Source organism: Pseudomonas sp. 1 (assembly GCF_056626735.1).
In genome coordinates, this window is sequence record NZ_JBWXMQ010000022.1 from 1 (window position 1) to 57671 (window position 57671).

The 57671-nt window shown below is 53.8% G+C and carries 54 protein-coding genes and 3 pseudogenes; 15 read left to right on the plus strand and 42 right to left on the minus strand.

Annotated elements, in window-relative coordinates:
* Positions 1-398: 398 nt before the first annotated feature.
* The 3 genes from AC1MDC_RS25560 to AC1MDC_RS25570 all read left to right on the plus strand — a co-directional run bounded on the left by AC1MDC_RS25560 (position 399) and on the right by AC1MDC_RS25570 (position 4698).
* Positions 399-2699 (plus strand): AAA family ATPase, encoded by a 2301-nt coding sequence (locus AC1MDC_RS25560; RefSeq protein ID WP_480393928.1) that lies wholly within the window; start codon positions 399-401, stop codon positions 2697-2699.
* Between the two features lie 3 nt (positions 2700-2702).
* Positions 2703-3716, plus strand: a complete 1014-nt coding sequence (locus AC1MDC_RS25565) for an HNH endonuclease family protein (RefSeq protein WP_480393929.1) — start codon at positions 2703-2705, stop codon at positions 3714-3716.
* Positions 3717-3822: 106 nt separating this feature from the next.
* Complete coding sequence (locus AC1MDC_RS25570) at positions 3823-4698, plus strand: DNA/RNA non-specific endonuclease (protein WP_480393930.1); 876 nt, start codon at positions 3823-3825, stop codon at positions 4696-4698.
* Positions 4699-4935: 237 nt separating this feature from the next.
* Here the strand turns inward: AC1MDC_RS25570 and AC1MDC_RS25575 are convergent, their stop codons facing one another.
* Positions 4936-5814, minus strand: a complete 879-nt coding sequence (locus tag AC1MDC_RS25575) for a BrxR family transcriptional regulator (RefSeq protein ID WP_480393931.1) — start codon at positions 5812-5814, stop codon at positions 4936-4938.
* Positions 5815-5963: 149 nt separating this feature from the next.
* Between AC1MDC_RS25575 and AC1MDC_RS25580 the strand changes: the two genes are divergently transcribed.
* The 6 genes from AC1MDC_RS25580 to AC1MDC_RS25605 all read left to right on the plus strand — a co-directional run bounded on the left by AC1MDC_RS25580 (position 5964) and on the right by AC1MDC_RS25605 (position 16680).
* Positions 5964-9701, plus strand: a complete 3738-nt coding sequence (locus AC1MDC_RS25580; RefSeq protein WP_480393932.1) for an ATP-binding protein — start codon at positions 5964-5966, stop codon at positions 9699-9701.
* Positions 9698-10345, plus strand: coding sequence for a hypothetical protein (locus AC1MDC_RS25585; protein ID WP_085702176.1), 648 nt, complete (start codon positions 9698-9700; stop codon positions 10343-10345). Before AC1MDC_RS25580 ends, AC1MDC_RS25585 begins: the two co-directional genes overlap by 4 nt.
* Positions 10342-11592, plus strand: a complete 1251-nt coding sequence (locus tag AC1MDC_RS25590; RefSeq protein ID WP_085702175.1) for a hypothetical protein — start codon at positions 10342-10344, stop codon at positions 11590-11592. The genes AC1MDC_RS25585 and AC1MDC_RS25590 overlap by 4 nt, the downstream gene beginning before the upstream one ends.
* Positions 11589-12425: a DUF7281 domain-containing protein gene (locus AC1MDC_RS25595; RefSeq protein WP_480393933.1), complete on the plus strand. Its 837-nt coding sequence runs from the start codon at positions 11589-11591 to the stop codon at positions 12423-12425. The genes AC1MDC_RS25590 and AC1MDC_RS25595 overlap by 4 nt, the downstream gene beginning before the upstream one ends.
* A gap of 728 nt (positions 12426-13153) precedes the next feature.
* The gene (locus tag AC1MDC_RS25600) at positions 13154-14953 is read left to right on the plus strand and encodes an ATP-dependent nuclease (protein WP_480393934.1); all 1800 of its coding nucleotides are present in this window, start codon (positions 13154-13156) and stop codon (positions 14951-14953) included.
* A gap of 8 nt (positions 14954-14961) precedes the next feature.
* Positions 14962-16680: a UvrD-helicase domain-containing protein gene (locus AC1MDC_RS25605; RefSeq protein WP_480393935.1), complete on the plus strand. Its 1719-nt coding sequence runs from the start codon at positions 14962-14964 to the stop codon at positions 16678-16680.
* Positions 16681-17060: 380 nt separating this feature from the next.
* Here the strand turns inward: AC1MDC_RS25605 and AC1MDC_RS25610 are convergent.
* From AC1MDC_RS25610 to mobH, 3 genes and pseudogenes are all read right to left on the minus strand, one after another.
* Positions 17061-17999, minus strand: a pseudogene (locus AC1MDC_RS25610) (transposase).
* Between the two features lie 218 nt (positions 18000-18217).
* Positions 18218-18457 carry a hypothetical protein gene (locus AC1MDC_RS25615; RefSeq protein ID WP_085702197.1) on the minus strand — a complete coding sequence of 80 codons (240 nt, stop codon included), beginning with the start codon at positions 18455-18457 and terminating at the stop codon, positions 18218-18220.
* A gap of 254 nt (positions 18458-18711) precedes the next feature.
* Positions 18712-20544, minus strand: a complete 1833-nt coding sequence (gene mobH / locus AC1MDC_RS25620; RefSeq protein ID WP_085702171.1) for a MobH family relaxase — start codon at positions 20542-20544, stop codon at positions 18712-18714.
* A gap of 158 nt (positions 20545-20702) precedes the next feature.
* On the opposite strand from mobH, the gene AC1MDC_RS25625 reads away from it, so the two are divergent.
* Positions 20703-21119 carry a DUF3742 family protein gene (locus AC1MDC_RS25625; protein WP_139834813.1) on the plus strand — a complete coding sequence of 139 codons (417 nt, stop codon included), beginning with the start codon at positions 20703-20705 and terminating at the stop codon, positions 21117-21119.
* A gap of 15 nt (positions 21120-21134) precedes the next feature.
* Here the strand turns inward: AC1MDC_RS25625 and AC1MDC_RS25630 are convergent, their stop codons facing one another.
* From AC1MDC_RS25630 to AC1MDC_RS25650, 5 genes are all read right to left on the minus strand, one after another.
* Positions 21135-22640 (minus strand): conjugal transfer protein TraG N-terminal domain-containing protein, encoded by a 1506-nt coding sequence (locus AC1MDC_RS25630; protein WP_480393936.1) that lies wholly within the window; start codon positions 22638-22640, stop codon positions 21135-21137.
* 17 nt (positions 22641-22657) lie between these two features.
* A complete protein-coding gene (locus tag AC1MDC_RS25635) occupies positions 22658-22990 on the minus strand; it encodes a hypothetical protein (RefSeq protein ID WP_480393937.1) in 333 nt (110 codons plus the stop codon).
* Positions 22987-24399 carry an integrating conjugative element protein gene (locus AC1MDC_RS25640; RefSeq protein ID WP_480393938.1) on the minus strand — a complete coding sequence of 471 codons (1413 nt, stop codon included), beginning with the start codon at positions 24397-24399 and terminating at the stop codon, positions 22987-22989. Before AC1MDC_RS25640 ends, AC1MDC_RS25635 begins: the two co-directional genes overlap by 4 nt.
* Entirely contained in the window at positions 24396-25349 is a 954-nt protein-coding gene (locus AC1MDC_RS25645) for a TIGR03756 family integrating conjugative element protein (protein WP_480393939.1), read from the minus strand. The genes AC1MDC_RS25640 and AC1MDC_RS25645 overlap by 4 nt, the downstream gene beginning before the upstream one ends.
* A 155-nt stretch (positions 25350-25504) precedes the next feature.
* Positions 25505-25999, minus strand: coding sequence for a JAB domain-containing protein (locus tag AC1MDC_RS25650; RefSeq protein WP_480393940.1), 495 nt, complete (start codon positions 25997-25999; stop codon positions 25505-25507).
* Between the two features lie 343 nt (positions 26000-26342).
* On the opposite strand from AC1MDC_RS25650, the gene parS reads away from it, so the two are divergent.
* Positions 26343-26819 carry a type II RES/Xre toxin-antitoxin system antitoxin gene (gene parS / locus AC1MDC_RS25655; protein ID WP_480393941.1) on the plus strand — a complete coding sequence of 159 codons (477 nt, stop codon included), beginning with the start codon at positions 26343-26345 and terminating at the stop codon, positions 26817-26819.
* Complete coding sequence (locus AC1MDC_RS25660) at positions 26819-27277, plus strand: RES family NAD+ phosphorylase (protein WP_480393942.1); 459 nt, start codon at positions 26819-26821, stop codon at positions 27275-27277. The genes parS and AC1MDC_RS25660 overlap by 1 nt, the downstream gene beginning before the upstream one ends.
* Positions 27278-27560: 283 nt before the next feature.
* Here AC1MDC_RS25660 and AC1MDC_RS25665 read toward each other — a convergent pair whose 3' ends face one another.
* The 9 genes from AC1MDC_RS25665 to AC1MDC_RS25705 are packed head-to-tail and all read right to left on the minus strand — an operon-like array spanning position 27561 to position 35144.
* On the minus strand, positions 27561-30401 hold the full coding sequence (locus AC1MDC_RS25665; RefSeq protein ID WP_480393943.1) for a conjugative transfer ATPase: 2841 nt from the start codon (positions 30399-30401) through the stop codon (positions 27561-27563).
* Positions 30401-30826, minus strand: a complete 426-nt coding sequence (locus tag AC1MDC_RS25670; protein ID WP_480393944.1) for a TIGR03751 family conjugal transfer lipoprotein — start codon at positions 30824-30826, stop codon at positions 30401-30403. Before AC1MDC_RS25670 ends, AC1MDC_RS25665 begins: the two co-directional genes overlap by 1 nt.
* Positions 30804-32234 carry a TIGR03752 family integrating conjugative element protein gene (locus AC1MDC_RS25675; RefSeq protein WP_480393945.1) on the minus strand — a complete coding sequence of 477 codons (1431 nt, stop codon included), beginning with the start codon at positions 32232-32234 and terminating at the stop codon, positions 30804-30806. The genes AC1MDC_RS25670 and AC1MDC_RS25675 overlap by 23 nt, the downstream gene beginning before the upstream one ends.
* Positions 32224-33111: a TIGR03749 family integrating conjugative element protein gene (locus tag AC1MDC_RS25680; protein WP_480393946.1), complete on the minus strand. Its 888-nt coding sequence runs from the start codon at positions 33109-33111 to the stop codon at positions 32224-32226. Before AC1MDC_RS25680 ends, AC1MDC_RS25675 begins: the two co-directional genes overlap by 11 nt.
* Entirely contained in the window at positions 33108-33791 is a 684-nt protein-coding gene (locus AC1MDC_RS25685) for a PFL_4703 family integrating conjugative element protein (RefSeq protein ID WP_480393947.1), read from the minus strand. The genes AC1MDC_RS25680 and AC1MDC_RS25685 overlap by 4 nt, the downstream gene beginning before the upstream one ends.
* A complete protein-coding gene (locus AC1MDC_RS25690; protein WP_480393948.1) occupies positions 33788-34186 on the minus strand; it encodes a TIGR03750 family conjugal transfer protein in 399 nt (132 codons plus the stop codon). The genes AC1MDC_RS25685 and AC1MDC_RS25690 overlap by 4 nt, the downstream gene beginning before the upstream one ends.
* A gap of 12 nt (positions 34187-34198) precedes the next feature.
* A complete protein-coding gene (locus AC1MDC_RS25695; RefSeq protein ID WP_139834812.1) occupies positions 34199-34558 on the minus strand; it encodes a TIGR03745 family integrating conjugative element membrane protein in 360 nt (119 codons plus the stop codon).
* A 17-nt stretch (positions 34559-34575) separates the two neighbouring features.
* Positions 34576-34809 carry a TIGR03758 family integrating conjugative element protein gene (locus AC1MDC_RS25700; RefSeq protein ID WP_085702156.1) on the minus strand — a complete coding sequence of 78 codons (234 nt, stop codon included), beginning with the start codon at positions 34807-34809 and terminating at the stop codon, positions 34576-34578.
* Entirely contained in the window at positions 34806-35144 is a 339-nt protein-coding gene (locus tag AC1MDC_RS25705) for an integrative conjugative element protein, RAQPRD family (RefSeq protein WP_085702155.1), read from the minus strand. Before AC1MDC_RS25705 ends, AC1MDC_RS25700 begins: the two co-directional genes overlap by 4 nt.
* 170 nt (positions 35145-35314) lie before the next feature.
* On the opposite strand from AC1MDC_RS25705, the gene AC1MDC_RS25710 reads away from it, so the two are divergent.
* Positions 35315-36076, plus strand: a complete 762-nt coding sequence (locus AC1MDC_RS25710) for a hypothetical protein (RefSeq protein WP_480393949.1) — start codon at positions 35315-35317, stop codon at positions 36074-36076.
* 28 nt (positions 36077-36104) lie between these two features.
* On the opposite strand, the gene AC1MDC_RS25715 is transcribed toward AC1MDC_RS25710, so the two are convergent.
* The 21 genes from AC1MDC_RS25715 to AC1MDC_RS25815 form a co-directional block, all read right to left on the minus strand.
* Positions 36105-36854 (minus strand): TIGR03747 family integrating conjugative element membrane protein, encoded by a 750-nt coding sequence (locus tag AC1MDC_RS25715; RefSeq protein ID WP_085702153.1) that lies wholly within the window; start codon positions 36852-36854, stop codon positions 36105-36107.
* Positions 36851-38980 (minus strand): type IV conjugative transfer system coupling protein TraD, encoded by a 2130-nt coding sequence (gene traD, locus AC1MDC_RS25720; protein ID WP_480393950.1) that lies wholly within the window; start codon positions 38978-38980, stop codon positions 36851-36853. The genes AC1MDC_RS25715 and traD overlap by 4 nt, the downstream gene beginning before the upstream one ends.
* 2 nt (positions 38981-38982) lie before the next feature.
* A complete protein-coding gene (locus AC1MDC_RS25725) occupies positions 38983-39384 on the minus strand; it encodes an integrating conjugative element protein (RefSeq protein WP_256574623.1) in 402 nt (133 codons plus the stop codon).
* Positions 39385-39407: 23 nt separating this feature from the next.
* Positions 39408-39965 (minus strand): transglycosylase SLT domain-containing protein, encoded by a 558-nt coding sequence (locus AC1MDC_RS25730; protein WP_480393982.1) that lies wholly within the window; start codon positions 39963-39965, stop codon positions 39408-39410.
* Between the two features lie 2 nt (positions 39966-39967).
* Positions 39968-40687, minus strand: a complete 720-nt coding sequence (locus AC1MDC_RS25735) for a TIGR03759 family integrating conjugative element protein (RefSeq protein ID WP_480393951.1) — start codon at positions 40685-40687, stop codon at positions 39968-39970.
* An 8-nt stretch (positions 40688-40695) separates the two neighbouring features.
* Entirely contained in the window at positions 40696-41340 is a 645-nt protein-coding gene (locus tag AC1MDC_RS25740; protein WP_480393952.1) for a hypothetical protein, read from the minus strand.
* The gene (gene pilL2, locus AC1MDC_RS25745) at positions 41337-41849 is read right to left on the minus strand and encodes a PFGI-1 class ICE element type IV pilus protein PilL2 (protein WP_085702149.1); all 513 of its coding nucleotides are present in this window, start codon (positions 41847-41849) and stop codon (positions 41337-41339) included. The genes AC1MDC_RS25740 and pilL2 overlap by 4 nt, the downstream gene beginning before the upstream one ends.
* A gap of 162 nt (positions 41850-42011) precedes the next feature.
* Positions 42012-42314 carry a hypothetical protein gene (locus AC1MDC_RS25750; protein WP_085702148.1) on the minus strand — a complete coding sequence of 101 codons (303 nt, stop codon included), beginning with the start codon at positions 42312-42314 and terminating at the stop codon, positions 42012-42014.
* A gap of 130 nt (positions 42315-42444) precedes the next feature.
* Complete coding sequence (locus AC1MDC_RS25755) at positions 42445-42930, minus strand: STY4534 family ICE replication protein (protein WP_085702147.1); 486 nt, start codon at positions 42928-42930, stop codon at positions 42445-42447.
* Positions 42931-43035: 105 nt separating this feature from the next.
* A complete protein-coding gene (locus AC1MDC_RS25760; protein ID WP_085702146.1) occupies positions 43036-43434 on the minus strand; it encodes a hypothetical protein in 399 nt (132 codons plus the stop codon).
* Positions 43435-43663: 229 nt separating this feature from the next.
* Positions 43664-44896 carry a DNA cytosine methyltransferase gene (locus tag AC1MDC_RS25765; protein WP_480393953.1) on the minus strand — a complete coding sequence of 411 codons (1233 nt, stop codon included), beginning with the start codon at positions 44894-44896 and terminating at the stop codon, positions 43664-43666.
* 462 nt (positions 44897-45358) lie between these two features.
* On the minus strand, positions 45359-47371 hold the full coding sequence (locus AC1MDC_RS25770; RefSeq protein WP_480393954.1) for a DNA topoisomerase III: 2013 nt from the start codon (positions 47369-47371) through the stop codon (positions 45359-45361).
* 306 nt (positions 47372-47677) lie between these two features.
* Positions 47678-48055, minus strand: coding sequence for a single-stranded DNA-binding protein (locus tag AC1MDC_RS25775; protein ID WP_085702143.1), 378 nt, complete (start codon positions 48053-48055; stop codon positions 47678-47680).
* On the minus strand, positions 48055-48567 hold the full coding sequence (locus tag AC1MDC_RS25780; protein WP_085702142.1) for a DUF3158 family protein: 513 nt from the start codon (positions 48565-48567) through the stop codon (positions 48055-48057). The genes AC1MDC_RS25775 and AC1MDC_RS25780 overlap by 1 nt, the downstream gene beginning before the upstream one ends.
* A complete protein-coding gene (locus AC1MDC_RS25785; RefSeq protein ID WP_480393955.1) occupies positions 48567-49361 on the minus strand; it encodes a PFL_4669 family integrating conjugative element protein in 795 nt (264 codons plus the stop codon). The genes AC1MDC_RS25780 and AC1MDC_RS25785 overlap by 1 nt, the downstream gene beginning before the upstream one ends.
* Before the next feature lie 217 nt (positions 49362-49578).
* Positions 49579-50139, minus strand: a complete 561-nt coding sequence (locus AC1MDC_RS25790) for a DUF2857 domain-containing protein (protein WP_480393956.1) — start codon at positions 50137-50139, stop codon at positions 49579-49581.
* Complete coding sequence (locus tag AC1MDC_RS25795; RefSeq protein ID WP_480393957.1) at positions 50136-51617, minus strand: ParB family protein; 1482 nt, start codon at positions 51615-51617, stop codon at positions 50136-50138. Before AC1MDC_RS25795 ends, AC1MDC_RS25790 begins: the two co-directional genes overlap by 4 nt.
* A 92-nt stretch (positions 51618-51709) precedes the next feature.
* Positions 51710-51928, minus strand: coding sequence for an AlpA family transcriptional regulator (locus AC1MDC_RS25800; RefSeq protein WP_085702138.1), 219 nt, complete (start codon positions 51926-51928; stop codon positions 51710-51712).
* A gap of 110 nt (positions 51929-52038) precedes the next feature.
* A complete protein-coding gene (locus tag AC1MDC_RS25805) occupies positions 52039-52734 on the minus strand; it encodes a hypothetical protein (protein ID WP_480393958.1) in 696 nt (231 codons plus the stop codon).
* 214 nt (positions 52735-52948) lie between these two features.
* Positions 52949-53875 carry a LysR family transcriptional regulator gene (locus AC1MDC_RS25810; RefSeq protein ID WP_085702136.1) on the minus strand — a complete coding sequence of 309 codons (927 nt, stop codon included), beginning with the start codon at positions 53873-53875 and terminating at the stop codon, positions 52949-52951.
* Positions 53876-53963: 88 nt separating this feature from the next.
* Entirely contained in the window at positions 53964-54218 is a 255-nt protein-coding gene (locus AC1MDC_RS25815; protein ID WP_480393959.1) for a hypothetical protein, read from the minus strand.
* A gap of 275 nt (positions 54219-54493) precedes the next feature.
* On the opposite strand from AC1MDC_RS25815, the gene AC1MDC_RS25820 reads away from it, so the two are divergent.
* Positions 54494-55303, plus strand: coding sequence for a helix-turn-helix domain-containing protein (locus AC1MDC_RS25820; protein ID WP_480393960.1), 810 nt, complete (start codon positions 54494-54496; stop codon positions 55301-55303).
* A 518-nt stretch (positions 55304-55821) separates the two neighbouring features.
* Here the strand turns inward: AC1MDC_RS25820 and AC1MDC_RS25825 are convergent.
* Entirely contained in the window at positions 55822-56115 is a 294-nt protein-coding gene (locus AC1MDC_RS25825; RefSeq protein WP_480393961.1) for a hypothetical protein, read from the minus strand.
* A 207-nt stretch (positions 56116-56322) separates the two neighbouring features.
* Positions 56323-56607, minus strand: a complete 285-nt coding sequence (locus AC1MDC_RS25830; RefSeq protein WP_480393962.1) for a hypothetical protein — start codon at positions 56605-56607, stop codon at positions 56323-56325.
* A 357-nt stretch (positions 56608-56964) separates the two neighbouring features.
* Between AC1MDC_RS25830 and AC1MDC_RS25835 the strand changes: the two are divergent.
* A pseudogene (locus AC1MDC_RS25835) lies at positions 56965-57126 on the plus strand (IS3 family transposase); the annotation flags it as partial.
* Positions 57127-57374: 248 nt separating this feature from the next.
* On the opposite strand, the pseudogene AC1MDC_RS25840 reads toward AC1MDC_RS25835, so the two are convergent.
* Positions 57375-57470: pseudogene (locus AC1MDC_RS25840) on the minus strand (IS5/IS1182 family transposase); the annotation flags it as partial.
* Positions 57471-57671 lie beyond the last annotated feature (201 nt).

The window sequence follows — 57671 nt, forward strand, 5'->3', positions numbered from 1 at the left end:
GCTGACTGTTATCAAGGAGCGTGCCAAGATTTTCGAAGCCTTATAAACCAATGGGTTGGCGCAGAGAGACCGTGGTTTATGCGAAAAGAGGCGGGGATTCAGGCGAAAAGTGCGCAAGAAGTTGCGCAGTACTGCGCAACTTCTTGCGCACTTGGCTGGAGGCCACGTGGCACGTTGGTTTCAGCGATTTAGAAGGGTTTTTATTACGTACAACTGCGCAACTTCTTGCGCAGTATGGCTAATTGACACTGCGCCGGACTCGAGTCTCTAATTGCAAATTTGGCCTGATGCAAATGACCTACCCAAGTCAGTGACAGGAATTGGTAGTCAGGACGCGATTAGGGCTGCGAGAGCTTGCTGCCCAGCTTGAATTTAGCCACTTATCAGGGAGGAATCTTGTGCAACGATTTGATCGCAGTAGTGAACCGCCACCTCGTATGCTGCAGAGTAAGGAGTTCAATGAGCAAAGGCAGGTAATAGTCGATTACTTTCTCATGGATGAGAAGCGCAGAGCCCAGACGCGACTTCCAAGTCTGCACCAGAGGCTGAACCATGAATCCATGTATGGAGCCCTGAAAAGGCTGTTTCACGGTAAGTGTGCTTTTTGCGAGAGCTACACAAATACCGAACCTTACCTGTTTCGCCCCATAGGCAATGTTTTGCCAACGAAGCGTAGCTCGGAATCCCGTCTGTACTACCTATGGCTGAGTAGTGCTTGGGAGAACTGCTATTCAATTTGTCAGGCATGCACTCCTGAGCGTCCTGAATTTTTTCCAGTCAGAGGTAGGCGCGCTTCGTTGCCTTCCGCCACCCAGCTTCAAAGGTACGTGGAGGAAGGTATTGGTTTATGGCGGGATCATCCTCCTAAAGAACAAAATATTCTACTCGATCCTTGTAAGGATAACTTCATCCCTCATTTTACTGTTGATCTGGACGGCTATCTATTTCCACACTCAGATCGCGCACAACAAACAATTCAACATTTCAACCTCAATCGTGACGACCTGTACGAATTACGTGGTCAGCGTATGCAGGAATACTTCGAGGAACTCGTTGAGAGGATATTGCGCGGGAGACAGGTACAAACTCAAAGAACTGATCTGTTCAATTTCGCCAAGCTAGAGTTCGGTGGGTTGTGGTATCTGATGTGCCGCCAAATCGTATTTTTTTTTACCGAAGGCAAACCTCAACGGTGGTCACTGTCGTTGAGCGGAATGGAGCAGACGTATCGGAAGCTTGTTAAAAGCTTGAAACCTGACTTTGACCGGGATGCTCTGGAGTCGTGGGTCAACGATTCGTTGCGTGACTTGTTCACTGAAGACTCTCACATGATGCGCGGTTTAAGCGAATCCCCCCCCACTTTAACCAGCATATCCCTGAGTAACTTCAAAGGGATCGAACAGCTTGATCTGGTCATACCTGCACCGAAGGCGGCTGTAGGCGAGTTAACTCATCAGCTACAACCAGCCTTGTTAATCTTGGGGGAGAACGCTGCAGGAAAAAGCTCCATCCTCGAAGCCATCGCTCTAGCTTTATCGACTGATGAGGCACGAGCCGAGTTGAAATTAGATGTATCGTCTCTACCCCTTGACCCTCAGCTACTAGGTGAGCGCTCTGCGCCTCGTCGTGAAAAGGCTACGGTCAACCTTAAATTCGATGACGGCTCTACACGGTGTCTTAACATCGCAGATGGAAGGTTTTCGATAGAGGTTGGTCCAGAAGTGCCTCCTGTTTTTGCTTATGGTGCATTTCGGCAGTACCAGAAACGACCAAAACGCTACAGTCATGGCAAATCAATCCTGAATCTATTCCATTCGGACAAGCTTCTTTCCAACCCTGAAAAGTGGCTGCTGAGTTTAAGTGAGGATGATTTCGACAACGTGGTGGGTGCGTTGCGCGTCATCCTTTCGATCGAGGGAGAGTTTGAGGTCATTGAGCGCGATTACGAAAACCAACGTTGCCTGATCGTGACTGCTGCATCCGGCCATCATGCACTTAATCGTACGCCCTTGAGTCTCGCGTCCTCGGGCTATCGATCAATATTGGCGATGGTCTGCGATATTATTCAAGGTTTAAGGAGCTCACAGATTCATACTTTCTTCGAGAGTCTGGAGACGGCGAGGGCGGTTGTATTAATCGACGAAGTAGAGGCTCATCTGCATCCTCGATGGAAGATTCAAATCATGAGCGCCTTACGCAGTGCTTTGCCAAAGGTCACTTTTATCGCGACAACTCACGATCCATTGTGTCTACGGGGAATGGAGGATGGAGAGGTAATCGTGATGCATCGGGTTGCTAGCCAGAATGGTGCGGATAGCGAATTGCCGGTGATGGTTGAACAGGTGGTGCGGCTGCCTGAGGTCAGTCAATTAACGATCGAGCAATTGCTAACCTCTGACTTTTTCGGGCTAGCGTCGACCGACCAGCCTGGCACTGAGCGTGAGTTGGCGATGTTCGCTGACCTGCTGACAGCTCGAGCATCCGGCCAAGCCCTAACGGAGGATCAACAATTGGCATGGGCGCGCTTCGAGCAAGATATTAGTGACGCTTTGCCCGTGGGCACCACTGAAGTACAGCGGTTGGTACAAGAGGCGGTAATGGAGTATCTGAAAAACCGCCGGCAAATGACCTCGGAAAATCTGGGTAAGTTGCGGGATCAGGCCCGTCGGGACATCGTCACAATTCTTGAGGACATCTGAATCATGCGTGCCGTCGTTCGCAACACAGTCCGCAAGCCTGACGCTATGACGGGAGCCGACTGCCCAGCTTCGCGCGAACTGAACAAATTCAGGCAGCACTTCCGCGCGCCTGGGGACAACGTCCCGACATTTGCCGTGTACAAGTCCGACAGCGTCAAGAAGCAGCTAGATGAGCTGTTCCATGGGAAGTGCGCTTACTGTGAGAGCTTCTATGCATCGACAGCGCCGGTAGACGTTGAGCACTACAGGCCGAAGGGAGCAGTTCATGAGGATGAGGCGCACCCCGGGTACTGGTGGCTTGGAATGGATTGGGAAAACCTTCTGCCGAGTTGTATTGATTGCAATCGTAAGCGCAAGCAGAGCGTACCCAGGTTATCGGCCAAGCTATTGACTCTACACGAGGGGCGACGAGGTTTTAGCCACGGTATGTTGGTGTCTAGCGGAAAGAAGGATAGTTTTCCAGTTCTGGGCACACGTGCTATGACTGAGGCCTCCTCAATCCTCGACGAATACCCCCTGTTACTTGATCCGTGTAGAGACGATCCCAGCGAACACCTCAGCTTTCACATTGATCGATCCAATCTTATAAGTCTTATCGTCCCCAAGCCTCACGCAGGGATAGATCTACCAGTGATGGGGGGCAATGGGGCAGATGCAGCCATTCAAGCTGTCATTGATGAAGCGCTTGAGCTCGGGCTAAGTCTCAGAGGTGTCGTATCAATCCATGTGTATGGACTCAACCGTCTCGGTCTGGTGCAAGAGCGGACGCGGTTATTGCGGCAGTTGGAGTTCCTTGAGGCGCTAGCTTTGGATATAGGTGTTATGGCTCAGGAGCTCAAGCCTGACCCCGCAGAACCGAAGACTACTGATGTGCGTGACGAAGGCATTGTTCGCCGTCTGAATTTGCTTCAGGAACAGGTTTTGCGTGAGATGAAGCGGATGGCAAGACCTCAAGAACCTTATTCAACCATGGTGCAAGCCTGGATTGAGGGTTTCAAAATGCGCTTGCTGAGCTGAAGGTGAAGTATTCAGCGTTGGCCAACTCTTGAAATACCTTTCTGAAAGATGCGTCTAGTAGCAAGAAAGGCCAGTGCTTAGACTGCCAGACTTTTAGGAGAGGCAAATGCACGGAATGCATAAATCAAAACTGGCCACACTACTGCTCATCCCGCTGATTGGCGCATGCTCATCGCCTCATATGCTACAGCCTGCTGTTCAATCTGGGCGATTTGCTCAAACGGCCGCGGTCGTGATCGACAACTGTTCGGTGGGATGTCCAACAGGGGGCGACCAAACCACGCTCTATCGCCAGGCCTACACTCTGAACAACAACGGCTCGACCAAGTTCGCTAACTGGGTGGCCTACAAAATCACGAAGGAGACACCAGCGAGCGGACGTCCGCGTAACTGGAAGACGGATCCCGACGTGACTGCTGGGGAGACGCTCAATCCTGTTGACTACAACGGTGCCAGCGTTGCCCTAAAGATCGACCGCGGACATCAGGCCAACCTTGCTTCTATGGGAGGCGTCTCTGATTGGCAGTCGCTCAACTACCTGACAAACATCACGCCTCAGAAGGCGGATCTCAATCAAGGTGCGTGGGCTCGACTGGAAGATCAGGAGCGGAGCCTCAGCAAGATGGCAGGTGTGGATGCGGTGTATGTGGCCACAGGCCCGCTTTACGAAAAAAATATTGGCACGCTACCTGGTACCAATAAGATTCATACGATCCCGAGTGGCTATTGGAAAGTCATCTTTACCGGTAGCACTCCTGCCGGCGGTCAGTTTGCTGCGTTCATCATGGAGCAGAGCACGCCGCGCGTAGCTAATTTTTGCGACTTCCAGGTTACGGTGGCAGAGATTGAAGAGCGATCTGGGCTGACATTTTGGAGTGGGTTGCCGCAAGACGTTCAAGCAGAGCTGAAGGCGAAGAGGGGGCAATTGGCTTCGACGATAGGCTGTACTGTTCAGGCAGAACCCCAAACTCGAGAGAGCTAAAAAGTCAGAGCATGCTGAAGCCGTCATAAAGATAGGCCCGCTCTGCGTCCTGCGGGTCAACCACTAGCATTACGCTGGCCAAGTACGTTTTCGCGGTTATGGCCAGGTCCTGGGTGGACTGACCCTTCTCCACTAGCGTCAGTGTGATTCGGGCCGTTGTGACTCACTTTTACCGAGTCTTTGCTAGCGGGTTAGAACCCTTTTGGCAGAACCAGCAACAGCATCTTGATGAATGGTTTAGGGGGCGTACCCGGGCGCAAGCACCAAATTAGGAACTCCGTATAATGCTTCTCGATTACGCAGCCAGAGCTGGTACTCGCGCGCTGAGCCAGAGTGATCGTGCGAGCAGTCAACACCCCACTGTCTGAGAGCGTAGCCTGCGACGGCAGCGCGAACCTTTACGAGCATGACGCCGTCTTGGTTGAAGGGGTAGTCGCATAGTACAGGCTCTTTTCGTTCAAGCTCGGGGTGAGGGACCAGCTCAAGCACGACGCGACGAGACCAGTGGTCATCCTCATTGGCACATTCGGCCTCGCGGGCCGGTCCAGCGTCTTGTACCGATCCCACCCGGGTTATCACAAAATCCCTGAACTCCGAGCTTTCCCGATCGTATGCCCTCGCGTGCCATCGTCGGCCATCGCTGTGCAGGCCGAACGGCGCGATAACCCTGGTGCTGCATCGGGTGAGTGACTCGTACGTGATCTCGATGGCGCGCTGCTGCCTGATTGCGCGGCAGACAGCCGCCAAGATGAAAATTTTGGGTTGTGCTAAGGATTCGCTGATGGTGCATGGGATCCCCGTCGACCAGCTCAGATGCTCCTCATCTCCAAACCCCTGACTCAGCCAAGTTGTGATACGGGAAATCGAGTAGGTGAAGATAGGGTTAAAGCCTTCGCTTGGGCGGTACACCTTTTCTCGCTGGTCGAGAAAGAGATTTTCAGGAGCCAGTTCGCGGTATAGCGATAGATCCCTAGTTGCTGCAGCCGTCTGGATGTCGAAGCGACTAACAACATCCCGCCGTGAAACTGCGCCGCAGAACCATGCCTGTTGCTCAATGAACGCCAGTCTGTCCCGTTGCTTCTGTGGGATGCCTTCAATAGGGGATGGGGTGGACACTGTATATAACCTCAGCTTGTCATTGCCTGATGCAGTAATATATCGTTTTGATTCAATGTCAGGATCAAAAAGATTCGATAGCCGGTTTGCTTGTTTCGACTATCGCGTCCGCGCTGACTCTTGTCCACCTTTCTGCGCGTGGAGGCCCTGTGGCCAAACTTCTCCGGGTTATCCTGATCGACTCGCTTTGTCGAGGCGAGATCGTCGAGGTGAAAACCGACGACAACACCTGCCTGACAGGCACTAACGGCATCGGCAAGTCGACCTTTTTGAAGCTGCTCCCTCTGTTTTACGGCGCCCCTGCTGGTCGAATGGTTCGTAAGGGCACCAATACCGCAAGTTTCGCCGATCACTATCTGCCTCATGCGTCGAGCTACATCGTCTTCGAGTATGAGAACCACGAGGGTGCTCTGCGCTCGGCCATCCTGCATCGGGCTTCTAACGGTTACGCCTACCGTTTGGCGGCTACCAGCTGGAAGCCCAGTCTGCTTTATGTGAATCAAGATTCAGGTGAGCTGGTTCTGCCTGGCAAGGTTGGTAGCCGCATTCAAGGTATGGGCATCGACTGCACACCTGAGTTGAGCTGGAACCATTACAGCAAGATCATCCAGTACAACACCGGCTCGGCAGACATGGATGGCATCACCGATGCATCCGTGAAAAAGATGATCAACCTTTTCCGGCGCATGTATTCGCTCGCACCTTTGAGGCGCAACTTCGCCGGCATCGACAGCCTGATGTTCTCTCTGCTGGAGTCCAAAGGCACCTTTGACTCCATGGAGTCTGCGGTCGGAGAGATTATCCGGCAGGAGACTATGCGCAGCGAGATCGACCTTTCAGGTATTGATGCCCAGTCTTTCCTGAGCGCGATCAGCAACCGGGCGAGTTACCTGGTGATGGATCGTGAGGTCAAACCCAAGATTCTTGGTTTGGCGACTTTGCGTAGTCGATTGGTGGCTTGCGACCAGCAGTTGGGTCGCCTGAAGACGGTCGCCGTGACGCGGCAGCTTTCCGTCAAGCAGGAGCAGGAGGCTGTTGCAGCAACTATGGATGCGCAGCGTAAAGAGGAGCTTGCTGCACAGGATGCTTCTCGTGGCGAGCAGCGCCAGCTTGATTGCCGCCTAGGTGATGCCCGGGCAGCATCTGCTGAGCAATTGCGCCTACTGAAGACACTGGAAGACCAGAAAGCCGGCTATGACAAGGCCGGCATGCCATCATTGCTTGCTAAGATCGACAGCCTTCCCTCGATGCAGGAAGACTTGGCGGCCAAACGAGAGCAACTGGCACTGTTGACAAGCAAAAGTGAGGGGATCGTTTCTCGTTTTTCTGCCATGGAGCGCGCCGCCTTCGACTCGCTGTCTTCGCGTCGCGAAAATCGTCGTACCGAGGCCCTTGGGCGTCTCTCCGAGTTTGATGCGCAACTGCGGCTGCACAATGAGGCCTCGGAAGAAGCGCTGGGACAGGCCCACAAAGCACACACCGAGGACCTTGCTCAGTATGAGCGAGCCCGCAGCGAACTAGCGGCACTCGCCGCTTCTTCGGCGGCAGAAGTGGCCTTTTTGTCTCGACAGAAACATCTGCCAGAAATTGCTGAGCAGATTGATGCGGAGCAAACCGCTCTCGCTCAACTCTATGAGTTGCAGGAGCAAACGCGAAAGGATCTGGACCGGCTCGACAGAGAGGTTGCTGAACTCATCATTGAACAGCAGGGCCTTGCCGCAGAGATGTCAGGCCTTGCCCGAGGGCGCGATGACCTGCGGGCAGCAGTTAAATTGCTCACCGCTCGCTTGAATGCATCTGACGATACCCTGCTGTCGTTCCTTCGCGGCAGCATGCCTGATTGGGAGACCACGGTTGGGCTCGTCATCGATCCTCGACTGTTGATGCGTGAAGACCTGTCACCGTCGTTTTCGGCTCCGTGTGCGGGGCTCTTTGGCTTGCAGCTTAATCTTGAGCGCCTTGATCCTGTTGACGTGCTCAATCTGGAAGAGCTGGAATCGCAGATTGCGCGGCTGAATTTGCGCATCGATGAAAGCAATGATGCTGAGGAGGCTCTCAGCCATCGATCAGCAGCTGCTCAGGTTCGCCGTAATACGCTACGCGAGGAGCGAGTCCCTCTCGACTCCCGTACAGCAAGCATTGAAGCGGATACTTCAGCCAGAAAACAGCGTCTGGAGTCGCTTCGTGATGAGGGTGCAGAGCTGCTTTCCATTGCTCGCGCCAAGGCACAGGACTCAGCCGAAAAGGCCGCGACCGCTCACTCGGAAAAGATCGCTGAGATCGAAAGCTTGAAGGCTGCTTTCGGGCGGCACAAGTTGGAACTGAAGAGCATCGCCGATCTGGCCCGGCAGGACATTGCTGCTCAGCGAAGCTCTGTTGAGGAAGCTCTCGTCACTGCCCTGGCTGATCTTGAGCGTGCCCATCGTGAAGAGATCGAGCGTATTAAGGCTGATGAATATTCAGCCCTGCAGGGCGCAGGCGTTGATGTGGGCGCAGTTCGACGGTTGGAATCCACGGTCAACGGCCTTGATCAGTCGGTTCGACAACTGGTCGAGCAGTTACCCCGTATTCAAGATTACAGAGCTTGGCTTGAAACGGCTTGGCCTCACATGGCTGCCCGTGAGGCGGCCTACGCAGAGGCAGAACAGGTGGTCAGCCGTCTTGAGCGCAATCTGCAGGCAATGCGCACAGCATACGAAGAGCGTCAAAAGACTTACAAGGTGCGTCAAGCCGAGCTGGCAGCCCGGAACAGCACGCTATTCGATCAGGCCAGTGCGCTACGTTCGGTTTTAGAGCGCCTGATCCAGGTCGCTGCAGCATCCTCCGGCACCGAGAGTCTGGAGAAGCTGTCTGCAGCGGATATCGAGTCGGAGGTTGGCCGGATATTCAGGGATGCTCACCAGATTAAGCAGGAGGGGCGGGGGCTTCTCCGTGATGTGGAGGGACCCTTTAACTTCGCACATCGTGCCACCCCAGAAGCCGGGATCGTGCACGACATCATCATGCGGGCCAGACATTTTGACAGCTCCGGTGAGCGGGTCTGGTTTTACGCAGCACCTGAGCTGCAGATGTATATCGATGACGGCCACGATGTACAGAGGAGCAAGCTGGTTACCTACATCCGCACGTTGTGCAACCAGTTGGTTGAGGGCGGCAAAATCCTTGCAGAAGTCGATCGCACGATTCAGGACGTAGGCCGGCGAGCAACGCTGCAAGTCTCTGAAGTGCTCGGGCGCTTCCCGGAGTTCACCAATTTCCATCTTCATGTCGTCTCGAAGATAAAGGATCTGAAGATCAACGACCTGCCGATTTGGGAGCACATCCGAGCGATTGAAATGCAGTCGGCCCGATGGGATGCCATGGGCAACGACGCCTTCCCACCCGATGGTCTTGATCATGCTCTGCGCATGCTGCACTCGGCCATGGTTGATAAGCAGTGGCGGGGCGCACAGATCAGCGAGTGCTTTGAGGTCAGTCTTTCCTGGCAGGTAAATGGCCAGCCGCGGGTCGCCCGCAATACGACGGACTTAGGCGATGGCTTGAGTACCGGCCAGCTGAAGATTGTGGTTGGAATGATCTACCTTGCCCTGTTCGAGATGATCCGGCGTGACGCCGACTTTGAGCTAATCGTGCCTGTGGATGAGGCGCTGGAGCTTGAGGTCAACAACGCGGCGACGCTGGTGGGCAATTTCAACTCGCGCAACGTCAAGCTGATGCTGGGGTTTCCGGGTGGTGCGCCAGAGCTGATGAGGCACTTCAAAAATCTGTATGCCCTCGACCGACGCCGCTCAGGCGGGGTTTATCTGAAGGAATATCGTGGTGCTGACCCTGTGGCTCTGGATGATCTGAATGCCGGTCTTCCAGAGGAAGAGGAGGTTTCTGCATGAGAGCAATTCTCGAGGGGCTAATCGCTGGGCGGTTCTTCTGCCCATACTCCAGTCGCGAGGTTTACGAACAGCTTCGCCAGCCTGAGTTTGCGGCCGCGATTGAAGCCGCACTTCGTCCTTTCGGACGGGCGCTGGCGCACCTGGGTGAAGGCGACGATGTAACGGCGTTCTTTGCCCGCTACGTCGATTTGTCCGATTCTGGCGATCGGCGCGAGGCTATGGAGGAGTTGAAGTGCATTCGCGACCAGATAATGCCAGTGTTGGATTTCATTCACCTCTGTGGCCGGGCAGGGCAAGGGGATGTTTGTCTGTCACCTGGCGAGGAGATTTCCTTTGGCAGCCTTCTGATGCATATCGATCAGTTCACGGTCGCCCGCGATCAGCTTCGTGATCTCTGTGTTTACCCGATGTTCGCTCGGGTAAAGGGTGTCGAAGGCAATAAGGAAAAATTGACTGTCGTGTTCAAGGTGCTGGTGGATGCCGGTTACCTAGTTCGCAAGGGCGTTGAGTCGAGCCTGTATGTTGCCACCGGCAAGATGGGATACCTCTATCACATGGTGTCTTGGATCGCCGACAGTCAAAAATTGCTGCCTGCAGAAGAGCCAGAGGCTGACCCGTCACAGAGTACGGGAGAGCTTTTGTGAAGGAGGAGAACTGGCGAGAGTTTGGTGCTCATCTGATCGCGAATGCAGCCATCATCGAGGATATTTGCCAGGCTGACGAAGAGGGTGTGCCAAAGCCGGAGAAAATGACGGCAGGGCTCTCTTGGTTGGTCAGTCAACGGCTTATTGATGACTGTGATGGCAGCCTTCACCCGTCGTCGATGTTGCTTGACTTGGGGTCTCGTATTGGTGCGCAGCGCTTCGAATTGTCGGCCCCCGACTTGCAGGAACTGCTGATCCGGATTGAGCATGGCTGTGCGCGATTCCACTCATCCAAGGAGGGTTCGCCTTCTGAGCTGGATCGAGAGCTACAACAGGTGCGCCTCTCTGTTCGCCAGGTCGTCACGCACTTGCGTGACGAGCACCGGGCTGCAAATGACTTCATTGAGGCCCGCTACGGGTATTCTTCGCGATTCAAGGACCGTCTGAGGGATATCGACAGCGCGGTGAAGCGCCTCGGGCGTCTTTCTGAAAAGCTCATGGCCTTTGATCGCGACACGCTGAGTCATTGGTGTCGGAAGGATCGCTCGCTTCGTCGTCTATTGCTGAGCAGTTTGTATGAGTCGATTGACCGCTGCAAAACGGGTATCCGGGATCTGATCGACCGGTTGAACCAACTGGGCACAACCATGCGTCAGCGGAATCATTATCGCAGGATGGCACAGAGCGTCTTCTCTTGGCTGCAAGATGGCAACAACCCCGACTTGGACGACATTCTTGATCGTGGGGATGCGGAGAACTGGATTCGTGCTGCGCGTTTGCCCAATAGCGCTTATCTGTTTCCGCCTGTCGAGGATGAAAAGGCTATTCAGGAAATGTCCGCCCTGATTCAGGCAATGCCTTTGCCGAAGGTCAGAAAGGCATTCCAAGATCCGTTGGTTAGTCGCGAGCCCGTTAAAGTGATCCTCGCGGAGCCGGAGGTCGAGGACGCGCCAGAGCCGTTTGTTGAACCGCACTTTCATCGAATGCTTGCAGCGCTAAAGCGTGATCTCTCACCTCAAAGTGCCCTGGCTTACTGGGATGACATCGCTGATGAGGGTTTCCGAAGCTCCATCTGGCTCTATGCGTTGGATGCCTACTACCTGACGCTTTTGGCCGATGCCGCCCGAGTCGGGAAGATGCCACGCTTTATGTTGGCACCGGTGCTGGCGCCATCACATGAAGGCTTTGACAATAAGGTCGTGGTGGATCTGGTTCTTCGTCTTAGAAAAAATGGGGAGCGTTCATGACTTCGTTGTTGCATAGCAAGCAAGTCGTTGAGATGGTTAGCCGTGCTGTTCGTATGGCTTCAAATGAGGTCGCGCTGGGCGGCGTATGGATGAAAATTCATCAGCTATACGGAGTTGGCAAGATCAGTGGCAAAAGACTCCTCCTAGACGCGGATGACAGGAAGGCACTTCGCAGTCTTGCTGAGCGACACGCTGGTTGGGACCCTCATGTGGCAGGTAGCAAGGTTCAAGGTAGTCGAGCTGTTCTGGCGTCTTCCACTCGTGACGAGAAGCTGGCACGTGAGCCTGTTGCCAGGAATCTTGTTCTGGTTTCGGCGCCTTCCAGAGAGATATTGCTGGGAGACACCATCCAGCCGCTACTGCCTGGATGCATGTTGACGGTGCCTTCAGAGCTACTTGCCGGACAGCGTCGGATTATCGTTGTTGAGAACCTCCAGGCAATGCTTGATGCGTCGCAGTATGTGCTTCCGCAGGAGCTGGTTGACGTTCCTTTCGTGTTCCGAGGGTCGCCTCAGTTCTCCATAGGGGCGGTGGTGAATTTGGCTAAGCGTGTGCCCGAGGTTTACTACTTCCCTGATGCGGATCCACAGGGCTTGGTTAACGCCAACAAGGAGATCCCATCGAAGGGCACCCTCGGGCCGAGTCCTGAGGCATTCCGGACCATGCACGATGCAGGTGTTAGTAAGCCTCAGGATTATGAGAAACAAGCTAGCCTCATGCCCGGACTCCTGGCAGCCGAGAATCCGTTGGCGAAGATCATTCATGATTACAAAGCTGGGTTTTCCCAGGAGTCGATGGCGGCGTTCTCTTGCCCGCTGCTTTGCTATTTATGAACCGATTCTGAGGCAAAACAATGCCCCTAATAGAGGCATTGTTTTTGGTGGGACGTCGGCGTTGATGATGACCCAGATGTTCTGTTTTGGGTTGCTAGAGTTCATCCTGAGGTGGCGCTATTAGTTTTGCTGGCGTGCTCTCGCATCATGCCGATGACGGTATTGTGAAAGGCGATCGCAAGTTTGGTCTTGGTCACGGCCACGTAGTTGAGGTTGATTTCGTCACGCTGCGAGTCGATACCCAGATCCCCATCCAGAGGGGCAATAAAGTTTCAGCCAGGTGAACATGATCCCACTGCAGCCCCTGTTACGGTGTGCCGAAGTGACGATTGCGACTGCTTCTTCCGGGCTATTCACGAAAGTTTGCGCATTTTCTGCAGGCAAAAGCCGAAGTTGCTGCAGCTGCGCGATAGTCCGCTCTGGCCGGTTGCGGTCGTTATTGCGTGGCTGAGTTCGGCCAAAGGCGAACATTCTACCTGTTCCGCTCCCGGCCAACGACCATTCAGCTCAGAAACGGTCTTTCCAACAGATGCCGACGAAGCGCCTTGACGGCACCAGGCTCGCTGATGAGAGGGCGGTACTGTATGACTGCTCGGAGAGATGTTGCTCATGCCCGTAGTGAGAGTTATCGGCACGTTTCAGTGCCCATTTGAAATTAACAGCATGTGCTTGCTTAGACGCTATCCTTGGGGTGGGGATCGAAATCACCGCAAGGGAAGAGGGATGACATGCGTGTTGCAAGCTTGAAAGTAGAAAATTTTCGAGGGATTAGAACTGCAGAGATTCTTCTTCCTGATCATGCGGTGATCGTCGGCGACAACAACATTGGAAAGTCCACTCTTCTCGAGGCTATCGACCTTGTTCTGGGGCCGGAGCGCTTGTCACGTCGCCCGGTTATTGATGAACACGATTTCTACGCTAGCGAATACATTGGCCCAGAAGGGCAACCTGTCCCTATTAGCATTGAGCTCGTGATTACTGGGTTGAATGCCGACCAGGAAATGCGCTTCAGAGACCATCTTGAATGGTGGGATAACGTGCACTCTGCGGTTATCGAGGGACCTCCCGCTCAGGGGACAGATGCCGAAGGTGTCCAGTCCTGCCTACGCGTTGGTTTCACCGGTGGATATGACGCCGAGGAAGATGATTTCATCGGCTCAACTTACTTCGCGTCTCCTGCAAAGCAAGACGGCACATTTGATGCCTTTCGCAACACCGACAAGCGGGAGTGTGGGTTCCTTTACCTTCGGACCGTGCGGACCGGAAGTCGAGCTTTAAGCCTAGAGCGGGGCTCGTTGCTCGACATCATTCTGAGGCTGCAGCAGGAAAAAAACTTCAAGATTTGGGAGGACTTGCTTGTAGAGCTTCGTGACCTTGAGGTTGCCGAAAAGCCGGAGCTAGGGATCAGCAACATCCTTTCAAGTGTGCAGGCCTCTATCAGGAACTACATGCCGTCAGATGGCGGTGCTGATCCCCACATGCGGGTATCTGACCTCACGAGAGAGTCCCTGCGTCGAACACTCACAGTGTTCATGGCCACTGGTGCTCAGCGTAGCGACGGCAGCGAACATGCCGCCCCGTTCCAACATCAGGGCACCGGAACGATAAACATGATGGTTTTGGCGCTGTTATCACTTATCGCAGAGCTGAAGCAGAACGTCATCTTTGCGATGGAGGAGCCAGAAATTGCCATCCCTCCCCATATCCAAAAACGCATCATTAATGGCGTCCGGGGTAAGTCAGCTCAAGCCCTGTTCACGTCGCACTCTCCGTACGTTCTTGAAGAGTTCAGCCCACAGCAGATCGTCGTAGTTAGTCGGGAGGAAGGGCATCTGCAGGCACGCGCGGCCGGGATGCCACCTGGCATCAAAGCCAAGCTCTATAGGCAAGATATCCGGCAGCGGGTTTGTGAAGCGTTGCTCGCACGGCGTGTGCTTCTTGCAGAGGGACGCACTGAATACGATGCCTGGCCCGCAGTGGCTCGCATGCTCCACAAGGAAGATCCTGACCGATTCATGCCTTTAGAGGCTTTAGGGATCCCCATCCTGGATGCCGGTAGCGACTCCCAGATAGCTGCTATGGGGGCTTACTATCGTGGCTTAGGTAAAACAGTGTACGCAGTCTTCGATCAACAAGAGCCGGCACAACGGCAGGCTATTACTGAGTCGGTCGACTTCCCTTACGAGGCTCCCGAAACTGGGTTTGAGAATGTCGTTCTCAACGGAACCGATGTGGCTCTTCTTCGCAAGTATGCTGCCGATCTGGTCGCCAGTGAATCTTGGCCAACAGATCTCAGAGAAAGGGCACCAACAAATCAAACCACCGTTGACGAGCTAAAGGCGGTATTGAGCGTGCTGCTGAAACGTTGGAAAGGTGATGGAGCCGCTGCAGCGTTACTTTGCACTGCCACCAATCAGGGCCAGTTGCCTATGTTCATTGTAGACACGTTGGCCAGAATCTGTGCGTCGGTCATTCCTCCAAAGCCAGCTGCCCCAGCTCTCCTGGATGATGTTCTTGATTTGATCTAGGAGCGGCAATGTTAGAGCTAGACGACACTCGTAACACGGTTATCCGCTGTCCAAGACACATGCTTGTCCTTGGAGGACCTGGGTCAGGAAAAACCACCGTAGCCCTACTAAAAGCGGAAGAGCTGATCGGCGGGCAGCAATTGAAAACCGGCCAGCGGGTGCTTTTTCTCAGCTTCGCCAGGGCAACCGTCGCGAGGGTTGCCGAACATGCGGGAAAGCTTTTGCCGGCGTTAGAGCGCGGCAAGCTTGAGGTCAATACCTACCATGGTTTCACCTGGGGGCTACTACGCAGCCACGGGTATCTGTTGCGTGCAGGTAGCCCGATAACTCTTCTACCCCCACCAGAAGCGGCATCTCGGTTGTCCAGCCTTCCCGAGGATCAGCGAGAGGCCGAGAAGCAACGTCTGCTGGCAGAGGATGGGTTGCTTCATTTCGACCTTTTCGCGAGCAACGCAGCCCTGCTGCTTGAGAGCAGTAAAGCGCTGCAGCGCATCTACGGATCAAGCTATCCCCTGATCATCTTGGATGAGTTCCAAGACACAAACGAAGATGAGTGGCGGTTCATACGCGCACTTGCGCCGCACAGCCAAGTCATGGCGCTAGCTGATCCTGAGCAACGTATTTATGAGTTCCGCGGAGCGAATGCGGCCCGGATACAGGAATACCAAGATGCTTTCAATCCGGCCGTTTTCAACTTTGGATTAGAGAACCACCGAAGCAACGGAACGGACATCGTGCAGTTCGGAAACGACTTAATGAATGGGGTGAATAAGGGCAAGGCGTACAATAATGTCGCGGTGCAAACGTATACACCCCGCAAAGGCCAGCTGCACCTGGACTTCAAGAGGGTGGTGCTCGGCATCATACGCCGCTTGTTCAAGGGCGGTAGAAATTGGTCCTTGACCATCTTGGTACCGAGCAAAGACTTCATGGCAGAGGTATCCGCTTACCTCTCCAGCGACGCTGATGAGCTACCACGCATTCCCCATGACGTGGCGTTCGACCAAGAAGCTGCTGCCCTGGCCGCTGTGACTATTGCGGCGCTCCTAGAGGGGGGGGCGCACGCTGAATTGATCACATTGAAACTACTTGGGAATCTGTGTGCCCACGTTCGTGGCCGGCGAGGTGAAAAAAAACCAAGCAAGCCAAACTTAGATCTTGTCGACGCGATAGACGGTGTGGCTGCAGGGCAGGAGCTGAAGAAAATTGCCCATAAAAGGGTGTTGGCGGCTGCACAGGAAATCTCGCAGCAGCGTATGCAGCTAGAACTGTCAGGCGATCCTGCTGCCGACTGGATTGCCGTGCGCAAGCTTTTGGATGACAGTGCCTGCGCTGAAATCAAACAGATCGCAGCTGATGGTCGCTTTGTTCGATTACTCGGTAAAGGAACTCTGTTGCGTGGCCGTCTAGGGGAAGTTTGGAGGAGCACGCAGAGCTATATTGGTGCCGAGAGCTTCGTTCGAGATGCACTCCTGCAGGAGCATTTTCAAGCTGCGACAAAGGAGTGGAAAGGTATCCACCTGATGACTATGCATAAGTCGAAAGGCAAGGAGTTCACCGAAGTCCTTCTTTACGAAGGGCTGATGAAAGGCCGATACCTGACTGACAAACCCTCCGCTGAGCGCGAAAGGCAAGCCCGCTTGACTATGAGAGTAGCCGTAACTCGAGCGATGCAGCGAGCAACAATTCTGACTCCAAAAGGACGGCGAAGAAGCCATTTGCTCTAAGTAATGCGTCGATTGTCATGACCTATAATTACTGGTTTAAGCTAGGTCATTTAAAAGAGATGTAGGCCTAGTCAGCCACAGTAAGGCATAGCTGGACATCAGTGCCGAGGAGGCGATGATAGGTAGTGGAGAAAGCGCATTCCTGCCCAGAGACCCTACTGGCGTCGAGGAGGATTACGTTCCCTGTTTTCGTTAGCATCTTAGAGTGTCCGTTTTTGGCCGATTCTGTTGAAAAAGTCGGATTTTCAGTTCGCCTGAACTCAGGCACGGCCATCAGCGGAGAACCGACCCACCACATTGAGTGGTTTTTCGACCCTTCGTTGACCTTTGCTGCTCTGTTAGTGGGTTGGTTTGAGGTTTTTTGCTTAGTGCAGACGCACCTATCCCGTGACCGGTGGCCCTTGAGAGGTAAATTTGGCCAGCCGTCGCAGGTTTTGTACCGCAGCGGCCAGCGTGAACTCATCAGTCGCGCCACCATGCCACGTAGTCTCAGGCGATCCAGTTTCAGGATGCGCTTGAGGTGGGCAAACAACATTTCGACCTTTTTACGTTCGTGGCGAGAGCGCACGTACTGCGCCGTCGCTGCGATGCGTCGTGCCACATCACGAGCGGCTTCATGGACGCTGCGAGCGATCTTGCGGAACGCAGTATTCGGGCAGCACTTGGCTTTCATCGGACAGGCAACGCAGTCGGTCTGCCGAGATCGGAAGATGATGGTGGCTTTCGTGACGTGCGAGCGCTCGTTCTTGAAGGCTCGCCATTCGCTGCGTAATGCGTTGCCTGCCGGGGAGAGGTATTCCTCAGCCTCTTCATTCCAATGGAAATCGTTGCTCGAGAAACTGTTGTTCTTACGCTCGGGTTTGTCCCACACCCGCACATGCGGCTCGATGTCTTTTTCCTCCACCATCCAGGCCTGCATCCATGCAGCGACGCAGCACTTCATTGAACAACCAGCGAAACAGATCGCTGTCCCGGAAACGGCCGTGTCGGTTCTTGGAAAAGGTCGAGTGGTTGGGAACTTCATCTTCAAGGCTCAGCCGGCAGAACCAGCGATACGCCAGGTTCAAATGAACCTCTTCGCACAACCGCCGCTCTGAGCGAATGCCGTAGCAATAGCCGACGATCAGCATGCGGATCATCAGTTCGGGATCAATCGACGGACGCCCAATCGGGCTATAGAAATCAGCGAGGTGATGGCGCAGGTCGCTCAGATCGAGACACTGATCAATGCTGCGCAGAAGGTGATTGGCGAGGATGTGATCTTCAAGGTTGAACGAGTAAAACAGCCGCTCCTGCCCACTCGATAACTGTCCCATCATGCTGCGTGCTTCCCTGCTGGCCGATGCGAAGATTTTGCCGCAGGCCAGACAGGGGAGCTACTTTTTCAACAGAATCTGCCGATTGCTAACGCTCACAAAAACCAGCTAACGGCCGATAGTGAACGTAAGTGTTTAGGCGTCTCTCTAAAACTAAAAGAAAGACCAAAGGCCACCTGTCAGGGACAGGTGGCTGGGACTGTTGGTTTACGGTGTGGATTTCAGTGAATGAACTTCATTGCGGCAATCAAAATGCCGATAGTAGCTGAGAGCATTACACCCATTCGGATCGTGAGCTTTATTTCAAGCTGAGCAAGCTCTGCCCGTAGTAGCGCTACGTCTGATTTGGTTGCAAGTAATGTCTGCAAGTCTGTCTCCAATGCTTCGATGACTGCGTTGGCTTTCGGCTCGGGCACGTTGATTGACATCAGTGCTTGATACAGAGCCAGATCCATTTTCATTAAGGCCTCCAAAAAACTAAAAAGGCCTATCCCCACGACGGGGTTAGGCCCGTCGTGGGTGGGAAAATCAGTACTTCCTTCGACCTTTAGGTCGACTGTTCGCGCTTCCGGAAGCGATGCGAACATTGGGAGGATCCTGCGGATAACCGCAGCGCCGTCTGTAAGATCCTGGCGGCTGGCATGTAGCTGAACCTGTCAGCAAGACACAACGCTAAATTGCGATGCTGGGTGGTTTCTGTCAATCCGCAAACCGGTTACCGAGTGTTTCCTATTGTTGGCCTCGGTTTCTTTCTTGGTATCTGATCAACGACTTTGAGATACGGGTTGTTCAGGGCCAGATCGTTCATCAATCCGCCGTGTTCGTTGAGCAGATAACCATGCAGGTATTGGGTTTTGCGTGCGCCGCTCACCTCGCATATCCAGATGTTCAGGCCGTTCGGTTGTTTACGGTGCAGCCTCAACTCCTCAAAGCGTTTCTGTATCCATTGCCAGTCTTGAAGGCTCTCTTTTTTGGCGATCCAGGCTAGCTGTGGGTGCTCTTGACCGTATCTCTGGAAGAGCCCAGGCGTGACCAGGAACATTGTGTCGCCGACGGTGTGAACCAAGGCTTTCTTGTCATTGATGATGATGCGGTGGGAGCGCACGCCTAGAGTGAGCCAGTCCATGAAGTGCTTGCCGGAGAATTCAATGGCTCCTTCGACTGATGACGATATAGCCAACTCAGGTTCCTGGAATGGCACTGTCTCGAAATCTTCCGGGAGGGTAGGAGGCCCGCCGAACAGATCCATCAGAAGGTCGAGGGAGTCTGGTACCGGCGGAGCGTCCGCGCGTGGCAATGGGCCAAACGAATCATGGCTTGAAGTTGCTTTTTCTGATGCATTTCCCCTCGCTAAGCATGATGTGTTCAAGGGAGGGCCTGGGGCGATTGGCGGTTGCTTTGTGGTATCGACAATAACCGTGCCGGAGAAGGCTGCTGGGCGTGCTGCAGCATCCCAGATCAATGCGGGAGACAGCTTCAGAAAAGTGAAGCTGTGGGACCAGCCTGTTTCACTTGTCACAGTTGCGTTCCATATTGCCTTGCCGTCGGAACTGGGTAGCGCGATGCCGTGCTCCTGCAGGACGTTGAACACGGCGATGTTACTTTCTGGTATGCCTTCGACTCCTTGTGAGAGCAGGTGAGCACGAAGCTTGTCAGAGACAGTTTTGCTAACCAGCCACAAGGCTTCTTGGGTGAGCCAGCCATCAGAGGCCTGGGGTTGGTTGAGTTTCAGCTCTGAGCCGAGTAGGTAGCGCAAACCTTCCAACAGCTTGCGTTGTAATGCGTGCTTAGGGGCGGACATTGCTTTGGCAGGATCACCGCCGAGTGCTTGGGCTACGGAGGCTTGGTCTGCTTGCGTGATAAGTGTGCCGAGTTCGCCGGCGTGTTCGCTTTGGCCTGCCAAGCTGAATATCAGAGACGTCCATAACTCTGGGAAGGTGCAGAGCCAATCCAGAATCTCTCGATTCAGTAGCTGATGGATCAGTAGCCCCGATGCCGCGCTGTGCAGTCGGTATTGCCGGTCTTTCCGATATCGAAAACGATAGGGGCTTGTGAGGGGGCCATGCCATGGGTGCCAGGTTTTACTATCTGCATATTCGACATGCACATCCACGGCGATCTTTCCAAGATCATGGCCAAGGCCTGCGTAGGCGAGTGCAGCGGTCCATGCCTCTGCCTGAGCGATCTGTACTTCTGGTTGGGCGCTTGAAGGAAGCAGATGCGATTGCCGAAGTTTCAGAGCATAGGCGATGACCTCAAGGCCATGGTCCAGCATTCCTCCAAGGTAGGCATGGTGGTGGCTTTCCGATGCGGGAAGCAATTGGACCAACTCCGCGTACCGGCTGATGGGATCGAGGTAGAGCTTTTCAAATTGAGCGCGTGAGAGGGCGGTACGCTGCCAGATCTGCTCCAGCAATTTCTGTCGTCGGGGGGTATCCAAGAGCGTCTTAACAGATTGAGGAGCGGTTAATCCTACTGAGGATGTTGGCTTGGCTGGAGCAGCAGAAGTGGATGCAGGTCGAGTCTTGCGAAGGAACAGCGAGAACATGATGGGTCCTGTCGATTGGCTTGTAGGAAGGCCTTTTCTGTTTGTTGGGTAGGGCCTTTCCTCTTCGGCTCCATTCCCTTGGTTTGGTCCCTTTTTCCATTTACCTTTTCAGGCTACGGCGGGACGTTGGGCTATCGGCTCTATGAGCCAGGTGCCGAGTGACCGCCTTTTTACCGGTTGAAACTTTCATGGATCGAGAGGTGGGGACGATGACCATAAGCGAGCAACCTACTAAGTTTTCCAAATTCGGTGAGTGGCTTGGTGGAGGCTTTAGAAGCTATCTAAAGTTTGGAAAAAGAATCTCTGATTGGCTCTCAGAAAAAGGGATGCCAAGCGCTGTGATTGATTGCTTAAAATGGACGAGTCACATTGGTCTCCTTCTCCTGGTACTTTGCTTAGGCCTCCTGATCTTGGCTATCAGTGGCCTTATTTTTTTAGCGGTTAGGAACTTCAATCGCGTTAGCCAAGAGCCTGGAGAGTGGGTTGTTGGCGATCAAATGAAGCATCGGGATAGCGGATTCTATGATCCGATTAACTATTCTGATCCCGATGATCCACGGTTCGATGAGCGTTGAGTTGCTGTTTCAAGCTCACTTGAACAGTCTGAACCCTGTATCTACGCCCTTTGAACCTGATTGGCCGGCAGCACTGGTGGCCTCTCCTAGACCGTGCAGGGCTCCGCCTACTCGCAGTCCTACCCAAGTTAAAGATGCAACCCAGAATGTAGGCAAAACAATGAATAAGCTGCCCATTACATAATTCAACAGCATGTCTCCAAATGAGTTGTTCGCCCCGAGCAGTACGTTGAAGTTGCTGTGGGGAGAGTGCCAGCCGTACAGAGCATCGAGGATGGTGCTGTCGAGCCAGCGTGCGAGTTGAAACCAGAAGTCGACGAAGAACAACGCGAACTGAACGCAGCTGATGGTCATGAGGGCTTTGAGGTCGTAGGTACCGACGACCAGGATGAGTGGGATGCAGATGGTCAGTGCCATTTTGAGGAATGACAGCACCATGGGGAGTGCTTGGCGCACGACATCCATGGCAGGAAAGTAGGCGAGCGATCCCATCGTCAGACCCAGGTCTGACGCGGCGCGGGCCGCTATGTTCGATGCAGACATGTCGATCTGGCCGGCATAGCTTGAGTAAACCTGGCCTTGGTTCAGCGTTTGTTGACGTGGAGATACGACCGATCGAACGATCGCGTCCTCAGCCTGCTGCATGTTCAGAAAGCGTGCCCATTGGTTGATACGAAAGAGCAGGTTCGGATCGACCTGCTTCAGCAGCCGGGTACGCAAGCCATAGCTTCCATCTGTCCACCACTGCTTACACGTCGGGTAGCCTCCGCCGGCGGGCACTTTCGTTAGGCCCGCATCTCGCACGGGATTGAATGGCCAGGAGGTGCGGGGCGTTTTTGAATGATAGGCATCATAGTAACCGCTGGTGTTGAGCAGATGGCTTGAGCCAATCCAGTTGATGTCATCCAATTGGCTGTCACTGAGTGCTGGACGGTTCATGAAAAGCTTGGCACGGGCGGGGCCGTAGCAGTCCTGACTGAAGTCGGCAACTTCTTGAGCCAGTATTGGATCGTCGATTCGGGCAGCATCGATGTCGATTCGGATCTGTCGCAGGTCAGTACCGCAGGGGATAGCTGCCGTTGCTCCGCCGGTGAGAGCCTTGGACAGCGAGTGCATGAAGAACCACCAAACCGGGACTTTTGCGCTTTGATTGTTGAGCGTCGTGAAAGTGTTGGACCAGCGAGTTTCTTGCGGGGTGGCCACATCGACCTGGCACTGCGTCGAACGCGTGGTGTTGAACTCGATCGTGTCGAGGTCAACATCAATGAAAGGTACGCCTGCGAACATGATCACTGCGACGGCCACCCACACGCGGTTCTCAATCCTGAGTGAAGACAACACACCTTTGTTGCCTTCATCGGCGCCCTCGCTTCGGGCTCTGAGCCATTCCTGAACAATGATCACCAGGAACGGCAACGTGAACACACCGCTGGCAACCAGCATCTCCCAGATGCCGTTATTCACGATCCATCCGACGAGGGTCAGGTAGTACTCTAGGTAGTCGTTCGTGTAGAGCGTCATGAGATCGTCCTTGCTCGTCAGTTCGTTCGGAAGGTCAGCAATTCAAGAAGGGCGAGCACGGCGATTGCAGCGACTTCCGCGTACAACAGCCGCTGATTCTGATAAGGGCTGAAGCCACGCTTCACCAAGCTCAAACGCATCCGATACCAGCCATAAACTGTGAGTGCGTAAAGGGGCATTCGCCACGCCAGAAGCGCGGCTTGGTTTGAGCGCATCCAAGTATTCCATTCCTTGATGTTGCCCATGCCATCAACGGCAATCAGTCCAAGAATGATGACGGCGAGGCTGAGCACCACGCCCCAAAAAAGAACAAGGGCAAAAAGGGTTCGGGTGAAAGGAGGGCGGCTCATCGTTGCTGACCCTCTGGTACGGCTCGCTGGATCAGATCCAGACGATTACGCACGGGGTCACCCTGAAAGATGCCACGCGATCCGGCAGCCCTGTTGGCCTGGCGTTGAATCAACATCAAGGGTGAGTTGCCGGCGAGCGTTTGTCGCAGCTCAAGTTCGGTTTTGAGGCTGTTGATTTCCTGAGTCAGGAGGCTGCTTTCGGTACTGATTGCTTGCTGAGCCAGTTCATTGGATGCCACGTTCGGCTCCTTGCGTCCAGTCAGCAGTGTGCGCTGCAACAGCAGTGCTTTCTCCAGCACGCTCGACAGAGCGACTTCTGAGGCCAGTCGCTGAGCCAGCAATTCTTGATCCGGTTCATCGCGCAGCGCCTCGATGACTCCCCGAGTAACGGTGAGCGATTGGCTGCTGGCTTCAAGAAGATTTTCAGTTGTGGTGGCTTTGTTGCCTTTGATCAGTGCGTCGAGGGCTTGTAGCTTGGCCTCGAATTCTTCCTGAATGAGTGGAGTCAGTCCGACACCGGGTTTGGATTGTGTTTTGGTGCAGTGATCGCAGGTCTGGTGTTCACGCTCACCCAAGACTCTTGTTGCCCAAGCCTCAGCCTCCTGTGGACTGGACCACGTCTGACAACTCAGACGGTTGCCGCAGGTGCTTTTGGGGATAGCAGATCGATCATTGACATCTCGGCCATTGAGTAGGTTGTAGCCCGATCGGGTTACATCGGACATGACTCTGATTGGAGCTTGGCCTGAACCGCCGGCCGAACGCCCTCCGACCCAAGGAACGCCTTGATTGCCGCGACGAGTCTCGGCTTGTTCGATGGCGGCTACGGCATCTTTGCTTGCTACAGTTTTGGAGAGCGCGACCCCTTCTGCCAATTGGCCCCATTCCAGTTGGCCGCCGACAATGTTGGCCATGCGATCGGCGATCGCTTTGCAGGTGGACTTGGAGCGATCGAAGTCGAGGCGCGCTTGCAGAATGCCATTGGTAAGCAGGTTGTAGAGCCCGGGATCGGCGCGCTGAATAATCAGGGCAGGGAGTGAGGCCACTGCGCCTGTAGCATTCTGGATCACGTTGCTCATGATCGACTTGAACCCTTGTGTGGCACCGTTAAGTTGATTTTGTATTGTGGTGTTTAGGTTCATGTCTCCACAGATCAGGTTGGTATCCCAAGCGGCCCCTACGCTGATGCTGTCCATGCTGGCTGCACCACCCATGGACACTGCACGGCCACCGCCAATGCTATAGAGCACGTCATCACCAATGACTGTGCCACTGTGATGGACCCCGTCTTTGTTGATCTGGGTCTGCGCTGCATGAGTGGGTGCATGAGTTGCGAGCAGGGCGGCTACAAACAAGTTCGGTAATGCGCATCGGAAGAGGGTCGAAGCGTGCTTTTGTGAAGGTCTCATTGCTCTGCTCCACTCACGTCGGTACTGCCTAGAAAGGTTTGGCCCTTACGCTCGCAGCAGGTATAGGGGCGCCAAAGGGCCCACGCGTAGTCGCCTCTCGGAGATTGTGCGTGTGGTCCGGTATTCGGAAACGTCACGCAGGTTTTAGATTGGGTGGGAGTCAGTTCCTGCCATTTGCCGGTTTGAGGCTCACTTTCCTTAAGTGGGCCAGCAGGCCAATAGCCAGGCTGAGTTGTAGCAAGCAGTGGTTGGTAAACGTGGATTTGTCCGCGGCGTGTAACGATGTCGCCGGCACGTTGAGCAACCACCGCAGCGCATTTGTGATCGTCAACACCGTGCAGGAAACCACCGCGTGGATATATCGATCCCCACAGATTTCCTTTAGGGCGGCTACCGATCTCACGCATGCCTGGAGTGAGAGCTTCCGGAAATACGGCTTCAGGAACATTGTATCGCCAGGCTAGGGTGTCCATCGTGCTGAGGAAGTAGGGCATGAGTATTTGCCCAGCGCCCTTGCAGCCGTAGCCGGACTGACCGACGAACTGACTTAAGACTGCGCCACCTGGATGGCCGATCACATCAGCATTCTTGAATTTGGCGAGATCGTTCTCGGCTGCAATGCCAGCGCTACCGTCACCACCGCTCCGGGCCTTTGAATTGGCCGGACTCATCATGCGTACTTCAGCCCACGGGTTTTCACCTGTATTGACGTAGCTCGAAACCACTGCATCAGGGACGTAATGGCGGATTTTGGAGGACTCTTCAACGTCGCAGCCGAGGTTGGTGCAACGCAGCCAGTAGCAGACGCCTACCACGCTGTAAGCGATGCAGTCAGGGGATAGACTTGAAGAAACGATTTCCGCAGTTCCGATGGCAAGGGCTGGAGTCGGTAGTCCTACTGCTGTGGCAATGGTTATGAGTTGAAAACTCAGGGAATGACGTTGATGCATAGTTTGATCCTGCGCATGGTTAGGGGCGCAGTGAACCAGTGAGGTTGCAGACTGACCTTCTTCAATCCGATTCGGGCTTTCACCTTATTGGCAGGCTGGTCAGTTGAAAAAAAAGCGCCCGCTGGGCGCTTTATGAGTGGTTGAGCTTCAGCAGATTAAAGCAACCCAGCCGTAGCAAATGAGTAAGGCTCTCCCTGACCGATGATGAAATGATCGAGGAGCCGCACATCCACATGCGAGAGAACCATCCGAAGGTGCTTAGTAAGAGATATATCGCTCTCACTGGGAGTGACAACACCCGAAGGGTGGTTGTGCGCCAGGATCACGGCAGAGCTGTTATGTTCCAATGCTCTCTGCAGGATTATCCTTGGATGTGCCGATGTGGTGTCTATGGTTCCAAAGAACAATGGCTCATACGCGAGTATGCGATGACTTGAGTCGAGAAAAATGCAACTGAAAACCTCTCTGATTTCCTGTGCAAGCTGAAGTCTCAGGTAGTTCTGAACATCCAAAGGCATCGTTAGATGAGGGCCTCGTTTGAACATCCGTTCTTCCAATATTGAAATGGCTTTCTGGATGCTCAGATCCTCCTGATCGCGTGCGTTGAATTCAGTTTGGAGGACTGGGGTTGGTGGGACGCTTGTTTCCATAGGAGTCTCCATTGACGAAGGGGAGGCTCCAGCCCTTTGGGGAGGAACCCCAAGGGAATGTTGGAAAGGAAGGCTCGGCGGTGGAGCTGGTTACGAGGTTGGATCCATACAGTTTCGCTGTATCGTGACCTCAAAGACCTTGGTCACCTGGGTTTGCTGCTGAACTTGAGCAGTAGGTAGTGCAAGTAACATTCTGGAGAGGCTTCGATTTCAAGTCAGTCTGGAATGCGGACGAACGACTCTCCCTATTTGAAACAGATCTCGCTCAGTGGTGGTACCCACTCGAGTGATAATGTTTTATAGTCATTTGACAGAGAAAACCAATCATTTGACGGAGGTCTTGATGGTCACTGCAACTACGGCCCTGCGATCTACCAAAAAACAGAATGATCTTCGTGAGGAGGGTGTCGAGGCGTTTTGGAGTTTCAGTACGAATCGAGATTCACTCAGGGATTCGGAGCGTCTTGAACAAATCAAGGAAGGGTTCTCCGCAGCATTAGTTCAAGGCTTGCGAGCGGCATTCTGCCTGCACGAGCGAAGCGTCGAGATTCTGATGAATGCATCGACCTCTACGCTTGATAGAAGACGCCGTGAGCATAAAAAACTCGATTCTGTTGCTTCTGAGCGTCTTGATCGTATTGCAGCAGTCTGCGGACTGGCTGAAGAAGTGTTCGAGAGTCGTGAAGCTGCGGCGCAGTGGATGTCAACGCCAAACAAAGCACTTGGTGGGGATGCTCCAGTCATGCTTTGCGAAACTGAGATTGGAGCCAAGCAGGTTCGTCGCGTCCTTCATGCCTTGGAGTGGGGAGGCGCAGCCTGATGCGGGCATGGAGGATTGCTAAGGCAAAGCGTGCAATGGATCTTTCTGGGAAAGGGGCTGCAATTGAAGGCGGTCGTTGGAATGATCAGGATTTGCCTGCGGTTTATATGGGACTGACCCCTGCAATTTGCTGCCTGGAAACCTTTGTGCATGCATCTGGCGAACCCACGATGCCGATGAAAATCACCTGTTTCGAGCTACCTGAGGATCCATCGCTCTATTTCGAGCCTGACCCTCTGATGCTACCGGATGGATGGGCCAGTCTTCCCGCAGATCGTCCCAGTATGGATTTCGGTTCCAGTTGGCTGAAAGCAAACACACATTTAGGTTTGATTGTACCTTCTGCGGTCCTAGTGCTTGAGAGAAATATCGTGGTCAATCCCAATCATCCTGCTATGAGCCAGATCAAAGTAGTTGATGTGTTTGATTTTATTTATGATGCGCGGATGTTTAAATAGGCGGCGAGAAGTGCTCATGGTTTGCTTTATTATATAGAGCAACTAACGCCAGATTGTTCGCCAGATGCCTGGACAGTGTTTGGCAGTGCGTGCAAGGCTGAATATCGTAGGGATAATCCGAGTAGCTGCAATAGTGAGCCTCGGCAGTCGAAAAACAACGATCATTCTAAAATGTGTCATTTTGGAAGGGCCGTAATTAATAGCAGGTTTGTTAAAGCGGTAAATAATTGATAATCGCGGCCGTAAAGCTTGAAATTTAAATAAATATTAAATATTAAATATGTTATTCGTATCTAAGTGGTTCAATGCCGCGAGTACGATCAATATTCTCGGCCATTTGAATGGCTGCATCCAACTCGTTGATGCCATGCTCCTGCATGAGCTTGAACCGAGCTGCTTTCTCCTCTGGTTCGGTCATGGCCATGGCCAGGTATAAGCTTGGAGGGACAGCACGAAACAAGGCCTCCATTGATTTGGAGAGCACGACACCTTCACAATATTTACCCGACTCTTTCCTTGCCGACATCATCAAGGCTTTCTGCGCTGGATTGAGTTCGCGGAACCTTGCAATTTTCTCCACTTCATCTGGCGGCATACTCAGGCAGATCCACCACTCGATCATGTTCAACATGGGTTCAGCCGCCTTTGGCAGATCGTCCAGGTTTTGTGTCGCCAGCCAGAACCATGCACCGAGCTTTCGCCACATCTTGGTGATCTTGACCACGTAGGGAGCGAGTAGGGGGTTCTTGGTGATGATGTGACCTTCGTCCGTGACGTTGATGATGGGCCGTCCTAAAAACTGATCCCGCTCAGCGATGTTGTTCACGGTATTGAGCAGCGATAGATACGCGATCGAGAGTTGGGCGTTGTAGCCTTCGCGTGCGAACGTGGCCAAGTCGACGATTGTGATGTCGGCTTCCGGCCATGGTGTGCCTGTGCGGTTGAAGAGTTCACCATCCAGGCCTTGGCAGAAGAGATCCATTGCTTCAGCCATCTCCAGCACGCGGGTACGCCGGCCCTCTGGCAGTGCTGTATCAGAACCACGGGCTCGCAATGCATCTCTGACATCTTGCGTCAGGACAGTTCGGTCATGATAGGCACAGCGCTGAGCGGCATCCAGAATGCTCTGTCGAATCAAGCTGCGATCGGCACGGGTCAGCCTTGCTTCTTCTTTTTCCTCGCCTCCTGTGATCATCAGGCGCGCGGTAATCTCCAGCTCACCTAAAACGTCGCGTTGCTCGTCGCCCTCATAGGTCTTCGCTGTCTCGTCTAACTGATCAGCGTCCAGTGTCTCAATTTGCTCCGGTGTTTCGACCAAGCGGCGAGCATCTGCAAATGGGGCCAAACTCACACCGGCGCCTGGCGACAACTTCACATGGTGAACTGCTAGCCCCAAACGCTTGGCGAATTGCGCAAATAGACCGAAGGAATTGCCGGCCTCGACGATGAACAGTCGAGGCCGGTAGATCGCCGTGATCTGGTTGAGGATGTTATTGAGTGTTGCGGATTTGCCTGAGCCAGTGGGGCCGAACAGAAAGAGGTGCGCGTTCATCTGTCGATCCAACCGGTTCAGCGGATCGAAGGAGAGGGGGCCACCACCGCGATTGAAGAACGTAATGCCCGGATGCCCCGTACCCTGACTTCTTCCCCAGACCGGTGCGAGATTGGCAGCGTGCTGAGCAAACATCAGTTGGCTGTACCACTGGCGTTTGTCCTTTGCTGGATCAAAAACACACGGCAACCAACGCAGGTAGCTATTCAGCGGCGCAACTTCGTCATCTTCACGCACAGGCTGCAAACCTGCATTCAACATCACGTTGGCCAATTGCATGCCGCGGGCGTCGAGCTCCTGCATGTCTTTACCACGCAGATAGAACGCCAGTGTTCCTCGGTAGAGTTTGTGCGAGCTTCCAATGATTGAACGGGCTTGAGAAACGTCCTGACGCGTTTGCTCTGAGTCTAGCGTTTCACCAACGGACTTCTTGCTCAGATGATTGAGATGGGCCTCCAGAACATCCTGAGGCGTCGCTATAAGCGTAAGGCACATCAACGTGTCTTCAGGCATCTGGTCGAAGTAGGTATTGATGGCGTCGCCTTTGCGCGTCTCACCGGTCAGGTGCCCGGTGTGAGGCGCATTTCGCAAACGATCCATCAGCATGACTCGGTGAGGCATGCCATCAAAGAACCAAACACCTTGTTCTGCATCAGAGCGTGGTTGGCTGAAGAACATCCTTTGTGCAAAGTCAATGCCGCTGGCCAGCTCGACTTCACCTGCTTCATTTTCTTCGGGGTAAGCGGTCAGCTGATAGAAGCGCTCCCGGTCCGTAGGGGATTCACCCAGCAGCGTTGGATTGGGGTTGAACCAACGTAACAGCCAGTTGTGGATGTCTGCTGCATCAAGACGCTGAGATTTGATCCCTGTACTGGTCAGCCCGGCCGTTAACCTTTCACACACCAGATCCAGGGCTTGTTCGGCTGTCTGCCCCCGTTTTATTGAGGCTGTATCGGTAGCTCGACGGTAGACGACCATACGCACCCGGCGGTTCTGACCTCGCCAAGGCAGGCGGGTGAGGGTGGTGTCCTCAAACAGACCACCGGGCTTGGCGATAGCATCTAAGTGATGCGCAAAAAAACGCAGATAGAAGTCGCTGAAGGCGGTGCCTTTTGCCCTAGGCTGAAAGTATTGGCGCAATGTCTGAAGGTAGCGATCCCAGTTGGTTTCGTCCTGAGCATAAAGCTGTACAACCCAAGGGTTGTTGTCTAGTTCTTCGAAACTATCTTGCAGAACATTTTCCAGAGCATCCCTTGCTTCAGTCAGCCATGCACTCTCGCGCCCTTCGGTACCAAGGGGCGTCAGCTCGAAAAAGGCGGCGACCGATTGGCCGTCTTCGAGCAACATGCAGCGGCTGTGCGGCAGATACTCCACCCATGGCAGTCGATCGGCGAAGGATGGGATGGTGCTGTAGAACACGTCGTCCTCTGTTTCGGTTACAGGTCTTCGGTGACCCACTCCGGGCTCGGGTACACCGCATTTCGCGAGCTTTGCGATGTATTGATGCCATACGTTGGACTCCTGCACATCAGGGGCTGGATCATTGCGTCTACGTCTGAAGAACCCGTTCATCAGTAATCCTCCAAACGTTCACCTGGCATGGCGTATTGCACACGCTGATGCAGTGGAAAAACGGTGCTGTAGCCAGGCACCGGCACAGCTTCTGTTCCAGCCCGGTGTGGAAATACGTACATGACCAAATCTGGATTGGGCAGCCGATGAAACTGACGCTGGATTTCTGTTTGAGCAGTTCGCGTATACGGCTCTGTTGTGGACGGCACTAACGGCTCAGTCAGTGCTCGTCTTAGCGCTTGCCTGGCATCCAGCAATTGCTGGCCAGCCAGCCCGTTTTGAGCACCACTGGTTTGCTGGTGCCAGACGTCCATCATCGTGTGGCCGTCATGGGTCAGCAGATCTTCGGTATTTGTTGCGCAGCCCGACAGGGTCGCAACGATCAAGCTTACGACGCTTGTTTCAATCCAGTTCCGTAGTGACATTGCGACCTCCAAGGGTGTGATCGACTTTGCGCCCTTGAGCGTCGTAATCGAAAGTGAGGGGTTGTTCGATGTGCACAGCCACCTGTGCACCAGGATCGACATAGACGGCGGCGAAGGCCTGGCCATAGAGTTTGTTAACCCACTGTGAGATGTCTTGCACGCCACTAGCCAAAAGTCGGTTCATAGCCTCACTTCCCGAAACACCCACAGTGCCCAGTGAACCGCTCTGGTTGCCGGCATAGACTGTGTTGTTACCGTTGGATTTGATCATTGAGGCGACCCCGACTCCGGCGGCGGTTATCAACGCCTGCGTCCCCAAATATTGCTGTGCGTTGCTCCGACGTTTGCCAGCTACGCAAGGTATCCCGTGCTTGTCGCTGATCCAGCCCAAGCCTTCTTGAGTTGCACCACTGTTGGACGAGTTTTGCTTGCTGTCTCGGGAGTCGTTGTCACTGTCGCCCGGCAACGTTCGAATGGTGCCGTCTTGGAACACGAATGTGATTGAACGGATTTGTCCTCTGACGCAGGAAAGCGTCCAGTCACCGGATGCCGTGCCGCTGACAACCGCTCCGGCGATCTCAGGCAAGTCGATGCCATTGGCAGTCAGGTTGTCTGCTCCAATCAGTACCTTGAACGGGTAGGGGTCATTGACGGTGCCATCGATGGGTATGCGTCCTATGAGCGCCGTCATTGCCACGGAACCCATCAGCGTTGCGTTGGGAGGTACCGTGTAAGTGGGCGTTGCATACGGTCGTTCCAAGCCATCTGAGGCTTGCGAAGCGATAGAGTCAGCCATCGCACCCAAAGTCTTTTGCGCAGGACCGAATTGAGTAGGGAAATGGATTCCCGTTTCGTTGGGGCCTGATGGATCTTGGGGTTTGGCATCTTCAGGCTCAACCCAGCGCATACCATTGCTGACACGCGCTCCATCACCATCTTCAAGGCCGAATCCCACAGGAACATCCATATCGGCACCTCGCTGTCCGAGGGTATCCAGTCGATGTTGAAGTTCTTGCAGCAAACTTTGGGTTTCAGTATTGCTGTCCGACTCGCCCTGTTCTTCATGTGCGCGCTGACGCTCCTGCTCAAGAGCGAGCTGGATACGTTGCTCCAGAGTTTCTTCAAACCGACGCAGTGACAATGGATCACCAGGTCGCTGATCCTCGTTTTGGACGTTACGCAACTCAGCACGAAGCTGGCGTACCTGTGCCACCAACGTGGCAACTGTATCGCTAGGGGTGTCACCTTCAAGACCGAGAGCCTTCATTTCCTCCGGGGTAAGTTGGCTTTCAATATCCACTGGCACGGAGGACGTCGATTTTCTGTCAGGTAACAATTTTACGAAGATGAGCAGCACAGCTAGGAGCAGCGGAACCATCAACCACTTGAGCAAACCATTACTTTTCATGGATTGGCTCCTGACCAGCAGGCATGTCGCTCCGCGGCAAATTGAGTGCGGCGTCGACCGGGCTGATAGTCGGCAGAAGTGACTGAGCCAAGCCGTGACCTCGAGTTGTGATGTAAACCACGGAAGTGTCCAAGCTCGAGCCCTTGGGCCCAAGATTGGTGTGCTGGAAGGTCGCTGTTACAAAGTCTCCTAGTAACTGCCGAGGATCCAGGTCAAGGGTCAGTTTGGTCTGGTTGCTCAAGCGGACGGCGGTCACCCAAAGATCCTCAAGACGCCAAGCCGCAAGTATTTTTGTGGTGACCGGCAAACTGGGTATGAGCAGATCAAGAGACAGATCAGTCGCAACATTGACTCTACGCACACCCGGCAAAGGTTCTACCGTTCTCAACGGGGCGTAGAGATTTTGAGCGGCGTAACGCGTCAACAGAACGGAAATAGGGGGTCGTTGTTTCGGGGCCTGATCGAGCGAAGGCCGTTCTGACGCATTGGACGGTGCTAGATGTTCGCGCTGTGGTGCTTCAATGATTCTGATGTCTTCCAGCTTTGGCTGTCCCGTGAGGGCGTCCTGCGCCACAATGTCGAGCAGAATCAGTTCCCCCGTAACGGCGTCCTGCAGCTGCAACCGGGTCGGCTCTATGGGCTCCTTAGCCAGTAGGTACACGGTTCCTGCTGCACTTTGTACCCGTAGTCGATCGCCCACTGCGGCGGGCACGCCCACGCGAACGTTGCGCTCGACGAAGACCACGCGCTCTTGGTCGACCTGTAACGGCACCGCCAAGGGCAGGCGCTCCCAGCGCATGACCTCGAGGGCTGAAGCCGTGGAGACGACAAGGGGGAGGGTAATTCCTGATAGCGCTGCAATCAGGGATCGTTTCATGAGGCATCTCCCAATGGGCTATCCGTTTTGCCAGACGCGGGTGAAGACATCGCGGGCATGACAATGCGTTGTGGAGCGCCGTCGTAGCAGTCCAGTGCCAGGCCAAAGGGATTCAGCTCAGGATCTATATCCAGACGTACGACCTTGATGGGGTATCGCACGAGAGCACGTTTGATATGTTCAGCGCCGTAGTACTCGTCTGCGTTGAGATCGAGGGTGACAAGCCAGTCTTGATCGGAGATCACTTTGACGCGGTTGGCCGGGTCGTCTCCGTAGCCTCGTCCAGGTATTTCGTAGACCCCACGAGTACGCTTTCTAAGTTCACCGGAACGCCGGCGTGAGTCATAGTCATGCTGAAAGAACGTACGACATTCAGGCGTCAGGTAAGCCGACAATGATTGAAGATTGCGGCTGTAATCTTCTTCACCATCCGTTGGCCAGCGGTTGAGCTGTTGGAATATGTAGAAAGTGAATGCGTAGACAGACTCAGGAGGGACTTCCCACCATTTGCGTGTACTTCCCGAACGCAAATCTGGAGGCACATGGATCGTGAGATCTCTGGGTGCACTCCACCATCCGGCACCAAGTCCCAGCGCTACGATGAGTATGCCTGCCGCCCCCAACCGTAACGTTCGCACATGAGATTGCAGGTGCAGAACCTCGTTCTTGAATCGGCTCATGCATCACCTCGGCGTACTGCCCAGAAACCGGTGCGGGTGATCAAGCTCCCTGCGCCGAGTTGACAGGCCAATGCGGGGCAATTCTGAGCGATCCTCCATTGGAGTTGTCGGTAGAGCCAGGTTTCGGGCTTGCCACGTTTATGGCGCCGAAGCAATCCGCCAACAATGAAAAGGCCAGCTGCAATCAAAACGACAATTGTGGTGGGTATGACTGCAAGGCTGCTGGTCAACCAGGCGAAAGGGATTCCGAGTCCCAAGCCCGCTATTGCAGACAGGCCGGTACAGATCCAAAGTTCGTCAGCGGTCAGTCCGCGGACAACAACGGGTTGTCGATTCAGTCGATGAGGTAGGAAGGAGATTGTGCCGTCAGCGGTATTTAGATGTGGGGTATCCATAGCGCAATGCCCTCACAAAATGCCGGTGGCTTTGGTCAGCAGCCAAATTCCGACAACCAGCATGATTGCACCTACTGCGATACTCAGACCGAACTGACCCCAAGTGGATTTACCTGTATGAATCTCGGAGTAGCGCGTATAGGCGTGGTAGCAGACTCCGATGAACATGGAGGCAACGACCAGAAGTGCCACGAGCATGACGATGTCGTAGCCGTAGTTCTGCATCGTCTCCATAATGCCTTTGCCGGCGCCACGGGATGGATCCTCCATGGTTGGCAATTTCCCCTTGGCTTGTGCGAGGGAGGGAAGCATCGTTGTATGAATCGAAAGCAGCGCGATAATTCTGCTTGTGCAGAGTGAGTTCCAATACATGGGGAGATTCCTGTGGCTCATGAAAGGAGAACAAACGTCAGGGCCAGGTACATCGCGATAAAGCGAATCACCACACCCATAAATTGGCGTTGATTCAGGCGTTGCTCAGCCCAGCCGGAGTACGCGGTTCGGATAGCCCAGGCACCCCATAGCAACAATGCTGCGAAAACCAGGGAGGTCAGCACCGAAGCTGTAATCGAAGGGCTCATGCCGCCGTTTGCCTGAAACGCTGTGATCTGGCTAGCGTTCATTCGGCTGAGACCGTTTCATCGCGATAGTTTGCGTGCAGAGCTACCTCGTCCCGTGGTACCGCGCGCTGAGGAGACAGGTATTGCTGGATACCCGTCCGGACTCGGTGGATATCTGCACGCAGGCGGCTGTAGTTGAAGTGGTAGCGTGAGGTATTTAGATCCAGAACAGTGTCGCCGGCGGTTGCAATCCGTTCGATTGCATTCAGCTCTCTTATCAATGTCGCCAAGCGGACATTCTCTTCAGCCAGCCCATGTGCTGTTGCTGTGTTTTGTCCCCCGAAAGCGCAATTGAGCATGAGGAAAAGCAGGTGTTTTTTGCGAAGCCGATTAGCCATAAGGTTGAGCTCGTTTGATCCTGTCAGACGGCTCGATGGTGGGATCAACCAGGAGGTACTGCCTCAATCAAACCGTTCTGCCAGGTGATCGGATTGAGTACGTGCAGATGCTCGACGGGGCATGGCAATATGCCTCCATTCATTAAGGCGTTTGACTCAAGGAGAGTCCAATGGCGATACCCAATGATGCGAACTGCTTTCCTGCGGGAGTCAGCCTAAATCAGGTTGCCGGATTGATACTGCCGAGTACCGATCTGGTTTTGCTTCTTACCAAGGCCCGAGAAGACTACGACTGGCCCTTCGGCACTGGCGCGATAGACAGTCAAAGTGAGGTACTTCAGGTTGAGGTTGACGTCGCGAAGTGGCTGTCCTGTTTGAATGAAAACACCGCTCATCAAATTGTTTGTAGGGTGTCTTGCTGGGCAGGAAACAATCTGCGAGCGAAGATTAGGATTTGGAACGCCTCAGCTGCTGAAAAGCGAGCGATGTTACGCGCAATCCAGCTATGTCTAATACCAGGCCGCGCTCAAGAGGGGATCGATGCACTTTCTCGCTTGCCGGGACTGCGTTTGGTGATCGCTTCCAAAATTTACAGATTTCTCAAACCTTGGGAGGGGGCCGCAGTGGATCGCCACGCTTCCTATTTCTTCAACTCCCTTTCGAGAACTGGCTTTGGTACGTCGTTTGTGCGTGAGTGGTCAAGTAAGGCTCGAACTGGTAGCCGGTTGGCAGCTTACACAGCTTCTAGGCACCGTCGAAACCTGAGTGAATACATCGACGTTTACCTGCCGCTGCTTGAGCGTCTAGCCAATTTTCTAAACCACACCAAGCATGCTTTCCAGTGTCCTATCACGAGTCAGATGAAATGCTGGACGCCGGCGGATGTAGAAATGGCGGCTTACTATTGGTGGGCAAGGAACGGGTTGAGGTGATCAGATAGTTTCTGCGCCATTGTTCGGGCTAGAGGTATTTCTTGAAGCTTCGGGATGTAAGAGCCACGGCCGTGCCCAGGCAGGCGGCCCCCGGCACAAGGATCAGTCCAGCATCAACGCTCATTGGAACGGCAAGATAGAGGATCCAAGGCAGCGTTGCCAAAGGCAGCAGACATGCCTTAGCCCGGTGGTAGAGATACCCCGACTCCCTACCTGCACCGAATCGTCTGATGTCTCTGCATACAAGTCCATCTACCAATCCGATAAATGTCGCAATGATGAATAGCGGTAGTGATAGAAACAGCACGAGCAGTCGAACCACGAACACGAGCACTGTAAAGGCTGCTGCGATCAAATTTTTCTCAATGTGCGTGTAAAGTGTGCCCACATAGTAGCGCGCGTTACGCGGCCCCTCTGAATGTACTTCTGAAGCCTTCCAAGATGTGATTTGCACTGATTTTTCGATCCCTGTTTCAACCATCACTGACTGATAGGCTAACCGGATCAATTGGCCAGCAGAACGTCCCGGCTCTCGTACCAGCGCACTACGCTTAAAATCCTTGGACAGCTGTCCCAGTTCGAATTCGTACATCCGTTGCGCATGGCGCCATCCTTCTTCTGGCCAAAAGACATACATGCCAACGCACTCAATCACGATGCTCAACAGCAACGAGCCAAACAGCACGGCTGCAAATCGAAAAGGCAATGTCAGCAGCCCAACGAACAGACCTCTCTGTTGCAGTTGCTGACGTTGAGCTGTTGATGCAGGTTCGCTCATTGGACTGCGGACTCACGTGGCGCGTCTTGATTCAGTAAATCGCTCGGGAGAGGCGCGCTCTGATCCTGGACCATCACTGGGTTCCACCAATCATTTGCCGGCACATAGCGCTGACGCATGTAATGGGCCATCTCTTGAAGATCCTTCGGCATTGCCTCATCAGGATCCGGAGCGGGGAGGGGCATCCGAATCTTCCAGAGCTGGCCACCTTCGATCAATCCAAAAGCCTGGCCCTTGGGCAATGCCACGACATGAGCTGGTTCGATCATAGGAACGCTGGTCGTCGTGACCCTGTCCTGTGTATTCGACGTGAAAGCCGTGTCGCCGTGCGGGTCTGAACTGTCGGTGGCAGCACTCATTACGGACGTGGCGTAAACATCGACATTCGGCAACTGTTTGGTCAGTAGCTCGGCAGTTGCAGTCTCGCGAACCCGCAGCATGAACAGGTTGTTGAAGTTGCCGATGACCTGACCCGCTTTCGCTCGATTACCAATTCGTGCTTCGATGTCACTGAGCGTCTGGGTGTAGGCCGTGACTTGGATGCCAGCGCCGCCACCTTTATTGATCATCGGAATGAATTCGTCTCCCATCAGTTCATTGAATTCGTCGGCATGGACGTTGATGGGGATTTTTTTGCCAGGCTCAGCATCTGGCAGACCGTCGTCGACTCCAAATTTGTAGATGTGTCCTGCGACAGACACCAGATCCGCGAACATGGAGTTGCCTACTGCCGAGGCCACCTCAGAGTCTGAAAGTGCATCCAGGCCCACGTACACGATGGCTCGTTTGCGGATCACCTGCATCCAGTCAAAGATCGGCCGAGGATCATCCAGGTCTATGTAATCCGGGGCCAGAAGCTGCGCGATGTCGCCGGTGGTGAGTTTTTCCAGTAAGGGGAGGAGGGACGCGACAATTTTGTCGAAGTAGGTTCGATCGTAACGTACCGCGGAGCGTAACCCGTCAAGTACAGGGTCATACAATCTGGCGTGTTGCAGATACTGCTCGATCGCCACCACTCGTTTTTCGCGGCCCATCATGTGTCGAGGCGTGTTCTTCTCATTGATCTTGGCTTCCAGCTGAACAATCACATCCCACGCCTTGCGATCGTGCTGGGCAAAGAAGTAAGCCGCGTACTCAATGAATAACGCATCAATGTTGATCACATGACGCTGGATCAGCAGATAGTCTGGACGCTGCCCCAGCTCCACGAGTGCCCGGGCGATGATGTTGACGAAGCGCCACGCAAATTCTCGAAATGCCGCAGAGTTTCCCTCCCCAGACAGTTGCCCGGCGATACGGGATGCAACCTCAGTGATTCGTCCGAATCGGCCGATTGCGTTGTAGCGGGACGAGATCGAAGGCTGTCCCAGATGGAACACATAGAACTCGCCGTCACGTCCTGCACGCTTGGCTTCAACGTACATTCGCTTCAGGAGATCTGCATCGCCCTTGGGATCAAATACAATGCAAACCTCACCACGACGAATATCCTGAGTGATGAACAACTCGGCTAGCCGGGTCTTGCCGACCCGAGTCGTGCCCAGCACGAGTGTATGACCGACCCTTTCAGCCAAGGGGAGGGTTACATCGACCTCGCTAGGCTCAACAGCATGCAGCCTGGGCAGACCGCCAACTGGAGGCAGCGGTCTGACTGGATTCAGTGGATGGTCCCAGCCGGTGAGGCGGGGCAGCTGTCGCAGCGGATAAGGAGCAAATTCCAATCCTGCTTCGATTCGACGCGCCATCTGATACATCACCGATGGTTCGACATATCGCCGAAACTCGGGCCTGTAAGTCTGCATCAACCTATGGGTATGACGCTGATCCCACCGAAAGCCTTTGCCAACAAATAGACGCTGATGACTGACCGGGATATCTCGACTGGTCATTACGTAGCGCGGTAATCGCCTCATTTGTCGGCGATACCGCAGCACGACACATGCCTGCTTGAGGCGGATTGCAGCCAGGGCCGCACAACTGCAAGCGGCCCCAACGCCAATGGAGGGCGTCAGTGCCAATGACCAGGGCGCTATCAGACAGAGAACGGCAGCTGAACTGCAGGCTGCCACGCTGTACAGTTCAACCGCAGGTCGCAGTAGTGTTTCAACGGCATGATGCTGTGCCACCGTTATTGCTCAAGTCGGTCAGCGGTGATCAGGACCGGGTAGTGCTGAAGTTTCAATCGTTGTGCAAGATCATCCGCTGACACGGGCGACAGCATCAATCCCGGCGCGATCCGGCGCAAATGCTCCAGCTCCGCTTTGGATTGGACATTGACGACCAGACCGACTGCTTTGAGTGCTGTCAATCGTGAGTAACGCTGTTTCAACCACGACTTGGACAAAGGATCATCACCGACCAGGAAGAAAGTCGGCAGTCCTGCTGCCCCCAGTGCTCGAGATTTGACGGCGCCGGGCGTTAAAACTTTCGAGAGGACTGGCAAAAAATCCTCTTCGCTGTAGCGGGCATCTGCATAGCGGGGGGCGATAGTCTCAGCTGTACTCGTGCCACAAAAGAACGCCCATGCCACGGCCCCCCATACAAGCCTCATCCTCATGGTCGACTCCCATCGACTACAGCCAATTGATCTAGGTGCTGAGCGATATGGTGTCGATATCGAGCTGCAATTGGCCCACCTGCGGGACGGTGGAAACGACCGGCTGCGGACAGCCAGTTCTCTCCTGCGCGGTGCTGCTCGCGCAGTATGGTCGCCGCAATTTCGAGATTGTTTTGAGGTTGCAATAAGTGGCAAGGATGCCGATAGAAACGCCGTTGGTGTCGAAGATTGATTTGAGTGAGGCCAGCGTCAATTCGATAATCTGGCACCTGTATCAGCGCCACTCGAAGTGCGTGACAAGCATCAGCCTGACTGGAGAAATATCGTGCTTGGCCGGCGATATTCAGTGTCCAAGGCCATGGAATGCTTTGCCCTCGCAGGCTCACTGCGCTCTCCTGCAGCGCCACCGCAAAAAGAACGTTCACTGGGACCCCCATCCGTTTTGCCACAATGCTATACGCCGGAGGTGGAAACTGTGCGTATTGCGCCAGGCACCACGGAGCAAAATTTAAAAGTGAAAGACATGTGGCCAGTCGCAGCACTGGGCTGCGCATCTTCACTGCCGTACCCATTTGCCATTGACCTTGCGCATGATTGCTGGCAATGGACCTTTAGTAGCGGTTGAAGACCATCGGCCATTGTCATGATTGATAGATATGATCCCGTCGCGGACGTTGCTCGGGTGAATCCCAGCCTTTTGCGCCCACTGACGAATGCGATTGTCATCCTGATGGCTGTTCACAACGTAGAGGTCGAAGGGTGTGCCAGAGGCTTGTAGCTGTCTGACTGTCGTTTCGCACTCTGGGCAGTCGTACTGAACGAAGACGGCCTGTCTGGTTTTGGATTTGCTCATCAACGGACTGGCGATTGGCGAAAGGTTGACCAGTGCCAACTCTGGGTAGCGTTGTTTCCAAGCTTGGTCATACGCACGTTGGTAGGCGAGCAGTTTTTCAACTCGAGTGGCTTCTGCTTGGACTTGGAGTAGTGCGTAGCGTTGTCGCTCTGCGTCCGTGGAAGCTTCAATACCCAATGCGCTTAGAGGATCCAAATTAGGGGAGTAAGTGCCCAGCGGCCCCTGCATCAAATCGCGGAACCGTTGTAATTCTTCTAGCTTCAGCCCCCACTGCTGGGCCAGTGCAGAGTTCATGTCTTGCTTGGTTGTGACAGAGCGAAGCTGGGAGTTTGCCTCGACGGAAACCTGCTTCACCGGTTCCTGGGCTTGAGCGGCGAAATACACCGGCCACAGCAGATACGGCAGTAATTTCATGTAGACCATGGAGGCACCTATCGAATAGTCAGACGGAGTGTTTGGCCATTGGCCGTGAACACAGCGCTCTGTTCCTGGATTGCCTCAAATCTCCATCCGGCGTAGCTCTCGCCACGCCTGATGAGTTGGCACTGCTCAAGTGATTGAGTCTCTAGTGGCCCGACGGACAGGAAGTGCTCATCACCGCGTAGTTCTTGCCCCAGTATCTGAAATGGGAGTACCTGTGGTTTTTTCGGTTTGCGAGGTTTGTGCTTAGGGGGGGCAACGACTGTCTGTGCCGGTGGCTGATTTTGATTCGACTCAAGCTGTTGCACGCGTTGCAGTAACGTTGCCAAGTCGGTTTGAGTGGCTACGCCCGTCATCACGTTCGCGAGTTCAGTGAGCCGATCATTGAGGCTGTCGTTCACCAAATTGAGATCTGAATAGCTGACGTCACTCTGGAAGTCTGGCGCCCGCGCAACATCTGTCTCCAAGGTCATGACTCGATTGGTCAGATGTTGCTGATCGGTAAGGTCAGCCTTAGCCTCTAAACGTTGAGTCAATTCGAAGAGATAGATTTGGTTCGCAGAAAGCGCGCAAAACGTCATTGAAACGATGATGGGAGACGCCCAGCGAGTCGCGCGAGTGCGTAGGTTTGCTCTGTTTGAAAGGGTGTAAATCATTGGAGTGCCTCCAGAGTCGCAGACTGGGGTGCAGGGATACTGCTGGTCGCTTTGGTGAAGCAGACGTGCCTGAGTTGCTCATCGGTTTGTAATGTCCAGGCTGTCCCGACAAGCAGATGAAGAGCGTCACGCAGGGCAATTGGTCCCAGCTTCAAATGCGCGGCGGGAAGCGGGAGTGCAAACAGGGCTGCGTTTTCGCTTGTTCGTTCACAGAGGCGATAGCCAGTGCGTAAAAGGGCATAGTGCAATGCATCACCGACGGAGATGACCCAGTTCCCGGGAAGATCGATGTCGATGACTTGCAGCAGAAGATCTTGTTTCGCAGCATCCGGTTTGAGCTCTACCAAGGTGTAGCGTCCATACCGTTGAACAGGAATGTGGTGTATTGAAGGATGTTCAACCACAGATGTATTGATTGGCGCGTCGGGTAACGGCTCCGCGGTATGGCAACCAACGAGCGATATGCTCATTAGCGTGAGAGCAATTAGGCATTTGTGAACAGCTGGCATAGGCCGGACTCCTGAATGTGATCATCAAAAGATCTCAATCAAGTAGGGCGCTCGCAGCGATCAATCGGTAATTGCTCGTCACCGGATTGGGAAAAAAAACGGCCTCAAAGGAGGCCGTTGTGATGAAGATTTGAAGTGTTACTTGCGACCTGACCGCAGGTCTCAATACTCTTCAGGAAGAAGGATGGTGGTCACACTGCGATCAGCTTCGGTGATGATCCAGATCTTCAGTTCCGCATTGATGTTGTAAACCGACATCAGTCGATTGCCGTCTATCAGTGCGTCCTCGTTGAGCTGACGATCTTCATCGCAGACGTCTCCCCAGTCGCCCTGCATGTGCCGGCCGAAATAGTGGAATGGATCTAATCGGTGCGCTCGCATCAGTGCGTCGACGCCTTGTGTAATAACCAAGGCACCCAGCTCGGACATAGGTTTTGCTGATTCGCTGAATTTGATAACAATCATGGTCTGCTGCCTGTTCTAACTTGGGCCATGACATCCCCCTTGGGCGTCAGTGCCCAAGAGGGGGGGGAAGTAAAACGTCAGTCAATAGACGACGCTAAGTAAAAACCAAAACCCGTTTTCGGATCTGAAATCAGGTATAGGGAGCACCAGGACCTGCTGGATCGGGCTGGAGCTTGAGTGCTTGAGATGTTTCATTGTCAGGGTTGCCGTCAGATTCAGTTGGCTTGTGCTTGAATATCAAAATACCGTCGACTTTGATCCAATTCAGGAGCAGCAGTCGAGCTTTGAAACTCACTCCCAACTGCCCTGCGTTAGTGCCTTTGGAGTATGTGAACGTATCCAGCCAAGGGTCACCAAGACGAAAGCCCACCAGTACTTTCATGTTTTCTTCGAGCGCTTTGGCACATCCGCGGACCAATTGTTTTGCCTCCTCACCGGTGACCCGTAGATCGAACCGACGATACTCCGGACTACTAATGGGGCCGTTTAGAGCAACAATGTCGCACGCTAGGAATGATTGACCTTTCTTAACCTTCACCTCGCGTATGCGATTGAGATAACCAACACCTGTGATATGAAGATCGAAGTACGACTCGTCGCCGATTGGATTACTCAAGATATGCCTCCAGATTAAAAAGTTATGGAGGCTTCGATCCCGATAGGGGACGACAGCCCCCAGTGGGTAAATGGGTCAGATGACCCTGGAAAATGATGTTTTGAACTACCAGGCGTGGTAGTGCATGATCAGCCCGGCGATGACATCGCGCTGTTCAAAAGTCAAAACTCCAAGGTCAGATAAACCTCTGACACCCGACTGCTTGAGCAGGCTGCTTCCTTCCTCCGCGTTGAAAAAGCTGACCAATGCTGCGAGGAAAACCCGCTCTTGGTGAGTCAAAATCTCGAAGTTGTTCTTGACCACTTGCATGTTGGGACGCAAATGCCACCTGCAGTCGGATTTTTTGAATCCTTCTTGACTGCCATCGCCAAAGAAGCGAAGACCAGCGATTCCAACACCCTTTTTCCAGGCAAAGAAGAAAGCGACCGAGGGACTGCAGACGGAAGGTCTGTTCACGGGCGTTTGCAGCGATTGCGTGGAGAGTTGGGACAGGGACGTTTTCATGGGTTAACTCCTGAAGATCAAATGAAGCGCTATCCAAAAGGGCTTGCGCTGCGAGAGACAGGCATCAACGCCGATTAAGGCGTACATCCGCAAAAATGATGCTGAGCGGACTGGGCAAGGTCGGCGTGAAGTTCTCACGTCGCAGCCTTGAAGACCTCGGCTGCCTGGGCAGACACTGATCCAGAATCAGTGATGCGAGGCCCAAGAATGCTTCTCGCGTTTTCAGGTGTCAGCGATCAATGCCTTCAGCTTCATTCCCGGATTTTGATAGTTCTGCCAGCAGCCGTTTACCGATCCAGACAAGGCAAGGTACGGCCATGGTGTTGCCGATGGCGGTATAACGAGGGCCATCGGCAGCCATCAATATCCAGCCGGTTTCTGTAGGCTCCCAAACATCCTCGGGGCGGCTGCGGCTAACGCGCTTTTGCGCGTAATGACGGCGAGGGATACGTGTGTAGCCACTGGGTAGTCCTTGAAGGCGCTCGCATTCCTGAGGCAGTAATCGCCGTGCTCTATGACGAATCCTTTTGAGGATCGCAGAGCTGTTTGTTGAGGCATTGCGATCTATTCCACCATCAGTTGGAATGCTTGCTGTATCAACGCTTGAACAAACAACAATCGCAACATCGTGGTTGCATGTCAGGGTAGGGCAGCACTCAAGGTTTGCTTCCGCGCCGCCCTGACCGCTCGACATTCCATAGGAGTTGGTGAATGCCCGTACCTCTAGTCCATCTCCGTGTGCGTGAGTGCTTGTTTCAGAATCGCCGGGAGCATCCGTTTGCGGCGTGCGGTCCGGCGCAATATCCCGGCGCGGGCTTTCGGACTCAAAAAGTACCGCGGCGGGATCGAAGTCCTTTCGAGCACTTGCGACAAGAAACACACGACGGCGTCGTTGGGCCACGCCGAAATATTGGGCATCCAAGATGCGCCACGCGACTGTTCTTTGTGGACCAAACACAATACCTGCGTGCGACCATGTCGCCCTTGGCGGAAGCAGTTCGCATTCTTCACCAGCCAATGCTCCAAGAAGGCAGCCGAAGGCGTTTCGCTTGTCACTGAGCACGCCGGGGACGTTTTCCCAGACAACAATTGACTTGGGTTCTCGACGGCGGTTTCGGACTTCATCGATGGCATTAGCAAGCTCCACAAACTTCAAACTCAACGCGCCTCTGGGTGCTGAAAGACCTGCACGAAACCCTGCCACGCTGAAGTCTTGACAGGGAGTACCGCCGATGAGAACGGGTGGAGCCGGTATGGTTTCATTGAGTACCTTGTCGCTGAGTAGCGTCATGTCACCCAGATTCGGAACACCCGGGTAGTGATGGGCCAATACTGCACTGGGGAAGGCATCGATTTCAGAGAACCAGACGGGCTTCAATCCGAGCGGCTGCCAGGCGACGCTTACTGCTTCAATGCCACTACACACGCTTGCGTACTGGGGGTAATTCTTAGGGTGTTTCATATGCTATTCCTTCGCTGTTGCGCGTCGTTTTCAGCCTTTGCAGTGCCGATACGGCGCAGTGGGAGAGAAGGGAAAAAGGGGCCGAATTGAGCTTCGGCTCGGAACCAAGGAGCCACCCATGAGCTGCACAACGCATAGCGGGCGTCATTTCCATACGCTGTTACAGATGTCATGCCCGACTCCTCTAATGGCTTGAGTCGGTATCGTGAGGCACACATCCGCGTACAAAAGGCACCCGTTGTTTGACCGGTGGGTACCGGCACTGATTACGTCTTCCCTGAAGGGTCTCCTTATGGCCTTCTGTACTGGAGGCCATAAGGAGACCCTTCAGGTCAGCTTCAACCAACTTCGATAAGCTGCTGGCACAGCTAGGACTGAAAAGCCTTTCCCGCCGTTACTGCCAACGGCATAGTAGGCGTGCACGCCATTTCAGAAAGGAAGCGCGTGCTAGGGCAAAATCGCTCAGCCACCTTTAGGCGGTGAGCGACGACGCGTTCTACGGTGAGTTGTGGTCAGTGTTTGCTTGGCAATCGGTAAAACACCGTGGCAATCCGGGTAACGACTGCATGACCAGAACGCTCCATGTTTGCCGTTTCGCTGTCGCATGCTTGCCCCACAAAGAGGGCAATTCGGACCACCCGGCGTGTGGAGCGACAGTGTTGTTGTTCGATAGTGCTCAACAAGTTGCGTGACCCAGACGGTTTGCTTGGCGACAAAACACTCCAGCGTCAGTTGGCCGGCTTCAATTTTATCGAATGCCTGCTCCCATATCGCGGTAGTGGCCGGATCTGCAATAGCCGCGGGTACTGCATCGATGACGGTGTACGCGGCGTCCGCTGCGTGTATTGAACGCCCCTTTGTGTAGAGATAACCACGGTTCAAAAGTCCGCTGATGACGTTCGCACGTGTTGCCTCTGTACCTATGCCCGCGGTGTCCTTCAACGTTTGCTTAAACCGAGGATCCGTTACGAGCTTGGCCACGTTTTTCATGGCCTTGATCAGTTCACCCTGGGTATAGGCTCTGGGCGCCCTTGTCTTGAGTGCGTGGAGCTGGAAGCACTGGATCAAGCATTGATCATCAACAGTCAGTGCTGGCAATACCTGCCCACGCTCGGCTGCGTCATTCTCATCGACGATCAACCCCTCCATTGCATTACGCCAGCCCTTGACCACGATGCGCTTGCCGTTAGCTTGCAACCCATGGCCTTTGCAAACCAGTTGTGCGCAGGTTCGGTCATATTCGTAGTGGGGCAGGAACTGGACCAGGAAGTGAGCACTGACCAGGCCGTATACCAAGCGTTCTTTCTCGTTCAGATACTCTAAACGTACAGGCTCAAGTGTCGGGATGATGCCGTGGTGAGCACCTATTTTTCCGTCATCCCAAGCGCGAGAGCGTTGCTGAATATTCGCAGACTGAGCCAGCTCTTGAAGACTCGGGTCACTACTGACCATCGCTTTTAAGATATCTTTTGCTTCAGCCAACATGCTTTCAGGTAGGTAGCCTGAGTCAGTTCTGGGATAGGTGATTGCCTTGTGGGACTCATAGAGCGATTGAGCAATATCTAACGTTTCCTGCACACCAAAACCAAACCGGCGTGAACAAACTTGTTGCAATGTACTTAAATCGAACGGTAGCGGCGGAGCTTCACGAACTCTGTCCGTCTCTACGGCCAAAACCTTGGAATTTTGAGCCTGCTTCAGATCTTGAAGGGCGGCTTGCGCTACAGCTTGCCGGATACAGCGACCAGAGCTGTCGGCAGCACTCTCGGGGACCATCCACTGTGCCGAAAAAATTGTTCCAGCAAAGCACAACTGAATCTCAATGCTCCAAAAAGGCGCGGGTACAAAGCGTTCAATTTCACGATCACGATCGACCACCATTCTTAACGTTGGTGTCTGCACTCGCCCCACTGATAAAACACCCTCAAGACCACTGCGCCGACCTAGCAATGTGAACATCCGGCTCATATTCATCCCGATCAGCCAGTCTGCGCGTGCGCGGGCTAATGCAGAGTGGTAGAGCGGCAAGGTTTCACCGGCTGGCCTCAAACAAGAAAGCGCCTTACGTATAGAAGCGTCATTGAGCGCCGACAGCCACAAGCGAAAAACTGTGCCCTTGTACTGGAACAGATCAAGCAACTCCCGAGCGATCATTTCACCTTCCCGATCGGCGTCTGTTGCGATGACAAGCTCACGCGACTGAGACAGCATCTGTTTGACGATCTTGTATTGAACGGCAGTGTCTTTTTTTACCTCGACGCGCCAGGTCGTGGGAATAATCGGCAAGTCATCGATTGACCAGCGCTTGAAGCGCTGGTCATAAGCTTCCGGTGGCGCTGCTTCAACCAAGTGTCCGATGCACCAGGTCACTGCGACGGCATTACCGTTGTAGCATCCGTTGCCCCGTTGATTGGCGCCCACCACTCGGGCGATATCTTTGCCCTGAGAGGGTTTTTCACACAGAAAAAGTCGCATGTCATGACCTGAAGTTTCACTGAATGACGTACGAAGTTCACCGCGTGTGGGGATTGGCAGCGAGGATAAAAATGAATTTCGCTGTGCCCCATTCATGTCAGGCAGTAGCGGTCATCCGTGGGGTAGGAAAAACAGTCGAGAGTCCTTGCAACAGAAGCTTCGTCCTGTGCCGCCGCGCGAACGAGCATGGACGTCGGTGGACTGATGGCCGTGCAGAAGGAGGGCAGATGGGGTAATGGAGCGACTGTTCGCTGGTCCAGTCGCTCACGTGAGAAGGTGTTGAATCAATGCGGGTGTTCGCGGCTCTCAGCAATCGGACGGTTTTGTCCCGAGCGTCACGGTTTCTAACCGATAGGGCAGTATGCCCACCCGCCGAGCCTCGATTTTGAACGTCACCCGAGTATTCTCGTCCGCGTCCTCCCATTCCTCTTTGACCGTGCGGCCCTCGACCAGCACACGCATCCCTTTTTGATACAGGCTGCTCCAACGCTCCGCATCGCGATGCCAGATTTCGACAGGCGCCCAGAATCCGCCCCGGTCTTCAAACTTGTCCTTGTTCGGTACAGGATTATCGAAGTAGATATTCAGGCGAAGCAGACGCCGTGGCTCGTCGTTTCGATTGTTGAACTCCCGAAACTCGGGCACGGAACCAATATTGCCTTCACCAAAAAAATGGGTGCTCATCAGTTGTTCTCCGATGTAATTGCGCGTTCATTGAGGCAGCCTTGATAGATCGCTGCTGCCTCCGCCATCTTGTTGGCGCAGTCCTGAGCCTGGCGGGCCAGCGTATGGGTCAGACTGATTTGCATGTTGAGCAAGATCCGTTGTTGCTCCATCGCATAGAGGTCATCAATCAACAGGTTTGGTGTTTCCTTGTTCTCCATGCATCGTATCCAAAGCTCGACGCCCATGGTCGTTCGCTCGGGGTTTCGCCAGCGCAGGTAGGTCAACCCTGCGCCCGTCATGTGAGGCGTGAGCTGGGCCTGCAGCAGGTTGAATGGATAGTGACGCGCTTGTACCAGGACACTTTCCATCGCCAGCCTGATCAGCCCGTCACGAATGCCAATGCATCGACTGGCCCAGTCCTCCAGATCCCCCTTACCTTTAAACGGCTCGAAAAGGCCTTTTAGGTAGGCTGTCTGTTCCAGTTGCTCAAAGTCGCTTTGTTGCAGTGGGCGAAAGTAGTGAAGTCCCATCAGCGCTGCTCCTGTGTCGGGATAACTACCTGAGCGTCATGTTCTAAGACACGGGTTTGATCAAAGCTGCCAGTTGGCGCGTCAACATCGGCCTCATTAGTGTCTGGATGCTCCGCATCAGCAGCGGGCGGCCGCACCAGCGGTGGGGCGAACCGCGAGCGCGCTGATCCCTCAAGCACGTCCTGGGGCACATCGCCAAAACGCTCTCTGGCTTTTAGCGCCGCTGGGTTATTGGATATGTAATCGCCACGCTTCACGCCTGAGGCTTTGAATTGCTGAGCCAGACTGAACAAACTGCGTAGCGCATGAGCGCCTTCGTTGAGCAGGTGCTCAAGGGTGCGACGATCTATCAGTGCAGTGTGATGGGCTAGAATCAGGCGTCGTGCCAGGTCGTCATAGTCCGCCAGTAAGTACACGGCCATGAAACCAAGCTGTGCATTGACGAAAAGAGGCAGTCGGACCGGGTGCACATTGAGGTTTTCTCCCATGCTCAGGGCTTCAGGAACTTCGGAAAGTGCAAGATCAATTTGTTCACGAAGCACTTGGATAGATGCTTTGGTGACATTCAGTTTTTCTTCGATTCGAAGCATCCACACATCCGCGTAGGGATCATCCAATTCGGCGGCGCGCTTCATTTTGTTCATGACGGCGATGAAGCCATTGAGCCCAATGATTGTGGCCCGACCCTGCGAGGCGTCGCGGCCATGCCAAATTCGAGATGCGTGATGGGTATGCAGCGTCAGTTGCATGCTGCTGCGCAACGTACCCAGGTTCAGTTGCAGATCATTCGCCATAGAAAGACACCCACGGAACAATGGAAGGGTGCCCAGCTTTGGGGTGCCGGCCGGCGCTGTCTGTGAACAAAGTGCAAGCCGCCCAAGCCTGATTTAGCTATCCCCAGGGGATAGGTACCAGAGTGGTCAGCATCCGACGTCAACGCGCCCACTCTTTAAACGGTCGCGGGATGATCCACACACGATAGGTATACGTGCTGTGCTCCCGAAGCCAGCATCAGACCAACCCCTGAGCGATCCAATCCTGAACTGTTGACCAGATCACTGAGGCGGGCAGTGAAAGCTCTTGGGCCAAGTCGAGCGCAAGGTCCAGCATGGCAGCGTCGTCCTGCAGATCGATACGACGGGCTTTCAACTGTGGATGCCATTGCTGCCAAAGCAGCGTGTCTTGTTCCTCGCTGAGTGCCGGGTGCCGCCCCTTGCGTTTGGGCAGTCCAAGCACATCTCGTCGAAGCGCCACTTCCTGGTGGGTCAGTCCGTAGAACTTGCTCACCATTTCTGTGCTGGCACCCAGACGCAGCATCCGATCAACGATAAAGATTTCCTGCTCTACACCCTCTACCTGCGTGAGAATCCGCTGCAAAACATTGCGGTTGATTTGAACAGTGCACCAAGGCACTCGTGCGTTCAGAAGAACGCTGAGTAACGCCGGTTCCTTTAGAGCCGCCAGATCTTCATCAGCGAATCCCATTGTCTTGCAACGACGTAGCTGGCCGTTACGCAGATCGTGTAGCGCTTGAGCAATGACGGCCTGATTGATGGGGTGAGGTGAAGTCACACGTCCTCCTTTGAATACATCGTGGCTGTAGGGCCCGCTTCTGACTTGTGATCAATAAGGCGGCGGGCCAGTCGAATCAGACGAAAAAGCTTTACCAGGCTCGCGTCGCTCAAGCGATCTGAATGAGAAGCGGATTGTGTAGAGCCCACCAAAAGTGGCCCGATGTTTACAGGGGCCAAGGACGAGGCCACTCCTGTCGTCAATGTTTGCAGTAAGTCGACCAAACTTGAGGCCGATATTTGGTCGGGTGCTTCATCGCGGTCACAGCGAAATCCGATGCCCTCGTCGACTTCAGTGATGAGGTCGACCTTTGCCATGTCCTGGCAAATCTCGCGAGCAAATTGGCTGATATGGGTTCTTAGCCGCTTCGGCTCATCCAGGTCTGGTTCGATGTCCCAGATGTCCGAAATCGGGAACAGACTTCCTTGTGAAAAGGGATGGATGTCAGCGGCCGGTGAGGACTCTCCCGAGACGCATTGTTCGACAGCTATCAGGGCCGAAGCAGCATCCTCGCAATTTTTGGGAATGCTGCAATCAGGCAAATCAACAGGCACCGGGTTATCAGCACATTGCTCAGGGGCGGACAACGTCGCCTTGTTATGACCGGGATCATCCGAACTCAGCGCCAGCCGTTCTGGTATTGGTTTAGATGGAGGCGCAGCCATTAACGCCTGTTCACGCGTTGCGCTCGACTCCGATTCGAGCACCAATGTGTCGTAGTCCATGCCGAGAAACTCAGCCATCTGGCCGACGATCTCATCCTCTACACGCGCGCTGTTGAACTCGCAGGTGCGGTCGTCAAACATCAACAAAACATCATGAAAAAGTGATGAGAAATCGGTCCCAACGCTCTTTCCCTTGACGTGCTTCTCCCAAATTCTGAAGTAGGATCGACGCATAACCGCCAAGCGCTCCACCTGATGACGACCAAGCCCTGCATACAACACGTTAGGTATTGCAGGCAGCAAAAAATCGACAGCATCACGCATGCGGCTGATATGAGATTGCTGCACTGGATATCCGTCCGCCGTTAGTCGCCTGGAAAGTTCGGATTGAGAGAGACGTGTACCGCACTCCTGTTCGTACAGTTCTTTGGCCTTTTCCACGCCAAGCGCGCGTTCGATGAAGGTCAGTCCACCACGCAGTTCATTTTCAGCCAGGTGCCCGGTTAACGCCAAAATCTCACCACGTTTTGACCAGGGTCGGAACAAGCATGACAGGTGAAAATACCGGTCGTTTCTGGTCTCAGACCAAAGTTCGCGCAGAATCGATAACCGGGTATTGCCACCGTTTCGAATACGAAAGCAATGCTCACCTGGGCGTCGAGTAATGGGAGGAGGGGCGTCAAGTCCTCGCTCCCGTATGGAGGCTTTGATCTCATCGTATTTCGGATTGCGCGTGACCCTGGGGTTGAGGTCATAGGGACTCAATTGATCGAGCGTTACGATCATGGGGGTGTCGACCTCAGGGTCAGCCATGACGTGAGATTGTCTAGTACCAACTACCTCCGGCACGCTTGCTGGTGGCTTATTGGATGAAGTCGATTGCGGTGAGACGCTCATGACCTTCCTCAGCCACGCTCTTTAAGTCGATCGGCAATCCATTGATCAACTTCCATTGCATCCCACCCAACAGCCCTGGCACCGAGCCGCACAGACTTCGGGAATTTCCCTTGCCCCATGAGGACATAGATAAATGCTCGTTTCAGGCCGGTTTTTTGTTCAACGTCCAGGCGCCGTAGAATGCGACGCTCTGGAAGTGAAGGCGGCTGCTCAGTATTCAACGACATCACAAAATCTCCTTTATGTTCAGAAGCAACTGATGAAAGTGTGCACATTCAACGCATCGAGAAAAGGCAAGTCACTGCAGATGCAGTGGAGCTATCTGTATTTGCCGTCTTCATGAATAAGCGCTCAATTGACGTTTGGCGTCCGCGAATTTGGCCCACAATGTGCGCTCCGTAATACCTTGGCGGCCACTGTGGTGCGCGATCAATGCGCTGATGACTGATTCGAGCGTGTTGAAGACCGAATATCGGATGCCGCCGGGTGAATGCCCCAGCAACAACGTCAACAAGGCTCCAATGATGTTCAGGTAGGTGGTTTCAGCTCTGCTGTTCAATCGAAGCTGAGACTCTTCCTGGCTGGTTCTCTGACGAGTCACAGATTGCGACGAGAGTGAGTGAATTTGCTGCAAGAGCATTTGAGCGGCTGCCTGATCGATGGCCTGTATCGGCAAACGTTCTGACTCGTCGAACAGGAACGCCGGTTTTTGAGCCGGGTAAGCCAATGCTATCCAGCGCTTCACGTCCACGTGTCGAACTGTCAGTTCAGGCGAAGTCAGTAAGGCAGAATCGTTTTGGGTTATACCGGCTTTGCCGTAGGGCAACTCCCCATGCCGCATCGCATCGAGAAGGCGTTCGAGATTCAAGTTCAGTAGCGGCCAATCGCCGGAAACTCCGGCTGTGAGGGCAGTGCCTTGCGACGCTTGCTCGAGAATCTCAGGCTCGTGCTCAAGCAAATCGCTCCAGCGAATCGCCACTTCTATCGGGTTGTAGAAGACCTTGGTTGCATTGAGGGGGGTAAATTGGTTCATGAGTCGTTCCATGGCTTGCGATACCTGTCCATGGAACTCTCGGCCGTGATTTGGTGAAAGACTTAATAGGTCTTCAGTCTTGCTCACTTTGATGCTGGACAGATCAAGACCTGCTGGGTCAGAAGTCATTCGCCAGCACATTGTGGAGCACGAGTGCCCGGTAGCACTGGGTTGTCGTCAGCTTGACCCTTTTTCAGTCTTGCCTGAGACCTAATTAGTCACATTGAACTGAACGGCTCGGCGGCTCGATACCCAACTCGAAATCAGATTCGGTCACTCTGGCGATAAAACGGCGCAGGTGTTCGCTGGGGCTATGGTTGACGTAGAGCAAATAACTCGTGAGCAAAGGAGGCTCTCCCGCCAAGGGGCGGGTGACAATTTCGGAGCTCTGGCAGAGAGCCATTTGTGCCTTGCATGCCAGACCCAGGCCGTAACCTGCTGCTACCAACGAGAGCATTACTTCGTGGCTGGACACACGTTCAGCCACGATTACAGGTACGTGCACTTGATGAAGCAAATGTTCGATTTGCTCTGACAATCCTGCGTGTGTCTTGGGGTCAAACAGCACGAGGGGATAGCGCATGGCTTCTTTCAGTGGGATCTGCTTGCGCGCCAGTAATGGATGACGCGCAGGCATAGCGACAGTCAGAGGCGTCTGCCATACAGCAGTTGCAGCCAAGCCCTCGCCGACTTCTTTCGAACGTGCAAACCCCACATCGAATGAGTCCTCCCGAAGGCCTCTGAGTTGCTGGGTAAGTGACACCTCGTAAAGGCGAATTTCCATCTCTGGCTCCTCCTCTCGACAACGGGCGAGGAGGGCGGACAATCGCTGGGGCAATACTCCGTCAGAGATCGCAATGCGCAACGTTCTGCGATAACCGGCCACCGCGGCTTGTACGTTCCTGCGTGCTTGTTCCACTGCCAGGAAAATACGCCGAACATCTGTGGCGAGCACTTCACCTGGCCATGTGAGTCGAGTACCACGTGGTCCGCGATCAAACAGTTGAGTGCCGAACTCAGATTCCAGCTCCTTGATGGTTCTTGAAAGCGGCGATTGCTCGATATGCAAACGTTCTGCCGCACGTGCGAAATGAAGCTCCTCTGCAACAGCCAGAAAGCCGCGTAGATGTCGAAGTTCCAAAAATGGCTCCTTAGCCATCGCTCAACTGCAGAAGCAAATTGAGCGGGCGTGTTTGATGACATGTATTGCTACGAGGTTGTGCGGGAGTTCACGATCGCGATCGAAGCTGCTCGAGCAGATCCAACCCGTCCTGCAGAGGAAGGTAGGCGGAAAGAATCAAACGATAAAAGTCATCACAGTGCGCATGCTGCAACGGCATCGACGTCAAGGTCTCTAGTAGACCGGTGCCGGCGCGAATTCGGAGAAGTGCGTTTTCGAGAAGCTGTGTTGCATCGGCGGCACTGTCTATCGAGAGAACAGACGTGGGGGTGGCGTTGGCTTTGAGTGGGCGATAACGATCCATGTTTCAACAACTCCTTGGTTTACGGCATGCCTGCTCAAGAGAGAGCAGCGTGTGAGATGAAGGTGCGAGGGGAATTTGGCCTTAACTTCTGTAGGATTTTTCAATCCAAGTGGTAGGGGAATTCGTCTTGCGATGAGTGGACGATTAGCTCGCTAATTCGTAAGTAATATTTGGTCATTGTCCGATGCGGCGCAATTGCGCGAGTAGTTCGAAACGGACGCTATTTACTGCTATTTTTGCGCCAATCTGCGGTATCGCGACTTAGTAACGAACGAATGCGTCAGTATCTCTCTTCAAATTTAAAACACCTCTGCAGCCACTACCGGTCCATTTCAGATGTGTGCAACAGGCTGAAAATCCATCGTGGACAATTCAATAAATACCTGGCCGGAAGCAGCTTCCCATCGCCCTTCAACCTTAAGCACATCTGTGATTTTTTTGGTGTAGAGGCGCACGAAATCAACCTGCCACCAGAGCAATTTCTACGATTGGTGAGCAGCCGAACACCCAAGCCAACCTTGTCAATGATTACGGCACCACAGAAGGCCGTTGAGCATTTGCGCCAACGTTCCTCATCCCGCCTTCAGGACTTGGTAGGCCACTACCATGAGTACGCCTATTCAATGTCGCATCAAGGCCGCATCTTATGTTCGTTGGTGAGCGTCGAAGAGCTCGATGGGCATTTTGTCTATGAGCGAGTAGAGCCGTTAGCAAATCACAACAACGACCTCAACAGCACCAATTGCCACCGCTATCAGGGGGTTGCCTACTACCTCGGAGATCGGCTGTTTCTGATCGACTACGAATCGTTCGCTACGAGTGAAATCAATCAAACCATTCTGGTTCCCAGCCTTAAGACCAGAAATGCGAGGCTCAACGGACTGAAAATGGGGGTCACTTCATGTGATCATCGAGTTCCCGTCTGCTCCCGAGTGGTGTGGAACTCATTAGGTACAAGGGCGTGTAGCCAGGAGGCCTTTCGAAAGGTTCGGGAATACCAAGATGACGATCAGGAACTCGATTCTGATTTGAAGGCACGACTGGCCAATGCACAGGTCATTGATGGGTTGTTTCGTATAATTTAAGCGAGTAGGGCTTCGAACTTCTTAGATATCACTCCTCATGCCCAATCGCCGAACGACTTTACTCGTCTCGTCGATTGACGGCCGAGTTGACGGCGCCCGAGGTATAGCGGGTACCGCTTCGTATATGAGGAAAAGGATGACGTGCCTCCTGACCAGTTGTAATTCGCTTTGGCGGTAGTCTCGCGACCCTGGCTGTAAAAGTTCGCGGGGCCTTTGGTGGTCTTGTGGTTGAAGGCGGAATCGAACAGGGTGGTGCCATTGCTGATGAAGAATATTTTGATTCCGCCGACCAGAAAGAGGGTGACGATGAAGGAGAGAAAGCAGTAGGCAGCTTGGAGTCGCACTGTCCCAGTTCGCGCCCGGCGACAACGATATGGGCGATGCTTGGCGAAGTACCGAATAGCAATCAGCCTGCGTGGGTATGTTTGGACAGCACAGAAACTCGTTTTTCGGCCAATCCTTAAAGAAGAAGCCACCTGTACAGGTGGCTTCAACGGATTTCTCTAATGGAAGATGAATCAGTTGAGCAGACTCATCGCTCCTACAATCGCAATGACTGTAACGACCATCATTGTTGCGATCCGGACAGTTAGCGTCTCAGCCAGATGAGCAATTTCCAGCCGAGTTCGATCAATTTCCGACTGCAACTTCAAATTTTCGGACATTAGGCCGTCATGAGCCTTCATGACGTCAAATTTGGTCGCAAGAAGAGTTCGCATATCCGACTCCATGGCTTCAGCAAAAGCATGGGCTTTGGCATCAGGAATGTTGATTGCGATAAGCGCGCGGTACAGAGCCAGCTCTGTTTTCATTAAGACCTCCAATCGGTAAAGAGGTCTTCCCCATGACGGGGAAGACCCGTCGTGGGTGGGAAAGCATGCTTCCATCGACTCGAAATCGACTGATCACAAGAGGAAGCTGTTGCGGTCGTTGGGAAAACACACAACTGAACGTGCTGTCGGTATTTTCACGCGATAAAAAATGCTTTAGCGAATATTACGTTGACTGCTGGACAGTCATCAGTGAATGAACTTTATTCCCGCAATCAGAATGCCAGCGAGGGCAGACATCATTACGCCCATTCGGACAGTCAACTTCAGTTCCAATTTAGATATATCTGCTTTCACATCGCTTCGAAGCGCAGCGATGTCAGTTTTCACATCGCCACGAAGCGTGGTCAGGTCTGATTTTGTTGCAAGGAAAGTATTCAAATCGGACTCCAGTGCTTGGATGACTGCTTCAGCTTTGGGCTCAGACACATTGATCGAAACCAGTGCCTGGTACAGAGCCAGATCCATTTTCATTAAGGCCTCCAAAAAAACAAAAAGGCCTGCCCCCATGACGGGGGAGGCCCGTCGTGGGGTAGATGAATCATGCTTCCATCGACAAGGTGTCGACTGTTCACACTTCCGAAAGCTGAGCGAACATTGGGCTGGATCCTGCGGTAATCCGCAGCGCCGCCTAAAAGATCCAGACGGCTGGGCATGTAGCTGATCTTGTCAGCAAGACACGGTCTCAAAATGCGGATCTACGAGCGGACTGTCAATTAGACGCTGGTTACTTCGTGTTTCTCACCGTAGTCGGGCAATGCAATGAAGTGTTAGCAGAGTACTCTCTGCCTGCTGTTCGCGGAAAAATCCTTGATATCACTCGCGTGCTAATACGCTGATCGCCTCAGACGTCGAACTCCGAACGTTGAACGACTTCGTTTACGCAGCCTAATCAATAAGCTGTTCACGCAGAGCCGCAGCGCTGCCGGCAGCCGCAGCATCGTGTCGTTGATGAAGGAAGATGGCGATCAAATCGGACGGTTCAAGGTGCGTGGTGGGATCTGGCGTTAGTCAGCAAAGGCGAATTCAACCGGTCGTCGCGGCACCGTTGTTCGAGGGGTTTATGGGACGACCTGCAGGCTGGATGCAGAAGTTGACGGTTCGAGAAGCGCACCGAGACCAGCCATTACCTGATGCATCGGTACAACTGGATTCGACCCCATCAATTCAACGGTGGGCTGGCACCATGCTCAGGCCGAGAAAAAACTTAACGTCGTGTCCGGGATTAGTTGACCACGACAGTTGCGCTGTCGGTACTTGGGCCGATCAACCAGTCTGGTTAGACCCGGTTTCGGCTCGCGCTTCATCGAGCACCGCGGGATGACGGGCTGCATTCGTGTTGTAAACGCGCTGTCTGAGTTTAAGTTGAACGTAGATGAACGGGACAAATCTGGGCAACGGCGCCGCATCACCAGCTTGTAAAAGCAGCGGTAGTCGTTAACCTGAAGAGAAGCCGCACTGAATCAGTTTCAAACGAAATTGATGGCTTTTTGCTACAAGTTGCTGCCGTGCGCTAAAGTGGCAGTGTCGTATTGTCC

Coding starts and splice junctions, on each gene's coding strand:
- AC1MDC_RS25565 (WP_480393929.1), top strand. CDS start 2,703: ATGCGTGCCGTCGTTCGCAACACAGTCCGCAAGCCTGACGCTATGACG.
- AC1MDC_RS25570 (WP_480393930.1), top strand. CDS start 3,823: ATGCACGGAATGCATAAATCAAAACTGGCCACACTACTGCTCATCCCG.
- AC1MDC_RS25585 (WP_085702176.1), top strand. CDS start 9,698: ATGAGAGCAATTCTCGAGGGGCTAATCGCTGGGCGGTTCTTCTGCCCA.
- AC1MDC_RS25595 (WP_480393933.1), top strand. CDS start 11,589: ATGACTTCGTTGTTGCATAGCAAGCAAGTCGTTGAGATGGTTAGCCGT.
- AC1MDC_RS25600 (WP_480393934.1), top strand. CDS start 13,154: ATGCGTGTTGCAAGCTTGAAAGTAGAAAATTTTCGAGGGATTAGAACT.
- AC1MDC_RS25605 (WP_480393935.1), top strand. CDS start 14,962: ATGTTAGAGCTAGACGACACTCGTAACACGGTTATCCGCTGTCCAAGA.
- AC1MDC_RS25615 (WP_085702197.1), bottom strand. CDS start 18,457: ATGAAAATGGATCTGGCTCTGTATCAAGCACTGATGTCAATCAACGTG.
- mobH (WP_085702171.1), bottom strand. CDS start 20,544: ATGTTCTCGCTGTTCCTTCGCAAGACTCGACCTGCATCCACTTCTGCT.
- AC1MDC_RS25630 (WP_480393936.1), bottom strand. CDS start 22,640: ATGACGCTCTACACGAACGACTACCTAGAGTACTACCTGACCCTCGTC.
- AC1MDC_RS25635 (WP_480393937.1), bottom strand. CDS start 22,990: ATGAGCCGCCCTCCTTTCACCCGAACCCTTTTTGCCCTTGTTCTTTTT.
- AC1MDC_RS25640 (WP_480393938.1), bottom strand. CDS start 24,399: ATGAGACCTTCACAAAAGCACGCTTCGACCCTCTTCCGATGCGCATTA.
- AC1MDC_RS25645 (WP_480393939.1), bottom strand. CDS start 25,349: ATGCATCAACGTCATTCCCTGAGTTTTCAACTCATAACCATTGCCACA.
- AC1MDC_RS25650 (WP_480393940.1), bottom strand. CDS start 25,999: ATGGAAACAAGCGTCCCACCAACCCCAGTCCTCCAAACTGAATTCAAC.
- parS (WP_480393941.1), top strand. CDS start 26,343: ATGGTCACTGCAACTACGGCCCTGCGATCTACCAAAAAACAGAATGAT.
- AC1MDC_RS25660 (WP_480393942.1), top strand. CDS start 26,819: ATGCGGGCATGGAGGATTGCTAAGGCAAAGCGTGCAATGGATCTTTCT.
- AC1MDC_RS25665 (WP_480393943.1), bottom strand. CDS start 30,401: ATGAACGGGTTCTTCAGACGTAGACGCAATGATCCAGCCCCTGATGTG.
- AC1MDC_RS25670 (WP_480393944.1), bottom strand. CDS start 30,826: ATGTCACTACGGAACTGGATTGAAACAAGCGTCGTAAGCTTGATCGTT.
- AC1MDC_RS25675 (WP_480393945.1), bottom strand. CDS start 32,234: ATGAAAAGTAATGGTTTGCTCAAGTGGTTGATGGTTCCGCTGCTCCTA.
- AC1MDC_RS25680 (WP_480393946.1), bottom strand. CDS start 33,111: ATGAAACGATCCCTGATTGCAGCGCTATCAGGAATTACCCTCCCCCTT.
- AC1MDC_RS25685 (WP_480393947.1), bottom strand. CDS start 33,791: ATGAGCCGATTCAAGAACGAGGTTCTGCACCTGCAATCTCATGTGCGA.
- AC1MDC_RS25690 (WP_480393948.1), bottom strand. CDS start 34,186: ATGGATACCCCACATCTAAATACCGCTGACGGCACAATCTCCTTCCTA.
- AC1MDC_RS25695 (WP_139834812.1), bottom strand. CDS start 34,558: ATGTATTGGAACTCACTCTGCACAAGCAGAATTATCGCGCTGCTTTCG.
- AC1MDC_RS25700 (WP_085702156.1), bottom strand. CDS start 34,809: ATGAACGCTAGCCAGATCACAGCGTTTCAGGCAAACGGCGGCATGAGC.
- AC1MDC_RS25705 (WP_085702155.1), bottom strand. CDS start 35,144: ATGGCTAATCGGCTTCGCAAAAAACACCTGCTTTTCCTCATGCTCAAT.
- AC1MDC_RS25710 (WP_480393949.1), top strand. CDS start 35,315: ATGGCGATACCCAATGATGCGAACTGCTTTCCTGCGGGAGTCAGCCTA.
- AC1MDC_RS25715 (WP_085702153.1), bottom strand. CDS start 36,854: ATGAGCGAACCTGCATCAACAGCTCAACGTCAGCAACTGCAACAGAGA.
- AC1MDC_RS25730 (WP_480393982.1), bottom strand. CDS start 39,965: ATGCGCAGCCCAGTGCTGCGACTGGCCACATGTCTTTCACTTTTAAAT.
- AC1MDC_RS25735 (WP_480393951.1), bottom strand. CDS start 40,687: ATGGTCTACATGAAATTACTGCCGTATCTGCTGTGGCCGGTGTATTTC.
- AC1MDC_RS25740 (WP_480393952.1), bottom strand. CDS start 41,340: ATGATTTACACCCTTTCAAACAGAGCAAACCTACGCACTCGCGCGACT.
- pilL2 (WP_085702149.1), bottom strand. CDS start 41,849: ATGCCAGCTGTTCACAAATGCCTAATTGCTCTCACGCTAATGAGCATA.
- AC1MDC_RS25750 (WP_085702148.1), bottom strand. CDS start 42,314: ATGATTGTTATCAAATTCAGCGAATCAGCAAAACCTATGTCCGAGCTG.
- AC1MDC_RS25760 (WP_085702146.1), bottom strand. CDS start 43,434: ATGAAAACGTCCCTGTCCCAACTCTCCACGCAATCGCTGCAAACGCCC.
- AC1MDC_RS25765 (WP_480393953.1), bottom strand. CDS start 44,896: ATGAAACACCCTAAGAATTACCCCCAGTACGCAAGCGTGTGTAGTGGC.
- AC1MDC_RS25770 (WP_480393954.1), bottom strand. CDS start 47,371: ATGCGACTTTTTCTGTGTGAAAAACCCTCTCAGGGCAAAGATATCGCC.
- AC1MDC_RS25775 (WP_085702143.1), bottom strand. CDS start 48,055: ATGAGCACCCATTTTTTTGGTGAAGGCAATATTGGTTCCGTGCCCGAG.
- AC1MDC_RS25780 (WP_085702142.1), bottom strand. CDS start 48,567: ATGGGACTTCACTACTTTCGCCCACTGCAACAAAGCGACTTTGAGCAA.
- AC1MDC_RS25785 (WP_480393955.1), bottom strand. CDS start 49,361: ATGGCGAATGATCTGCAACTGAACCTGGGTACGTTGCGCAGCAGCATG.
- AC1MDC_RS25795 (WP_480393957.1), bottom strand. CDS start 51,617: ATGGCTGACCCTGAGGTCGACACCCCCATGATCGTAACGCTCGATCAA.
- AC1MDC_RS25800 (WP_085702138.1), bottom strand. CDS start 51,928: ATGTCGTTGAATACTGAGCAGCCGCCTTCACTTCCAGAGCGTCGCATT.
- AC1MDC_RS25805 (WP_480393958.1), bottom strand. CDS start 52,734: ATGAACCAATTTACCCCCCTCAATGCAACCAAGGTCTTCTACAACCCG.
- AC1MDC_RS25815 (WP_480393959.1), bottom strand. CDS start 54,218: ATGGATCGTTATCGCCCACTCAAAGCCAACGCCACCCCCACGTCTGTT.
- AC1MDC_RS25820 (WP_480393960.1), top strand. CDS start 54,494: ATGCGTCAGTATCTCTCTTCAAATTTAAAACACCTCTGCAGCCACTAC.
- AC1MDC_RS25825 (WP_480393961.1), bottom strand. CDS start 56,115: ATGAAAACAGAGCTGGCTCTGTACCGCGCGCTTATCGCAATCAACATT.
- AC1MDC_RS25830 (WP_480393962.1), bottom strand. CDS start 56,607: ATGAAAATGGATCTGGCTCTGTACCAGGCACTGGTTTCGATCAATGTG.